This window comes from Paenibacillus sp. GM1FR (assembly GCF_002803315.1).
Classification (GTDB): Bacteria; Bacillota; Bacilli; order Paenibacillales; family Paenibacillaceae; genus Paenibacillus; species Paenibacillus amylolyticus.
Genome location: NZ_MKZL01000012.1, coordinates 57,672 through 104,563, shown reverse-complemented (window position 1 = coordinate 104,563; position 46,892 = coordinate 57,672). Strand labels below are relative to the sequence as shown.

The window sequence follows — 46,892 nt, the reverse complement described above, 5'->3', positions numbered from 1 at the left end:
GTAGCTATGTACGGACGGGATAAACGCTGAAAGCATCTAAGCGTGAAGCCCCCCTCAAGATGAGATTTCCCAGTATGTAAGACCCCTTGAAGACGACGAGGTAGATAGGCTGGGGGTGGAAGTGCAGCAATGCATGGAGCTGACCAGTACTAATCGGTCGAGGGCTTATCCAATAGCAAGTTGTAATTCGCATGTTTCGTTTCGAATCTAGTTTTCAGAGAACGATCTCTGAAATGTAAGCTAAGCGTTGCGTTTGGTGGCGATGGCGGAGGGGTTCCACACGTACCCATCCCGAACACGACCGTTAAGCCCTCTAGCGCCGATGGTACTTGGACCGCAGGGTCCTGGGAGAGTAGGACGCCGCCAAGCAACAGGAAGACACACTTGATGATATCGAGTGTGTCTTTTTTATTTTAATGTAATTCAATAGTTGTGATTTGACTTGTTATATACATAAAATACTGGCGTTCCAATCCTTAAAGCTGTGATACAATAGGTGAGGTCTATATAGAAAACGGAAACACGCATAAGTACGAGGAGGAACAGTGAACACGATGAAATCAGCCCCGTTTATTGCCGTGGAAGGTCCAATCGGAGCGGGGAAAACAACGCTGGCAACGATGCTTTCCCATGAATTGAATCTTCCGTTAGTTAAAGAAATCGTAGAAGAGAATCCATTTCTGGCTTCCTTTTATCAGGATATCGACGAGTGGAGTTTCCAATTGGAAATGTTTTTTCTGTGTAATCGGTTTAAACAACTGGAAGACACGGGCGTTCATTATGTAGAGCAGAGTACCCCAGTCATTTCAGACTATCATATCTATAAAAATATGATTTTTGCCGATCGTACCTTAAAGGGAACGAAACGGGATAAATATCGTCAAATCTATCATCTGTTAACAGATGATCTGCCAAAGCCCAACCTGGTGCTCTATATTGAAGCTGAACTCGATACGTTGATGTACCGCATTAACAAGCGTGGACGCTCATTTGAGCAGGATATGGACCCGGCATATATGGAACAACTGATCGCCGATTACAAAACAGGCATGGACTATCTGGCAAATAGCTCAAATCCGCCAGTAATCATTAAGGTCAATGCAGAGCAACTCGACTTTGTGGAACATCCTGAACACTTCAGGCAAATTGTTAATCAGGTAAAGGAGTATATCATATGAATAACTATGGCATTCCAACGAATGCATTAATTACGGTAGCAGGTACGGTTGGGGTGGGCAAATCCACGTTAACGGCTGCACTTGCGCAGCGTTTGAACTTCAAGACCTCTCTAGAGCAAGTTGATCATAATCCATATTTGGAGAAGTTCTATCATGACTTTGAGCGTTGGAGCTTCCATCTGCAGATTTATTTCCTGGCAGAACGCTTCAAGGAACAGAAAAAGATTTTTGAACTAGGTGGGGGATTCGTACAGGATCGTTCCATCTATGAAGATACGGGCATTTTTGCACAAATGCATGCAGATCAAGGAACCATGTCTGCTACAGATTTTGAGACATACAGCAGTTTGTTTGAAGCGATGGTAATGACACCGTATTTCCCACATCCAGACGTGCTGATCTATCTGGAAGGCAGTCTGCCTTCGATTTTAAACCGAATTACGGAACGTGGACGCGAGATGGAGATTCAGACGGATCGTTCGTACTGGGAGCATATGCACGAGCGCTATTCCGTGTGGATTGATCAGTTTACAGCTTGCCCTGTGCTGCGTCTGAACATTGATGAGTATGATGTGCATGATCCGGCATCGGTGGATGCCATTTTGGCACAGATTGCAGCTGTCATTCAGCCTTCCAAGGAAGTGCAAAGGTAAGATAGAGAGAGGTTTTCAATGTAGTTTTCTCGGTTACATTGGTTATATTTATGATACAGATATGGACAACATCCCTTCTACGGCTATTATGCTGTTGGAGGGGTGTTTTTTTATGTGCCAAGGGAATAATTATGAGAGGTTTGTGGACAAAACTAAAATGATATTCGAGCGAATAAGGAAATAGATGCTTAATATATCTTTTCTATTATGTAAATACATGGTACCAAAAGTAGAAAAATGTTGAATAATAAGTCTTTTTGTGGTTTCATAGGAAAGGTGAATTCTGGAAAAGAAGCATATGCATGACTCAGGAGGGAAAGACAACGTGGAAGAGAAACAAGGAGTTAAAATCGGAATGCCGATCATTGGTGGCTTAATTGCAGCCATTCTGGGAGGCATCGTATGGGCAGCTATTGCTGCAATGACCGATTATGAGGTGGGATTAATTGCGATTCTGATTGGAGCGCTCACAGGTTACGCAGTTGTGTTGTTCTCCAATAAACAAATTGCGACGGTACATAAGATTATTGCCGTACTGTTTGCACTTGTCGGCATTTTGTTGGGGAAATATCTGACGGTGGTTTATTTTACTTCCGAACTGTTTGGTGATGTAGGCGTGATGGAACTTGTGTTTGATAGCGAGATGATCAGTGCGTTTGTGGAAACCTTCCAGGACTATTTCAGTCAACCGATTGATTTGTTATTCATCGTGCTTGCGATTGTGTCTGCATGGCAGATTCCTGGCCGGATGGCGAGAACCAGTTTAGCTACAGATGCATCTTCATCGGATCATGCGCCAAGAGCTTAATCGGATAGACAGTCGACGGCTGCAGCAAAATGAAGAACGTTTGACAGAAGAAACTTAATGCTCATCATCCTAAGCACTTATGAAGTTATATCGAAGGACTGGAAGCAGAAGAAAAACATAGTAAAGAGCATCTACTTTAAAAGATATTTATAAAGTACTCAGAGTGAGCAGCAGTTAGGCATGTTCACATTGCGGCTGAGTTACTTTCATACATAGGGACGATACGCCTGAGGGTGTACGTCCCTTTTGTGTATCCACCAGGTAGGGATGGATATGGCTCATAACTTTTGCAACAATTCGGATCGATTTAAATTACTTACCACATAACTCTAGTAAATATTCAGCATGTTCATAAGGTTAATTACAAGAACGATATGGTCACCTCAGGTGGTAGGTTCAAATATCCGAATGGTCATTTACAGCGAATAAAGCTGATGACGAGAGATTACTTTTACCACTAGAGGACAGAGCTCTAAGTTCCAGACTATCGTTTACAGTACACATCTGACGACAATGAGAGTTGAATAATACTGTATGTGGTCGAAGACAGGTCTATATTATTTGTTTTGGTCAGCAAATACAGCCATAGCATCTCTCATAAATACTGCCAAACCATCGCCAAACTGATCAATATTGCGTGTGAAGCGTTCATCGTCCACGTACATCTGACCAAGTCCCCTGAAGGCTTCAGGCGAGTAGCTTCCCATCTGATTCAGCCAGGTGTACCATTCTTGAATACCAGCCTGTGCCTCGGCAGATGCTGGTTCTGTGTGACGAAGTGCGGCTAGACGCTTGTAGATTTCGTTCATTTGATTGGATAGAGCCTTCTGATCTGTGGTTGATTTACTGTGCAGCTTCTGATTTGCGTGATCGACGGCATGGTCTCCCCAACGTTCCCGCGCTTCTTGTTCATACGGATTCTGGCTAAAATCAAATCCTTCGAATTTTTCTTTGGCTGTCATTTTAATTTCTCCTCTCACGTGTAAAACCGTTCTATCAATGGTAGCAATCATCTGGTCCAAGCGTTGGCGCTTCTCCAGCAGTATAAGTCGATGCATTTTAAGTGCTTCTTCCGGATTGAAGGAGGGGTTGGTTATAATGTTTTTGATCTCCTTCAGAGAGAAGTCGAGTTCCTTGAAAAACAATATCTGCTGCAACCGTTCCAGGTTGGCATCTGAATATAATCGATACCCGACAGAAGTTACTTCGTCCGGTGTTAACAATCCGATCTCATCATAGTGATGCAGTGTGCGCACACTGATCGAGGCAAGTTCGGCAACTTCTTTTACCTTCATGGCCATGTGTGAAACCTCCTTACAACACCGATTGTACAGTGTCACGTTACGTGAGAGTCAACCGTTGAAAATGAAAAAACAAGATGCGAGCATGGAAGCTGCATCTTGATCATGGATTGGTGAATAGATGTGAATATGTGTGATGAAATTATTGTAAAATTCAGTCACTGTAGGGGAGCGGCTGTGCTTCTATGTCGAAGACATGGGTTGCTGCCGCGCCGCGGGGGTGTTTTGAGGCTCCTCTGTTATGGAGAGGAGCGTGAGCAGTTGTGGGTTGCACCATGTATGCGGTGCAGCCCACGGGGCTGGCAGTGCAGGGAGAGCAGGGCTACGCCTGCATCCCGCGCACTGCCGTAGCGAACTGCGCAGCCGCTGCGCGCACGTCGGCCGCGCCCGCGATGGCGGAGATGACGGCTACTCCGTCGGCTCCAGCCGCCATCACGGCGGCCGTGGTATCGGGCGTAATGCCGCCGATACCCACAATCGGAACTGCGATGCCTGCGGCGCGCAGTTCCGCCACCCCTGCGGGGCCCAGCACAGCATGGGCATCCGCTTTGGAGCGCGTCGGGTACATGGGCCCGACGCCAAGGTAGTCGGCGCCCGCCTGCAACGCACGGCGCGCCTCATCCACAGAGTGGGCGGATACGCCAAGCATCCGCCCATCTCCAATGCGGGCGCGTACCTGCGCCGCGTCCGCATCATCCTGGCCGACATGCACGCCGTCGGCCTCCACCGCTACAGCCAGCTCCACATCATCGTTCACGATGAACGGGACCCCGTGCTGGCTGCACACCTCGCGAAGCCGCATCGCAAGTGTGATGCAAGCTTCGCCAACCAAGGCGCCAGTACCCTTTTCACGGAACTGGAACAGCGTGATGCCGCCGGCAATGGCCTGGCGCAGCACTTCCACAGGGTCTTGCTTTGTATTGACGCTGCCCATCACTAAATACACCTGCATCGCGCGTCGTACCGCTTCTGCATCCCAAGGGCGCATCACTGCTCACCCCGCTGTCTGCGCTGATACGCAAAATGATTTGTCGGCCCATGTCCGGCCCCAATCCCCAGCTCATCTTCGATGGCTGCCTGAATGAATGCTCGCGCGGTCGTAACGGCAGCCAGAACAGGTGAACCCTTGGCTAACTCTGCGGTGATGGCAGCAGAGTATGTGCACCCCGTTCCGTGTGTATGACGTGTTACCACACGAACATTCTCCAGATAATGAAAAGACTGCCCATCGTAGAGCACATCCACGATCATGCCACTTCCTTCATCATGACCACCTTTGACCAAAGCATACGTTGAGCCCATCTGTACAATCCGTCTTGCGGCTTCTTCCCGCTGGCTCAGATTGGTGATAGACATCCCGGTAAGCAGTTCCGCTTCCGGAATATTGGGTGTTGTGATCAGGGCATGGGGCAACAGATCAGTAACCAACGCCTTTACAGCTTCCTGCTGGAGAAGGGGGGCGCCACCTTTGGCTACCATCACAGGGTCGATGACCAGATTTGACCAACGGTATTGCTGCCATTTCTCAGCCACTAGACGAATAATCTCGGCACTATATAACATGCCGGTCTTCGTTGCGGTTGGTTGAAAGTCTTCGCCGGTCGAGTCCAATTGCTGGGCAATGCCATCGTAAGGGATGGGAAAAACGCCCTGCACACCAGTTGTATTTTGGGCAGCAATAGCGGTGATAACGGTCATGCCGTATACACCAAGTTCTTGGAATGTTTTCAGATCGGCCTGAATGCCTGCGCCGCCCCCGTTATCGGAGCCTGCAATGGTGAGCGCTTGAGCAATACTCATACTGCACCTCCACGGATCTGACGGGTCTGTGCGCGTTCTGCCAAGAGGTCTGGTGTTACTTGTGCCAGTTGATTCAACAATTCAATCTGGAAGCTGCCCGGCCCCTGATGAGCTGTCCGCTCTGCCGCCAGTTCAGCTGCTACACCATAAAACGCTAGCGCTTCAACAACACTGCCTAGAAGATCGGCTCCTGATTCCGCTATGGCTGTAAAAGCGCCAATCACTGAACTGAGCAGACAGCCAGCACCTGTGACCTGAGTGAGCAGGGCATGACCATTACTCGTGAGGAATGTGGATTGTCCATCAGTAATAATATCTTCTTTTCCGGTAATGACCACGACACAGCCAAGTTTATGCGCTGCCCGCTCCGCAATGCCGATTCGGTCGCCCTCACCTGATCCTGCGTCCACACCTTTAATACTCCAACTCTCACCGATGACATTAGCGACCTCTGCCACATTGCCGCGCAGTACCGTGAGACGAAGTTCACGAATGAGCATCTGCACGGTTTCCGTGCGATAGGTGGTTGCGCCAGCTCCAACCGGATCAAGCACCACAGGCACGTGATGCGCATTAGCCGATTGGCCTGCCAGACGGATTGCCTGAACGACTTTGTCATCGAGTGTACCGATGTTGAGTACCACGGCTCCTGACATCTTGGCGACATCAGCGACCTCTTCATGAGCATAGGCCATAAAAGGGGACGTACCGAGTGCAAGCAGACCATTGGCTGTGAAGGGAGCCACGACAAGGTTAGTGATATTGTGTACCAGCGGATTTTGCGTACGAACACGTTCCAGATAAGACATATAATTTCCTCCTTGTTTTGAAGTAACCCGATCGGCGGAAGTCCGATATCTGGAGTCACTCAACAGAATAATAGGATATGAGTTGCCTTGTTGAGTTGGGGCACAGAGTCTAACAACAGCCAGATGCATTAATGCGGGAAAAGCAGAAACGTAAAATCTAAATCAATTTCATAACTCACTAAAATGAATTTTTGGAACTGGATATAGACAAATTGAATCATTCTGATCGATATCTAGCGAAACAATAAAAAACGAAACGATACAAAATACAGAAAGTGAACAGAGTGAATTTCTCCAAACTCAGGCAAGAGATAGTGTGATGGATGTTAGCATCCAACCGGTGTCTTGAAGTCTAGGCTGGTCGATACCCAACTGATTTGGGCATGATCGGGCACGACTGGTCAGACGATGTTTCTAAAGAACACAGGACGTCTTATTTGGCTGTCAGGTCCTCCTTTTGAAATGTAAGGAACATCAGACACGTTATTCCCAGAATCTCCTGACCAAAACGCTGCAAACAGCTATTTATTCTGATATAACATGTTTCAGGTTCTTTAGATTTCTGCAACCGCTCCAAATCCCTGAATAGGACGCCTCAGATTCGTTAGCGGTCGTAGCATGCTCTGTTTCGATCAAGTTAAGGAGCGTTTCAGCTCCCAGTAGGCTTGAAGATAAGCGCTAATTACATTACCAAATACATATCAACAAGTCACCCAAACGCATATCAATCTGCCCAGATGCACATCAAGCCACTTAGGATTGTTATAAATTCTGATCCTCCGATGCTTGCTTCAGGCCAATTCCATTCCACAAACCTGTATGCATCCAATCCTCACGTTCTTGCTAACTTTTCCTTCATTCACATTGCTCTCCTTTATTTACTCTCCTTGCAGAGTAATAAAAGCATCCTCGGCTTTCACCGATTCAGGAATCAAATCCTGTTCAACGAGCCATGCACGTACATTTTCCCACGATTCCATTTCCTGCCGACCAAATGGTTGGCCTTCTTCATTCATGAGTGGCAGTAAAATAGCCAGGCTTTTGGTTTCGATCTCCGGGTCAAGCGGTGATGTTTCATTCTCATGAGCGAGCAGAATACTCAAGGCTTCTTCTGGATGCTCAGTCACATATTTCTGTCCTTCCTGGACCGCTTTGACGAACCGGGTAAGTTGGTCTTTTTTTGCTTCAATGCCAGCTTCACTTGCAGTCAGGACCAATTCATAATAATCAGGCACACCATAATCGACGGGGTTAATCGATTTCATGGCATGTCCTTCTTTCTCCAAAATCAATTGTTCATGGTTAATAAAACCACCCATAATCGCATCCGCTTGTCCGGAAGCCAGCGAAGGAATCAGATCGAACCCAACGTCGACCAGATTTATGTTGTCGGGATTGCCGCCATCCTTACTGATCATCGTGCGTACCATCGCTTCGTACAGAGGAATGGAGGAATAACCAACAGTCTTTTCTTCAAGATCTTTGGGTGAACTTACGTTGCCATTTGCTTCGGTCAACAGATGCACAAGCGGGTGGCGAACAACAGCAGCAATGGAACGTACAGGAATGTTCTCGCCACGCGCGAGCAAAATTTGGGGCTGGTAGCTTAGGGCCAGATCAATTTTTCCGGCAGCAACAAGTTTGAGCGAATCATTGGTATCCGCAGGCATCTGAATATCGACATCCAGACCTTGGTCTGCAAAGTATCCTTTTTCCTGAGCCACATAGATGAAGGAGTGTACTGCATTCGGGTACCAGTCGAGCATGATAGACAGTTTATCTTTGGCGTCTGATGTTGGTTCGGTTGCAGACGGATCTGTTTGCTGTGTATTGGTTGCCGAATCTGTTGTTGGCGTATTTTGGCTAGTGTCTGTGGTGCTGCATCCGCTAACGATCAGCAAAAGGCTAATGAGCATGATGGGAAGCAGGGAGTATATACCTTTGTTATTCATAAATGAAGTACCTCATTTCATCGTTTTGGTTTGTAGAAAATGGGCAACAGCATGTTAACGATAATGTGACAGTGAACTGATTAAAGATGTTGCTGAAATTGTGCATAAGATATGTTTTGTTTTGAAGATTGTAACTACTGTATTTACATCTAATTTCTGTCTAAGTATTATCCAACCTTTCTTTTGCCTCCATGACGATGACGCCGTATGCTAAATCGTTTCTCCAGCCAGGTAATCAGTATAAACAAAACGATCCCAAGCAGGGATAACAGCAAAATGGCGGCAAACATCGCATCCGTGTTCATGTTGCTGGACATACGACGGCTGAAGTACCCTAGACCTTTGCTACCACCGAGCCATTCGCCAATCGTTGCCCCAACCACGCAGTACACCACAGACATCTTTAGCCCCGAGAAAAAAGAGGGAAGTGCCAGCGGAACCTGGAGTTTGCAAAAAATATCCCACTTGTTGGCGCCCATGGTGAGCAGTAGTTCACGCTGCTCCGGATCGCCTTGGCGGAGTCCATCGTAGGTACTGACCACAATGGGGAAGAATGCGATTAAAAATACCACCGCGACTTTGCTCCACAACGTGTAACCAAACCACAAGATAAATACGGGGGACAAGGCGATCAGCGGGATGGTCTGACTAATTACAATGAAGGGATATAGGGCCTTTTCAATCGACCGGTTCATATGCATGCCTGTTGCCAGCGTAATTCCAGTCACTATGGACAAGCCAAAACCAACAATAACCTCCATAAAGGTAGCAGGCAGATGGATGGTCAACAGCAGACGACGATGTTCAACCAGTGAGCCTATGATGGCCGTGGGTGCAGGAATGATGAAGGAGGGCACCCAACCCATACGCACACTCACTTCCCAGATCGCCAGTAATAAGAACATGAGCATAATAAACAAACCATATTGGGAAAACCAGTTCGAGAGCCACTTCGAACACCACGTCCAGACGCTAACCTCAGCTCTATCATTTTGCATGCAATTGTTCCTCCAGTTGTTGCCTCATCTGCACGAGAGCCGGTTCGTAGATCATGTCCGAATGCCTTGGGCGTGGTAAAGGAACCGTCATCTCCCGCAACTGCTGACCTTGCCCCCCTGGAGTTAACAGAATGATACGGTCACTTAACAGCAGGGCTTCTTCAATGTCATGTGTAATGAACATCACGGTTTGGCCAAAGCCCTCCCACAGCTCGAGCAACCAGCGATGCATTTCTCGTTTGGTTAAGGCGTCGAGTGCACCGAAGGGTTCATCCAGCAACATGAGCTGCCCGCCTGTAAGCAAGGTACGAAGCAATGCGACCCGCTGCCGCATGCCGCCGGATAACTCATCTGGATAGGCCTGCTCATAACCGGACAAGCCGAACCTTGCCAATCCTGCGATGATATCGGCTCGTAGTTTGTCCTTGTCCTGTCGGCCTGGTGCAAGCTCGGCAGGTAGCATGCAGTTCTCCATGACGGTACGCCAGGATAACAGCAGATCTTTCTGCGGCATATAGGCGATTCGTCCGAGCCGTTGTCCTTGCGGTACACCAGCTATATCGATGATGCCAACGGTTGGCTCATGCAAGCCTGCGAGCAGCTTGAAGAGTGTGCTTTTACCTGACCCGCTGGAGCCAATGAGCGAGACAAATTCTCCTTGTTGGACCTGAAGCGACACATTGGCGAGCACGGGTGAATCCTTTTTTTCAGGAAAAGCGAAGCTAACGTTCTCAATGGTTACATGGTTGTTCATCTGATCCTCACCCCCTTGATGTCAGACTGCTGGAATAACAACGGCATCCTATACTCTGCAAAAGGAACAAAAAAAGACCCACCCATTTCCGGAGAAATGAGTGGGTCTGTAAGTTAAATCAGCAATTTATCTTCACATACATGAGAAAATTCCGCTTACTAAAAGGCCGCTCCACTTCCCTCCGCTGGTATGATCCAGATCAGGTTCAAAGGGTCCGAATAGTCATATTCGTCTCAGCCGCAAGGCTCCCCTAGTGCAAAAGTTCAAGATATGCAGTTGTCTGTTCAGCATATATCACTTGAACATGAACTGTAAAGAGGCAGCATGATGGAATTCTTGAGATGAACTTGGAGTCAGACCCGAACAACTGAACAATTTACCTGGGCTCCCTAACCCGATATAATAGGGGTGGCGCATATTGGCCGGATCACAAAATGCAGGTGGGATTGTTCTCCCTCCTAGGCAGAATGGGGACCCGAGTTGAAAACGTTCAAAAAAGTATATATTGAGATCACGAGTATCTGCAATCTGGCATGCAGCTTCTGTCCGCAGACACAGCGTGCCAAAGGATTCATTGACCCTGAAGTCTTCAACAATATACTGGATCAAGTTAAACCACACACCAATCATATTTATCTACATGTCAAAGGCGAACCCTTGTTGCATCCCAAAATAGATTTGTTGCTCGATTCCGCACATGAGAAGGGACTCAAGGTGAACATTACAACGAATGGTACACTGCTGCCCAAGACTCAGCATAAATTGCTTGGCAAACCAGCGCTGCGGCAGATGAATTTCTCTCTGCACAGTTTCGATGGGCATGAAGGTTCAACAGACCGTGACGGATACCTGCGTCATATTTTGTCCTTTGTACACGAGGCCGTTAAGCACAATGTCATCATCTCATTCCGACTTTGGAATCTGACGCAGGATAACTTCACAAATGCTCAGATGAATCGAAATCGGGAGACCCTTGAAGTATTGGAACGTGAATTCAATCTGGATTTCCGCATTGAGGAAAAAGTGGTTCCAGGCAGTGGGGTCAAAATTGCCCCGAATGTATACCTGAATCAGGACCATGAGTTCCAGTGGCCAAGTCTGGATGCACCTGAAGATGACGGTAAAGGCTTTTGCCATGCACTTCGCGGTCAGGCAGCTGTGCTTGTAGATGGAACGGTGGTTCCATGCTGTCTCGATGGCGAGGGTGTGATTAACCTGGGTAATGTGCACGAGAAGTCATTCTCGGAGATTATTGAGGGTGAGCGAGCGAACAATCTGGTATATGGCTTCTCCAAACGCGAAGCTGTAGAAGAGTTGTGTCGAAAGTGCGGTTATCGTCAGAGATTCGGAGCCTAGAATATATAAATTCACTTAAAAACGAACCTACCGAAAATATTTTTTTCGGTAGGTTCGTTTTGTCTTTATTGCGAAATTATTTAGATAATAAGAATTGAAATCAATTCAGGATAACAACTTTTTTGTAAAATCATAGTTTATTAATCTTGTTTTTATGAATTTGCATGGTATTATTATCCTATTGATTAGGAGGTGTATTAGTTCTAAAGATTCATATATTAGTGGATTTACCAACCAGAAGCCTACTGAGGAGTGTGTTTTAGTTTTGAATTCAAAATGGAAAAAGTTTAATCACAAACTATCGTTAATGCTTTCTACGTCTCTGATTGTTTCTATGTTATCTATCAATTTATCTGTATCGGCAGAAGTGGCTACATCTAAAACTTCTTTTACTGATATTGATAATTCGTATGCCAAAACGGAAATAACCAAATTAGTAGAACAAGGAATACTCACAGGATTTACTGATGGGACATTTAAACCTTCCGATTCGGTAACACGAGCTCAATTAGCAAAAATTATGGTCGGTGCGCTTAATTTAAAGCCTGATAATGTCGAAGCAAGTCAATTCAGAGATGTAAAGGAAGATCAATGGTATGCCGGATATGTAGGTGCACTTGTCAAATCTGGAATTGCTCAAGGTACCTCCAAAGATAGCTTCTCGCCTAATAAAAATGTGACAAGAGAAGAGTTGGCTGTATTTTTTGTTAGAGCCTTTGGTTGGGACAATCAAGATCTAACGAGTCAAACATCCAAACCACAACTCTCAGATTTGGGTCAAGTATCCAACTGGGCGAAAGATTCTGTAACACTAGCCTATCAATCTGGTTTTATCAAAGGATTAGTCCAAAAAGATGGAACAGTAAAATTTAATCCATCAGGCATAGCAGATCGACAGGCGCTAGCTAGACTTGCATATGAGTTTGTGATAAATAAGTCTACATATGATAGTTACATGGCTCCTACCAAGACAGAGATTGATACTGAAGATTCAAATGAAGTAAAACCTGAAACAACAAAACCTTCTGAAGGTAAGAGTAAGGGAAATAGCGGTAGCAGCTCCGGAGATAAAGGGAACGGAAGTAACAATGGTGGAAATAGTGGAGGCGGGGAACAAGCCCCTAGTAATAATCTCTCTGCTCCAGGTACATATACTCTTGGTAATGTAACTGGAAATATAACTATTAGTTCCCAAGGTGTCGTTCTAAAAAACACCAAAATAAATGGTAAGCTGAATATACTTGAGTCCGTAGGAAATGGTGACGTGATTCTTGATAATGTTAATGTCACGGGAACTACTGAGATTCAAGGCGGAGGACCAAATAGTATTCATGCAGTGGACTCGGTTCTTGCAACAGTGATTGTTGACAAAGCGGACGGTAGTATTCGTTTGGTCCTTGAAGGTGGAAGTGATGTTCAGCAGATTGAGATTAGATCTGGTGCAATCGTACAGAATGTCTCCACAGGTGATGTCGGACCGATTGAAATAGCAGAGTCGATTCCCCATAATTCTTCGGTAGTGCTCAGTGGAAGCTTCGACTCTGTTATGGTTCATGCAGAACAAGTTTCAGTGGAGTTCGGAGATAACTCCACCATTGGAAATCTCGAAGTGTTCCAAGAAGCATTGAGTACAGTGTTTAAAATTAACCATGGTGCTGTAGTGAATCGGGCTATATTAAATGCAATCGTACAATTTTCTGGAGCGGGAACATTATCTTCTGCTCTGGTCAATGTAGAAGGTATTGATTTTAGTCAACTTAATCAACCCCCAGCTATTGAGGTAGATCCTACAGTGACTAGTATAGTTTATTCACCTCAAGAAACAGAGTTTTCAGCAATTGATTCGACCCGTCAGATCGTATTCATGGGTATCGCTACCTCAACGATCAAAGATATCACTTCCATTGCAGAATGGAATGTCGAGGATAGCACTATTGCCATTGTTGACTCAGGCAAGATTCAAGCTAAAGGCAACGGTACGACAGTGGTAAAAGCCAAATATGGAGATTTCGAAATCAATGTTCCAGTAACCGTTGCAGTCTATAACGAAGGAACAGTCTATCCGACACTCAAAGGGATTCAAGTTACAAATGGAAGTGCAAAGTTGAATTTTTCTGAGGGTTTGGATGTTTCTGAACTGACTGCAAATGATTTCGTAGTTCGTGCCTATTTTGATGGGGCGGAACAACAATTGAATAACTTGCAGTACCGCAATGGCGAACTTACTTTTGATGCTATTAATAGCTACGGAGCCACATTGTACATCACTGTGGAGTCAGATGTTAATAAAACACATTTTGCAGGAAGCCAAAGTGGTGCAATCAAACTTACAGGATTCGGTGGTCACATCAAGGATGTAGCTGGAGCACTGGTTGCAGATTTAAGTATTTCGTTTAGAAAAGGCCTGGATAACAAAACAGGTGAAATTGTCGGTACTGTCAAAACGAATACTCAAGGAAACTACTATATCAATCTTCCCCCAGGCATCTACACAGGTGAACTTGGAGGTGGAGATACAAAATATATTACAACTTATCTCATTGGTGTCTCGGCAGTAAATGTGGAGAATAAACGTGAGAATCAAACTGCTATTGAAATACCTACACAAGATGAAACACGCTTCGTGTTAACTTGGGGTAAAGATCCAGTGGATCTGGATTCACACCTCGTAGGTCCAGCAGGTGATGAGGGAATGTTCCATACGTACTACTCTGATAAACAATATTATAATAATGGCGAACTTATGGTTGATTTGGATTTGGATGATGTAACGTCTTACGGACCTGAAACGACAACCATTCGTCATTTACTTCCTGGAACGTATACATTCTATGTTCATCATTTCTCTGGATCAAGCACAATCAAGAAATCTGGTGCCAAAATTGACGTGTTCCATGGTGCTGTAGCCACCCCAAGTGCAACGTATACTGTAGCAGATGCCAGTGGTAATGAAAGATACTGGGTCGTTCTCAGAATGATCGTTTCTGAAGAGGGTGTGGTTACTTATGAAACAGTAAATGAATTTACCAATCTTGACCCACTCACTTCACTTCAACCATCGGATGAAATTAACGAAGATGAATTGGAAACTCTAGAGTAAAATAGAGTACTTAGATTAGTTTTAAATCTATCATGTAGAAACCCTGTCTATAAAAAGACTAAGGGTTTCTTTTTTTGTAGGAAACTTTTGGTGGCTTAAATAGAGCATATCCGAAGTTGATATCGGTACATAACAAGTAGACATGATACCTCAAAGCATGTTGAAACATCAGGCTCTATGCTGGAAAATACAAACGTGATCTAATGATTATTCTAGTTACCTTCCTTATTTGGTAGGATTAGGTTGTGGGTCGGACTGAGGTGCACCTCTGACGATCTTCCAGGACAAGCTCAGCCTTGTACAATACTAAAAAACAAGAGAATAAGGGAGGAATAAAGTTATGAAAAAAATGTTGACGTTGTTACTGTCCGCTGGTTTGGTTGCCTCTATATTTGGTGCAGTTCCGGCTGCGGCTGCGCCTACGGTTGTAAATTCAACTATTGTTGTTCCAAAGGGCACGACCTATGATGGTCAAGGCAAAACATTTGTAGCTAATCCTTCCACACTGGGCGACGGATCTCAAGCAGAAAATCAGAAGCCAGTCTTCCGTCTGGAGGCAGGGGCCACGCTCAAAAACGTAAACATTGGATCACCAGCTGCTGATGGTGTTCACTGTTATGGCAACTGTAATATATCGAATGTGGTCTGGCAGGACGTGGGCGAGGATGCACTGACATTGAAGTCTGCCGGAACGGTTAACATTACCGGTGGGGCAGCGTATAAGGCTTATGATAAAGTGTTCCAGATGAATGCAGCTGGAACAATTAACATCAAAAATTTCCGTGCAGATGATATTGGCAAACTGGTTCGCCAAAATGGTGGAACTTCCTTTGCAGTTAACATGACGCTGGATAACTCCAACATTTCCAATGTAAAAGATTCGATTATGCGTACAGACAGCAGCACATCACAAGGGAAAATTACGAATACCCGTTATTCCAAAGTACCAACGTTGTTCAAGGGGTTTGCTTCAGGGAAAACGAGCCAGTCTGGGAACACGCAATATTAGACAGGAGATTGAATCGCTGGAGTTGGTAAAAGTTTAAGCTCCGCTTGTAATTTGAAGTTAAAATATAACGCCAAAAAGAGCGTCCCAAGGTCATTGCCACAATGACTTTGAGGGCGCTCTTTGTAATGCAGATGTGATAATATATTTCTGCTGAGCAATGTCTTATAGAGGATGCTCAGACTATTTCTCTCCCGGAACTTCAACGATGACTTTGCCTTTCTCGGGGACAACAGAACCGGTATCAATAGAGCCCAATTTGTTCATGATCTCGTAAGAGGTTTCTTCAAGCATGCGAGAGTACTTGAATGATACGAGTGTTTGACCTGTTACGGAAGGACGAGTCCCTGCTTCAGCAACGGCTTTGTTTTTAATAAAGAACAGGTCACCGATGGTCCCGGCATTTTTGCTGATGTTAGCCTGCCATTGTAGCAGTGCACTTCCATTTTTAAGGATATAATAACTGATCAGATCGTTATACTCAACAACGAAGAAACGATCTTTTTTACCTTGCTCAAAGATGTATTCAATGGATGAATCCACCGGACCCAAAGGATTGCGAATGTCCAGACGTGCTTGTCCCAGTTCAGAGAAGCGTGGCAGATGCAGTGCGGCTTCACGCGCCACAGTCAGATCGGAACTGTTATATTCTTTTACAATCGTAGCATCGGTAGTGTAAATGTAGGCTTCCTTGGCCTTCTGGTTCCACTGCACCTTGGCACCAAAAGCTTCACCGATGGCACGGAGCGGAAGCATCGCTTTACCATTCACCAGAATCGGCGCTGAGGATAATGTCGCATTCTGACCGTTTTTCTTCATTGTTTTGCTGTTAGGTGTAAGGACATACTTATCGCTGCCTGTGCTAATGCTGATCTCTTTTGTTTTGTTATTGTAACCAAACGTATAGTTGCCGAGGAATTGAAGCTCCGTCAATGCCACGTACGTAATACCCTGCCGTATGACAACATCATATTGAGCTTGAACATTGTTAATATAAGCTGTCGGTTTAGGTTTAGTTGTTGCGGCTTCCGCCACAGTGGATGAGAGTAAGGCAGGTGCCGTGCCTGCGGTGAGTATCGAAGCGGCAAGGACCATTTTCCATGTTTTAAGCTGCCAAACAGAATTGTAATCTTTCATCACTATCAATCTCCCTTCTAATGTTTAAGACGGACTACATAACCTAAATGTTTCATATTATGGGAAGTGAACCATCAGATACTTTCCCCTGTTACCCCAAATGAAGCATGATGATTTTTCTAGGGATTGCCACAAATACCCATCTGATGTACATTAGAAGCAATGAAATAAGTGAACCGGGAGCTCAATGAAGTTGGGCTGAGAGAGTGGCCTTGTGCTGCTGACCGTACATCTGATCTGGGTAATGCCAGCGTAGAGAACATGGATTTGCGATATGTAAGGGTGAATTGTGGGAATGAACGTGGATGAACAACAGACCTCTTTGAACTGTGGTGGTGTATCTGCCAGGGCGGAGGGGTGCTGGTTGATATTACGTATTTTCGACATCCATCCAATACATCATTGTGAAGATTGTCCACTGTGCGTGAGGCCTGCCCGGAACCGGGGAGGCTTTTTCTTTTATTTTTAGAGGTTGTTCAAAAAGTCTGCTTTTGATTACGAAGGATGCCTGACGGCATCATCAGCATCGAATATGGAATTCAGCCGAAATGTCCGTTGCTCACGTAGTTTTCCCTACGCTCCGCTACTCCATTTCTAGCTTCATCCCATCTTCTTGGTACTGAAAACCAGTCTTTTTGAACACACACTTTTACAACCCCCACAGGGAACAAAGGAAGGGCGTAGAGAACATGGCAACAACAGCAGGCAACAAGCGATTGAAACTAACGGATATTCTGGTAACCATCGTGATCGCAGTAGTGTTTGGGGTGATTTACAAGATATGGGGACCTACATATGACTTGATGAAACCATTTGGCGTTCATGCGGAGCAGATGATCTACGGCATGTGGTTTATGGCGGGCACGTTTGCTTTTGTTATCATTCGTAAACCAGGCGTGGCTATTCTTGCCGAAGTTGCGGCATCAACGGTAAGTGCTTTTCTGGGTAGTGAATGGGGCATGTCCACACTTGTATACGGTCTGTTGCAAGGATTGGGAGCCGAGATATTCTTCGCCGCATTTTTGTATCGCAAAACCAATCTGTTTGTCACCTGTCTTGCAGCCATAGGAGCCGCAGCGGCTTCGCTTTTGCTGGATTACCAGTACGGGTATATTGATTCACTCTCGGCCTGGAACTACACGTTATTTATCGGATTCCGCTTCATCGGAAGCATCTTGATTGCTGGAGTGTTCGCTTATTATCTCGCCAAAGCATTGGAACTGACTGGTGTGACACGCTCACTTAGACCGGTATCCAAACAAGATTATGAGGCGCTGGATTAGATGAACGGGGAAGGGAATTCGCAAGCGGTAAGTGTAACTAATCTAAGATGCAAGTTCCCGGGAGAGAAAGCCTTGGTATTTCAAGGCTTGTCTCTTTCTGTGCGTCAAGGAGAGAAAGTGCTGTTGCTTGGCCCAAGTGGCTCCGGTAAATCAACGTTATTGCAAATTCTGAGCGGTCTGATACCACGTTCGGTTGAGATTCCGATGAAATGTGATGATATTCAGATTCCCGCCAAAGCAGGAGTGGTCTTTCAAGATCCGGATACCCAGTTCTGTATGTCATTTACAGATGAAGAGATCGCATTTGTTCTGGAAAACCGAAATATTCCGCGTGAAGAGATGCCTGCTCTGATTGAATATTATCTGAAACAAGTGGGGTTATCCTTTGAACAGAATCGTGTATTGATCCAGTCCATGTCTCAGGGGATGAAGCAACGTCTTGCGATTGCTTCGATGCTTGCCATGGACCCGGAGGTATTGTTTTTGGATGAACCCACTGCACTGCTGGATGATGAGGGGACTTCCCAGGTGTGGGATACGGTCAGACGGATCGCCAGTGACAAAACAATCATCATCGTTGAACACAAAATAAACGAGATTGTGGATATGGTCGACCGCATCATTGTGTTATCACCTGAAGGAAAGATTGTGGCGGATGGGCCAGCACAGCAGGTATTTACTCATGAACGGGAAAAGCTGAAGGCTTATGGAATCTGGTATCCGGGTGTGTGGGATGAGCACGAGCAGGCAGCTAAGCAAGAAGAGGGAAGTGCTTCTGGAGAGCTTCAAGTGTGTGTGGATCACGGCATCTCAAGTTTGGAAGCACAGCAATCGTCTGGCTTATCCGATACACCGGGTATATCCCCCATATCTCACGTCTCACCCTTATCACCTGTATCACCCGGCTATCAGCCTGCACTGGACTTGCAGCAGTTCACCGGATGGCGTGGGAAAACACCCTTCATTCAGGTAGAACAGGCCAAAGTATGGCATGGGGATTGGATTGGTATTGTCGGAACTAATGGAGCTGGCAAGAGTTCATTGTTGTTATCTCTGATGAATATCCTGAAAACAACAGGTCATTATGAGGTGGACGGTCTGCCTTCTGGCAAAACGGAGCAGCTTGCAGATCAAATTGCATTTGTATTTCAGAACCCGGAGTTTCAATTTGTGACTAACACCGTCGCGGAAGAAGTGGAATTTTCATTGCTGGGGAGCAGGTTGACAACGGAAGAAAGACTTGTCAGGACTGATCATATGTTGAATCAATTTGGACTAATCGACCTCTCCGAGCGCCATCCCTACCAATTATCGATGGGGCAGAAACGACGCTTGAGCGTTGCCTCTGCACTGGTGAGAGAGCAGCGAATACTGCTGTTGGATGAACCTACTTTTGGACAGGATGCCCGCAATACGTTTGCCATGTTAGCTCAACTGGAGCAATTGCGGAGAGAGGGAACAGCTATTGTTATGGTTACCCATGATCGTGAAATTGTAAAAAGATATTGCACCCGAATCTGGACGGTAGATGAGGGGAGGTTAACTGATGCAACTGTCGTTTCCTCACCGTGAAACCTGGCTTCATAACGTCAATCCGGGATTAAAGATGATCATTCTGACGATGATGTTTGTCATCGTTATCCTCATTCACAATCTGAATGTAATGGCCAACGTTGCGGTGGCGATGATGTTATTACTGTGCTGGACAGGTCATCCGTGGTACAGATTGATACTGTACGCATCACCATTCATTCTGGTTTTTATCTCCACGTCTACAGGTATGATGATGTTTGGTAAGGGCGAGACCACATGGTATAAGTGGGGATTGATCCACATAACCGAAGAGAGTTTCTATCGCGGTCTACACTTGGGTTTTCGCTCGCTGACTATGGCCGCGGCAGGGTTACTCTTTGGTCTTACGACCAAGCCTGTTAGACTGTTTTATTCTCTGATGCAGCAGTGGCGGCTTCCGGCAAAATATGCCTATAGCTTTCTGGCCGCGATGCGCATGATCCCCATTTTGCTGGATGAATTCCAGACGCTCCGTTACGCTATTCGTATTCGTGGAACACAGCAACGTGGCTCTCGCTGGAATGTGTATGGTACACTCAAGCGTTACGCTATTCCGCTGCTGGCACAGAGCATTCGCCGTGCACAGCGAATGGCGGTAGCGATGGAAGCGAAAGGGTTCACAGATGGCGCGAGCCGAACGTATTACATTCAGATTGGCTATTCGCGAGCTGATCTGTGGTTTGTATTTTATTATATGCTCACCTTAACGGCTGCTTATTACATCGGGGTTACCTTTCCTTATCATGCTACGATGGTGGATGTAAGGTAATACGGGCAGATAGATAGAAATATATTGAGGTAAACGGTAACTTTTTCCTTTTAACTGCGTCTCTATTGGAAATAACTTCTAATGAATGGGGATGAACGAGAGTGAAGACGGGTCCTGACTGGCAGAGAACGGGGTACAAATGGATTACCATGACTGGATTATCAGCTGTGCTGTTGACGGGCTGGATGCTGCTGGATTCCAAAATGGTCGCCCTTGAAGGACAAGCTTCGGCTACAACGCCACAAGCATTGGGGGCAAGTTCCCAAGTCTTAACTGCAAAGTTAGCTTACAAACAAGGAGACACCGTTACGCTTATGAATGACATCCCTCTGTTCAAAAACAGAAGGGGCGGCAGTGTGGCTGCTGACCAGATGGGGATTGAATACTATACAACAAAAAACGAAAAGTATACGTTGGCCTCGGTTCGAGGTGAGTGGGTGCAGCTTAAGTCAACCGAGCATGGAGACTTTTGGCTGCCAAGTTGGTATGCACTGAAGGAGAGCAGAAGCATGACGGAAACAGCTCCCCAAAGCTTCACGCTCCGATCAGGCAGTAAGTTGTATCTGGCTCCGGATAGTTCTACAACTTGGTCTAGTGAGAGAGCGCTAACAGATAAGGCTGTTATTGTTGCAAAGTGGAAAGGCTGGTATGGGGTCTCCATTGCCCCACGAGTCTGGAATAAAGAATCCTTCACGTATCGGCCAGGACTCTTCTGGATCAAGGCACAGGCTATAGAACAGCGGATGAATGTGGCGGATGGTTGGTTCCAACAGGATGCATCGCTACCAACTTCGGTTATACGCCATCTGACAGATATTAAGCTGAACAAGGCAACCACCTCCAAACAAGTGGCTGGGTGGTTAGGCGAGCCGGATTGGAAAGAGAGTTCAAGCAATCTAAATTTCACGGGTGATTCAATGAGTATTGGACAGTCCTGGAGATATGAGCGGGAAGATGCGCAATTTCTGGTCACATTCAACAAGAATGGCAGACTGGTCAGAACACGCTGGAATTTAGCACAGGATAATCGAAATGCTGTTGTTTCCGATTGGAACATCAGTCGAGCGGATGAATATGGGTTCACAACAAAAATCTATGGCACAACACTGCCAACGACAATCCCTTGGAAACCGGTATGGACCAACCAGGGGGATATTAACTACACTTTTTTACAAGCAGCCACGGATGATGTACTCCTGATGAAAGGGGATGACGGTGGATTTAGCGGGGATTACTACGAAGGTTCTATATATGCCCTTGACCGACATTCCGGCCAGCAATTATGGGAGATCAACGGGGGTTTTGGAAGACAGCAGGCAGTGGTGGATGCAGAGCGCAAATACGTTACAATCTACACCGATTATGACCCTGATAAGAAAAAATACGTGGATCATATTCGTCATTTGAACTTGAAGAACGGAAAGGTCACGTGGACGTACACCCCTAAGCAAAATTTTAGACTAAATGGTATCACCGCTGCGAAGAACGTTGTGGTTGTGGATACCCCGGTTGTTGAGAGCTCAAGCAACAGTTGGTTAACGGTTCTGGACAGTGCAAACGGAAAAACATTGTGGACGCGAAAACTGGCTAAGGGTTATGAATTATTGAACAAGAGTGCAGATGACCCCTATGTGTTGTATTGGGAAAAGAATAAGCTAGTTGCAGCCGATCCGCAATCGGGCCGAACCGTATGGAGCTTGAAAGCTAAACGATCTACCATAGAACAATTTTGGAATGATCCATATTTTGATGGAATCGAACGTATGGATCCCTTTGCAACCACGAATGCTGAAAGATGGCTATCGTTAGATAATCAGTGGCTTCTGCTTGATCTGAACACGGGGAAAAAGCTTGCCCAATTCCCTGCTCGGGTAGGACAGAGATTTGAGGCGCTGGATGATGGCATGTTGTTGATCCGTGAGAACAAAAACGGCGATCATTACGGCGAATATGAAGATTTTACAACCACCCTGTATGATGCCAAGACAGGCAAAACACGCTGGACGCTCAAGGGCAAGATTGAACGAGGACTGGTGGAAGAGGATCAGTTGTATGTGATTAAGAACGGTTATCCAGCGGCTGTGGATTATAAAACGGGGGAGACGCGTTGGAATGCCAAAGATACGATTGCAACACTAAGGCATCCGACGAATCAGGGAAGTTATCTGGTCATTGATGATCAGTTGCTGTTGCCCATGGACGAAAATCTTCTCGTAATGAACAAAAAGAATGGAGCACTGTTAGGTCGTGTACATGACGTTGTGATGGGAAACCCGGAGCACCGGGACCGGGATGCGAAGAATGGAATGATTAACCGGATCGGTAATGAAGTGTATGTGGGTTCGTCCAACGGACGTTTTCGTGTACATGAAGCCAGCCGCCTGCAGGAGGCAATCTCACCTTAAAAGCTTGTCTCGTAAGGGATGTTGATTTATTATAAATGAACAGGCTTGCTCGCGCTCCGGTTATCGGCTGTGCGGGCTTTCTTCATGTGTTCTTGAAGAACCATGCATGATCATTCACGGGAGGACTCTCCATGATCTCATTATATGGTGTAAGCAAACGTTATAACGAGCGCGGTTCCCGTGCAGATCAGGGATTCGAAGCATTAAGCTCGGTGTCCCTCGAAGTGGGACAAGGAGAAATACATGGCATCATTGGATCAAGTGGTGCAGGCAAATCCACACTTCTGCGGATGCTCAACGGGTTGGAAAAGCCGGATGATGGTGAGGTTGTTGTGAATGGGCAGCACCTGACCCAGATGAATGAACAGAGTCTGCGTCAGGCACGAAGATCCATTGGTATGATCTTTCAACACTTCAATCTTGTCAGTAACCGAACGGTGAGTGGCAATGTCTGCATGCCATTGGAGCTTGCGGGTATGCCCCGTGCGCAGCGAGTTGAACGTGGACTTGAGGTACTGCAGTTTGTTGGACTGGAAGACAAGGCGGGTCAATATCCTGCTCAGCTTAGCGGAGGACAGAAGCAGCGTGTGGCGATTGCACGAGCGCTGGCCAGTCGTCCGGATGTGCTGCTCTGTGATGAACCGACCTCTTCGCTTGATCCACAGACCACGAACGGTATCCTGGATGTGCTGCGTCATATCAATGAAACGCTGGGCGTGACCATTGTTGTAGTAACGCATGAGATGGAAGTGGCTCGCAGACTATGTCACAGGATATCCGTCATGAAGGATGGGCGACTCGTTCGTACGTTGTCTAAAGCGGAAGTGAGCAGTATCCCTACTCCGCAGCCTGATCTGCTGACCTCCTTGCTTGCGGGTGACGAATACGGGATGACAGGTTCGTCTCTGTTCCGTAAGGCAGAACAGGAGGACAAGTCATGAAGTTACCTGAGTCTGTGCTGAAGTATCAGCATGAGATATGGCAGGCGATCGGAGAGACTTTTGTTATGGTGGGCATCTCTATTGCGGCAGCTGTTCTGATCGGGTTACCTCTGGGTACACTGCTGTACTTATTCCGTAGAGGACAACGGTATCAGAATCAAACGCTGTCCTTTGTACTCGGCAGTATCGTTAACATCGTTCGTTCGTTTCCGTTCTTACTGCTGGTTGTATTCATGATTCCATTCACACGGATTGTTGTGGGAACGTCTATAGGTACGTTGGCGGCAACCGTGCCACTCTCGGTCATTGCAATTGCCTACTACGCCAGACTGGTGGAACAAGCGTTGCTGGATGTACCGAGGGGAGTGGTTGAAGCTGCTGCTTCCATGGGGGCATCGACGATGCAACTTGTGGTGAAGTTTTTGTACGTGGAGGCACGATCTAGTCTTGTACTGGGACTCACAACAGCTACGATTAGCTTCATCTCCTACTCGACGGTGATGGGTATTGTAGGTGGCGGCGGTGTTGGTGACTTTGCCATTCGCTACGGTTATCAGCGCTTCGAAACGGAGATTATGGTATTTACGATCATCATTATGATTATCCTGGTACAGATGATCCAATTCACAGGTAGCAGACTGTCCCACTGGCTGGATCGAAGATCCTGAACGGTTGGACCGTGCATTATTACGAATAACCAATACAGATTATACGATGAGGGGTAGACATGAAATGAAAGTGAAAATGATGCTTATGTTGCTTGCAGTAATGCTGGTTGTAGTTGCTTGTGGCAAAAAAGAAGAAACACCTGCGGCTGAAGGAACAAAAGAAGATACACAAGCTGCACAAGAAGTTACGCTGAAGGTAGCCACGTTGATTCCACCGATGACAGATGTGCTCGATATTGTTAAACCGCTATTGAAGGAAGATGGCGTTAACCTGGAAGTTGTTGTGTTATCAGATAACGTACAGCCGAATACGGCACTGGCGAACAAGGAAGTGGATGCAAACTTCTTCCAACACGTGCCTTACATGACCCAGTATAACGAAGCGAACAATGCCAATCTGGTGGCTGTACAGCCTATCTATAATGCCATTTATGGCGGCTACTCCAAAAAGTACAAAACGATTGAGGAATTGCCAGAAGGTGCAACGATTGCAATTGCAAACGATCCTTCCAACATTGGTCGCTCTCTTGTGATGCTGGAGCAGAACGGATTGATTAAGCTGAAAGAGGGCGTAGGTTTTAACGCCACACAGGCAGACATCACCGAGAATACAAAGAACTTCAAGTTTGAGGAAGTGGACTTGTTGATGCTGGCTCGCATGATGGATGATGCTGATCTGGTAGCCATGACTCCGGCATATGCCAGTCCGCTCGGTCTTACACCGAAGAAGGATGCACTGTTAACCGAGAAGGATGATTCCCATTTTGCAATCACCATGGTTGCCCGTGAGGATAATAAGGACTCCGAAGCCATTCAGAAGCTGGCTAAACGCATGGCGGGTCCAGAGGTCAAAGCCTTCTTCGAAGAGAAATATGCAGATATCGCGATCCCGGCATTTAAATAGAGAATACGTTGGTCCAATGTAAATAACCTTTAGATCTGAGCGATAACGCTTGGATCTTTTTTTTGTCGTCCGCTTGCTTATTAACAAGTATTTAGAAAGTTAACAATTTGGTCATATCCCCGGAACACTTTATTTAATAGTTTTTTCGTATAATTTGTTTGAAAATAGTTCTTTTGGATTATAAATTAAGAGATTTGTTCGAGTTTTGTAGTGTAAAGAGTGTTTTTCACAAGAAGTGAGACCTAGTTTTTTGAAAAGATGGTTTACAATCTATGAGAGCTATACAAGAGCTATATAAGTTGTATGAATCATTCAGCAATTGGCAGGTTGTTCTGTCATCGGAGTGGCAAGTGTAAATAATCACTAGTTCAACTTATAAGTAGATCAAGTAAAACTAAAATTTATCTGGAAGAGGTAGAGAAATTTGTCCCGAAAAAATAGCAAATCGAATTGGTTCAACAAGATCCATAATAACTTTAAGACGAAGTTGATCGTGTCCTTTATTGCTTTCCTGGCCATTCCTTCGTTCAGTATTGGAGTTTTATCGTATAACAGTGCAAAAGATGAAGTGGAGAAGCAAATTTTACATAGTGCGATGGAAAATGTGAACCTTGCCAGTGCAACGATAGATCTTTCAGTCAATACCAAGCGGAATCACATTGAATATTATGCGAATACACTTGCAGAGCAATTACGACAAGAAGATGCCGAGGTTCGGGTTGTGAACGAATTGAAGGGGTACGCTGCACAGAACAAAGATATCATCACCATAGGTGTAGGCACAGAAGCAGGTGTGTATCTGATGTCCTCTGATGCGGAGATGCCTGAAGATTACGATCCGCGAACAAGACCATGGTACACAGAAGCGATGGGTACTCCACAGCAGGTCATTGTTACAGACCCTTATGTTTCTGCCGAGACAAAAGAGATTACCATTACGATTGCGAAGGCACTGGCAGACCAATCTGGTGTGGTCCAATTGGATCTCAATCTGGCGGACATTAGTCAATTGGTTAGCGGAATTAAAGTAGGAGAAAAGGGACATCTGATTCTGCTGGATGCCAGCGAAAAGTATATCTATCATCCGACGATGGAACCTGGAACAGATGCAACAGAAGATTTTTGGACACAAGTGTATACGAATGAATCCGGTAACTTCAACTATACCTTTGATCAGGTTGATAAGGTCATGTATTACGCCACGAATGCATCCACGGGATGGAAGGTCGCAGGCACCATGTTTTCTTCTGAAGTAGAGGATGCCGCTGCGCCTATTCTGAATCGAACGATTATGGTCATCGTTTCCTGTCTTGTCATCGGAATTTTGATCATCTGGCTCGTGATGCGATCGATTGTTAAACCGATTCGTCAGTTGAAGGATCAGGCGATCCAGGTGAGTGAAGGGGATCTAACCCAAACCATTACTAGCACAAGCCATGATGAGATTGGTGAACTGAGTGATGCCTTTGGCAAAATGCAGCACAATCTGCGTGTGCTGATTCAAAATGTGGAGAACAGCGCCAGTCAGGTAGTCATCTCATCGGATGAAATGACTCAGAGTGCGGAATCAACCAGTGCAGCCAGTGAGCAGGTAGCGCGAGCCATTCAGGAAATTGCGAGTGGTGCGGAGAAACAGACCGAAGGTATTGAACATAACCATGAGGCCATGAATGAAATTACGATTGGTATTACAAGAATCGCCGAACGTTCCATACAAGTTGCTGATTTGGCTAAACATACAACGATACAAGCAGAAGAAGGCGGCAACACCGTCAAGCAGACGGTGAGTCAGATGCAATCGATTCAAGAGACGGTAGAACAGACAAACCAATTGATTCAAGCGTTATATGAACGATCACACCAAATTTCAGCGATCACGGAGTTAATCGGAAATATAGCCAAACAGACAAACCTGCTCGCGCTGAACGCATCCATTGAAGCTGCTCGTGCAGGTACACATGGCAATGGATTCGCCGTTGTAGCAGCAGAGGTTCGTAAGTTGGCAGAACAATCCGGGCAGTCTGTCAATGAAATCACCGTGCTGACTACGGCGGTTCAGGAAGATATGGCTGCTTCCGTTCGCATGATGGAGAAGGTGACTTCAGAGGTTGGAGAGGGCATGGACATCTCTACAGAAGCGATTCGAAAGTTTGAACGTATTCTGGATAGCATGCGGGAAACGACACCTCAGATTGAAGAGATTGCTGCCACGTCGCAAGAGATCACAGCAGGTGTGCAGGAAGTATCTGCTGTATCCAATGAGTTGGCAGGCATTGCGTCAGGCAACGCCGCAACTTCCGAAGAAGTGGCCGCTTCCTCAGAGGAGCAACTGGCAGCGATGGAGCAGATTTCTTCCTCGGCTCGTGGCTTGTCCACCCTGGCTGAAGAGCTGCAGCGCCTGATTAGACAGTTTAAGTATTAAACGGGATCGTAGAAGAGAGTATCACAGGGACAGCATCACATCATGTTTCATTAGAGGGAGTGGACAACCATGCAACTGGAACTCAAAGCCTTCTTACTGCTAACGGATGCGGTCATGATTACAGATGAGGAGGGTGTGATTCTGGATGTGAATTCCGTTTATGTAACCAAAACAGGATTCTCACGGGAGAGCACCATAGGTCAGCCTGCCCGATTGTTAATGGATACCCACTGGAGAGGCAATCAGACCTGGTCCGGCGTTGCCAAACTGATGAAGGTTGATCAGGAAGTGTGGGAAGCCCAAGTTACGATTACATCGGTTCATTTGGATGATTCTCTTTTTTATATCAGCATATTTAATGATGAATTTTTATGAAAAAAAACGTTGTTTGGTGATAAGGGGATGTTAGCTGAAAGCAGTAATTATTTTCAAAAAAATGGTCAATATCGTCAATTGAATAAGGGAGCACGGCATACTATGATTTGTGTACTGAGGAACTGCGACCATGAATCTGACAACATTCATTGAATGCATGAAATCCTGAAGTCGTAATGTGGACGGTGACCATTTGCTACGCGATCTTGTATTAAATTTCACGCTAATTTTGATCTTTGTTTTCCTAATTCATCACTATTTGAACCATACAAATGCTACCCGTTCAACATCCATCACGACTCGAATCATTATTGGTATTACGCTGAGCATGTTGGGCACGGCGCTCTATTATTTCTCTATTGTGCTTGAGGATGGTACATTGTTGAATTTCCGGGCCATTGTGTATCTGCTTGCTGCTTATTTTGGTGGGAGTGGCTCTGCTTTCGTTACTTTTGCATTCATGTGGATGTTTCGGATTAATATGGGGCGTAATCCCTTGTTGGAGAACTGGCAGTATGCGTTGACAGAGTTGTTATTTGTCGTAGCCATATGTCTGATCTTTAAGTATATCAGGGGATTTATACAGAAGTGGTTGTCCGGAGCGTTGCTGTTGATTACTGTGTATGAGTTTTCTGCACTAAAGACCAATTCCCCTTCTCTGCTAATGATGGGGCAGATTCTCTTTTTTCAATGTATCTGCCTACTGTCCGTTATATTATTTCTGTATTATCTGAACCAAAATCATCGATATAGGAGATTGGTCATTCAGAGGGATCAGGAAATGCTAGAGATGCTTCGTATGCAGCCGGGTTTTACTTTTAAAATCCGAAAACAGAACGGAAAATTCGAGTATCTTGTGCTTGAGGGAGAGATGCTCTCCCGACTGGGCTTGGATATGAGTAGTCTGAAGCAAGATTACAAACTGGGCACATTGGATATTTTACCTCAGGAAAAGGTAGAATTTCTGCGAAAGCAGTTTAACCGGGCATGGGAAGGGGAATCTTTTTTTTACGAGATTGAGCATGGAGGTTACTATTCGCTGGTGAACGTTCGCCCTCTGCGAGAAGAGGGTGTGGTGAAATATGTCGTGGGATATGGACTTGATATTACGGAACACAGAGCGGTTAAACGAAGGATTCAAGAAAGTGAAGAGCGATATCGAACACTTGAGCGGGTGTCGGCAGACTGGTTTGTCGGTTTGGATAACAACAGATATATTGTGTCAGTGAATCAGAAATTTCTGGATGTTCTCGGTCTCGGCAGGCAGGAAGTGATTGGGCGTCAGCTTGAAGAATTGTTGTTCATTGAGCAGCTGGAGAACTGGTTGTTCGTTTTCCAAAAAGCCTTACATCACAATATAACACAGGATACGGAACTGAGTTTCATTGTTGGAGAAGGTCGTGAGCAGCATGTTCGGGTTCACCTATCCCCTGTTAAAGTATTAAACTCGAGTGAGAAAATCAAGGCAGTCATTCAAGACATTTCGGATCACTATAGACGTGTTAAGGCCGACAAAGCAAGCCAGGCGAAGAGTGAGTTTCTCGCATTCATGAGCCACGAGATTCGTACCCCACTGAGCGGTATTATCAACTTTTCGTTGTTGCTTCAACGGACAGATCTATCTCCACAACAAAAGGATTATTTGAGTAAAATCAATGCGTCTTCACAAACCCTGCTTACTCTGGTGAATGATATTCTTGATTTTTCGAAAATAGAGGCAGGCAAGCTGATTTTGGAGAAGGTCTCTTTTTCACCAGAGGATGTGATCAAACGTGTGGCAGATCAGATCGGTGTGGCCATCGGGCACAAAGATATCGAAGTGATCTTTACAACCGATCCCGATCTGCCATTAACGGTGATTGGTGATCCGTTCCGACTTGAACAGGTGTTATTGAATCTGCTCAGTAATGCGATTAAATTTACGGAGCATGGATATGTAACGTTGCAGGCAGAGGTTCTTTCATTGGAGGCGGAGCGAGTTCATGTCCGTTTTGAGGTACAGGACACGGGAATCGGAATGTCACCCGAACAATTGGAACGGCTCTTTGTCCCGTTTACTCAAGCGGAACCCTCGACGTATCGAACATATGGTGGCTCTGGTCTTGGGCTGGTCATCTGTTACCTTCTGGTCACCTCTTTGGGAGGAAGCTTGCGGGTGGATAGTGTTTTGGGAGAGTACAGTCTGTTTTCATTCGACTTGATATTGGAACTTGCAGATTCAGAAGAAGAAGAGAGTTTCTCCCTGCAGACACACCCTCTCTTATATGGTGCGAATGATGTGGTTATCATTGAAGATGATGAACGGATGGGGGCAAATTTGAAGCAGCTACTCTATTCATTCGGGATGAATCCGACGCTGTATACTTCCTTGAACCAGATGATGGAAAGTGATTGGTATGTCCATCATGTAGATGGGGCAAGTTCGATGTTGATCATGTTGGATATGGATGCAGAGGAGACCGTCAACGGATCGTCATGGGATAGTTTCATGAAGCGAATGAATCAAACCAAATTTCAAATGGTGGGTTATACCCATGCTTTTAGTGAAAATGCCCTGTGGAGTGAGGAGAGATCCTTTCGCCCGGATCTCATGATGATCAAACCGATTACACGTCTGGGATTGTTCGAAGTATTACTTGCACTTCAGGGTGAAGGGCCATTGGAGAAAAAGCGGATGATAGAAGGTGATGAATCCTACTTGCTTAAATCCAAAGGGCACATTCTGATCGCTGAAGATCATGAAATCAATCAACTGGTCATTCGGGCCATGCTGGAACATACCGGATTCAAGGTGACACTGGCAGACAGTGGCACAGAGGTTTTGAAGAAATTGGACGAACAAACATGGGAACTGATTCTGATGGATCTCTATATGCCAGCTATGAACGGAATTGATGCAGCGCGACACATTCGCAAGATGAGGAAATATGATCGTACACCCATTATTGCGCTTACAGCGAATGGTTTAAAAAGGGACCATGAATTATATCTTGAAGCAGGTATGAATGCCATCCTGACTAAGCCCATACATGAACAGCAGCTCGCAGACATTTTGGAGATATGGATTGATCTAAAAGGCATAAGAGAAATCAATGGAATTGATGCAGATAAGGCGATTAGACAGATGGACGGCAAGCCACATATTCTGCAATATGCGCTCACGAAATTCAGAATGGAGTATGGCTCGTTTCAGAAAAAACTGGCGATTCAGCTTCAGCAACAGCAGATTGCTGATGTAATTCGTAGTGTTCATTCTCTTCGAGGCGTAGCTGCGAATCTGCATGCAGTGGACCTGATGTGTGCGGTTCTCCAATTGGAATCGCTCTTGTCCCGTCCGTTATTCAAAGATGAGGAACAGCGTTCAGTATTGGAGAAGGTACAACAGGAAATTGATAAAATTACCGAGTCTCTTCCATGGTGATCGGAATGAAGCTGTGTTGTTTTAAGGTGTGAACTTATATCCGACCCCCCAGATGGTTTGAATGTATTGGGGGTTTTTTGGATTGACCTCAATTTTTTTGCGAAGTTTGGTAATGTGCACATCGATGGTGCGATCATTAATGTAGGCATCAATACCACGAATGGCTTCAATTAGGGCATACCGACTGTAGACTTTGCCAGGATTGAGAATAAACAGCTTCATGATCTCAAATTCGGAGAACGTCATCTCCACGCGCTGGTTATTTAACAGAACAGTTCTTCGGGCCAGATCGAGAGATATTCCGGATTCCTGTTCAGTGACAACAGAGCTGTTTAATATAGAGTAACGACGCAATACGGCCTCAATACGTGCCTTCAGCTCCTGCATACTGAAAGGCTTACATACATAGTCATCAGCCCCGTCTGTTAATGATCGAATCCGCTCAGAAACCTCCGTTAAGGAAGAGATGACGATGATGGGAATTGCTGTATGCTGACGTATGAGAGAACAGGGATTCTTGCCTTCCGAATCAGGGAGCAATAGGTCAAGAAGCAGGATATCAGGCCGCGCTTGAAGTTGTAGAAGACCATCTCTTACGTTAGCGACACGGATAACGTCATACCCCTCACCTTGCAAATACAGGGATAATGTATCTCCTAACATGTTATCGTCCTCAATGATAAGCACTTTGGTCATGATATTCCTTTCTGAATCCACTTCGTGTAGAAGGTCTATCTAGGATCCATGGGTTAGCTTAATATACTTGATCATGTATACCCTGATAATTAAAATATGCAACAAAAGAATGTCAGGATTCTAACATGATTGGGCAAGACCTGAGAGATTCTGAGTCAATGCTTGCCAAGATGTGGATCAGCTTCACGCTCGATCAGGCGCATCAATTTACGCTCGGTAGCGCTCTCTGGCGCAGGGGTGTAGACACTGCAACGCAGATCGGAACTACCCTGAACCTGCAACGAAGTCAGATCAAACAACATTTTGCCTGCTTTGGAATGCCTGAATTCGATTAATACGTCCGGGGCACTACTGACGCTGCTTTGTTTCCAAAGGGTATGAAAATCGGGATGTCTGTTCATCATGTCATCCAAAAATAAATTATACCATTCATCATCAACATACTGGCCATAATAAGCACGAAAAATCGCCAGAAATCCGCTAACAAAATCCTCCCAGTTCACCGCGAGCCTGCGAAACTCCTTTCGATCAAATAACAGACTGATCATATTCCGTTGTTCGGGGGCAATCTGTTCAAAATCCATAAAAACATGCCGGGCTGCATCATTCCAGCCGACAATGTAACAACGCCGATCCGAGATCACGGTAGGACAGTGATGAAGCTCTTGCAAAATTTTCTGCAAAGAAGGGTGAAGTTGAACCGGTTCTTCTTCTAGTGTTGGCAGCTCCGTATGATGCTCCATGGCGAGCGAAAACAGATACTTTCGTTCATCGGCAGTAAGCCTCAGTGCCGAAGCAATGTTGTCCAACACGGAATGGGATACCTGAATATCCCGACCTTGTTCAAGCCAGGTATACCATGTTGTACTCACTCCTGCCAGTTGGGAAACCTCTTCTCTCCTCAGCCCAGGCGTTCTTCTCCGACTTCCAGTGGGTAAACCGACCGATTCGGGAGAAATTTTGGAACGCTGTGTTTTCAGAAAAGTGGACAATGCCTGCAACCTGACATCGTAGTTCAATCCATCACCTTCAATCATCGTTATCATGGTAGTCATTATACTATTATAATTGACAACTTGTAATAGGATATTCAAAAGTGCACTATTAGTGGCAGAGCGTAAGAGTAAGGTAGACAACAGCGCTGAAGGAGGATGGACATGGAACGAGTCGTGATTACAGGAATGGGAGTTATCTCTCCTTTGGGAAATGATGTAGATACATTCTGGAATGGATTAATTGAGGGTAGATCAGGTGTATCACCTATAGAACATTTTGATACAGCTTCGTACAAAACCAGAATGGCAGGAGTGGTCCGTGATTTTGATGGTGAAGAGCGTTTTGGACGCAAGGAAGCAAGGCGTATGGATCGATTCGTTCAATTTGCTGTTGCTGCTGCGGATCAGGCTGTATCACAATCGGGTCTTGTGATGGATGAAATGGACCGTGAACGGGTAGGTGTATATATTGGTTCAGGCATAGGCGGCATCCAGACATTGATGGAACAAGGCAAGGTCCTGTCAGAACGGGGACCTGCGCGAGTCAGCCCAACACTGGTACCCATGATGATCTCCAATATGGCTGCGGCTATGGTCAGTATGAGGTTTGGTTGTTGGGGACCGACATTGTCGCCAGTAACAGCTTGTTCCATTGGCAATACAGCCATTGGAGAGGCTTTCCGGTTAATTCGTCATGGCGGAGCCGATGTCATTATTGCTGGCGGGACAGAAGCGGCTGTTACGGAAGTGTCCCTGGCAAGCTTTGGTAATGCGACAGCGTTGTCTACACGAAATGAAGCGTTCCAAGCAGCTAGCCGTCCATTTGATGCAGGGAGAGACGGTTTTGTCATGGCGGAGGGTGCTGGAATTCTGGTTGTGGAATCACTGTCTCATGCTCTAGCAAGAGGGGCGAATATTCTTGCCGAAGTGATTGGATATGGTGCCAGTTCAGATGCGTATCATATGGTAGCTACCCACCCGGAAGGACGGGGGGCATATCTGGCGATGAAAGCATCACTGAAAGAGGCTCAGATTGGACCTGAGGACATTGATGTGATTAACGCTCATGCCACCAGTACGGAGGCAGGTGATCTGTCTGAGACAAGAGCGATTAAGCAACTTTTCGGGACAGGTGCCTATGATATTCCGGTCACAGCAAATAAGTCTATGACAGGACATATGCTTGGTGCAGCAGGCGGTGCGGAGGCGATCTCACTTATTCAAAGTCTACGGCATGGCATCATTCCTCCAACCATCAATCAGGAGCAGAGGGACCCCGAATGTGATCTGGATTATGTACCAAACGAGGCAAGAAAAGCGGATTTGCGGATTGGGATGTCTAATTCCTTTGGTTTTGGCGGTCATAATGCGGTTATAGTTCTTCAAAAATATTCATCTTAAGCAAAAAAAGCAGCCTTAAGTAGAAAGAACAGCGCAGCCCCATCGGGCTACGCTGTTCTTTGCTTACTTCGACTTCGGGAACATCCACATACACCGTACCATTGGTTAATGGCCGAGTGGTTGCTCAGGAAGAAAGGGACGTCGATTCCGCCATGCCTTTGTTACCTCGGCTCAACCAGCTCACACGCCAGCGGGATTGCATGAAGAGAACCAGGAATAGGGAAGCTGCTGCAATCAGGCTAAGAATGACAAAACCTGGCGTATAAGATTGATAGCTGCTATACAGTTGACCGAGAATCAGCGGCAGTGCATACCCGCCCAATCCGCCAGCGGCACCTACAATACCTGTCATCAGGCCAATCTCATTGCCGAAACGTTGGGGAACCAGTTGGAACACAGAGCCATTTCCGGCTCCCAGACACATCATACCGAGGAACAACATGACTACTACAACAGGAAGCGGTGGCATGAAGGATACTCCGATTAACATGATGCAGGCTCCTGTGTACAGGAAAGTCAACATACGGGTTCCGCCAATTTTGTCCGCCAGATAACCCCCTACAGGCCGGAAGAAACTGCCTGCGATTACACAGAAGGTGGTAATGTCAGCGGCACGAACTGGAGAGAGCCCATACTGGGTGTTGAAGAAGATGGTGAGATAGTTACATAATCCAACGAAGCCACCAAAGGTCACACAATAGAAGGCACAGAATACCCAAGCATCTTTTTGTTTAAGCAGACTTCCATATTGGGACAATTTCTTGGGTTCAGGCCGGTTAGGGCTATTCTTGGCAAAGATAGAAAAGAGGATGAATACAATAACGATCGGTATAATAGCAAGTCCGAACACAACTTCCCAGCTGCCAAAATGCGTAGCCAAGCGATTGGCAAACAACGTCGCGAGTACGGTTCCGCTGTTACCCGCCCCGGCAATACCCATGGCCAGACCCTGATGCTCCTTGCCATACCATTGGCCTGCCAGAGGTAGCGCAGCAGCAAAGGAGGCGCCTGCGACACCAAGCAAGAGTGCCACCACGTACAGTTGGCTTAAAGAGTCGACCCATAACCAGCCGAGTAACAAAGGAACTAAGGTGACGAGCATCCCGATCTGTGCGGTCAGTTTCGGACCAATATAATCAGACATGAAGCCAAGCACAAGGCGCAGGATGGAGCCGCCGAGAATAGGCAATGCGACCAGATTGGCTTTTTCCAGCGGAGTCATCGGATAATCCAACGCTATGACAACTGCGAGTGGACCAAGCATCCCCCATATCATAAAACTGATGTCAAAATACATAAACGCCCCGAAGAGGGTGGGCTTATGCCCGCTTTTCCAAAAACTTTTGCTCTCCATCATCCATCATCGCTCCTCATCCAATTGAGATCTTTGTGATTTGTCTATGTGCTTGTTAAGGCAGAAAAAGGCCGCAATTCGTCCAGATATGAACGATTTGCGGCCCCGTTGCCGACAGGCGGTACACGTCATTGTGTTCCCGCATCTGAGTTGATCACAGCACTGTGATTTTGATTCAAATTATAATCAAGAGAAAATATATATGTCAACAAAAATTACATGTAATTTTAAATAATTCATTTTTTTATCTTCATTCGCATTTTTAATGTCAATTTAGTTGACATTAGATTGAGATTCCCTTAATCTGAATCTAATATGAATCCACACAAAGGCGTGTGGATTCCGGAGGCAACGGTGCCCTTTTCCGAATCATGGAGAAGGGATTTTTCTGTTTATTTTCAGGTGAGAGAGAGATAGGGGGGCAGCCCATGAGTAGAAGCAAACTGGTGATTATCGGGAATGGCATGGCTGGAGTGAAGTGTGTCGAAGAGATTATAGCACTGGAGCCTGATACGTATGAGATTGTAATCTACGGCAATGAACCCCGTCCCAACTACAATCGGATCATGTTATCAAAAGTATTGCAGGGTGAGCATTCGTTACAGGATATCATTATCAATGATTGGACTTGGTATGCCGAGCATCATATACGGCTATGTACAGGTGAAACGGTACACCGCATTGATACCCGTGGAAAATATATAGAGACGGAATCCGGACTAAAAGAAACCTATGATGTCCTGATTCTGGCGACAGGGTCTTCACCTTTTATCCCACCGATTCCGGGAATTGATAAAGAGCGGGTCATGTCCTTCCGAACGATTGAGGATTGTACGCGCATGTCTGATTATTCTAAAACCTATCGCAAGGCCGCCGTCATTGGTGGTGGATTGCTTGGGCTGGAGGCTGCGCGCGGGTTACTGCATCTGGGCATGGAAGCTGTGGTGGTCCATAACGCACCTTACATTATGAACCGGCAGTTGGATCAGAAGGCTGCCACGATGCTTCAGGAGGAACTTGAAGGGCAGGGTATGTCCTTTCTTTTGGCCAGAAATACGCAAAAAATCACCGGACGATCGCAGGCGCAGGGGCTGCTCTTCACAGATGGTTCCAAGCTTGAAGCTCAGGTTGTCATTGTCGCTGTAGGGATTCGGCCAAATGTGGATCTGGCCAGACGAAGTGGAATTGCAACCAATCGGGCAATTATGGTAGATGACTATATGTGCACCAGTGTACCGGATATCTACGCAGTTGGGGAATGTGCTGAACATCGGGGAATCAGTTATGGTCTGGTGGCCCCCTTATACGAACAGGGGAAGGTACTCGCACGTACGCTCTGTGGACAGGAAACGCCTGAATACAAAGGATCTATTCCCTACTCACAGTTGAAGGTATCGGGGGTTGATGTTTTCTCAGCGGGTGAGATCAGTGGGGAAGGCATGCAGACCGCAATTCAACATCTGGATGGCATTCAAGGCACATATAAAAAAGTACTGATGCAGGCTGGCAAAGTGCGTGGAGCCATTTTATTTGGAGATACAACCGAAGGAACGGCATTGCTTGGACTTGTGCAACGGGGCGCAGATGTGGCGGAATTGGCTCCGCGTGAAGGGGCTCCGGACCCGGCTGAGATGGCTGCTGCGGCATTACCGGCTCAGGAGACCGTATGTGCCTGCAACAATGTGACCAAGGCTGCGATAATGAAGGCCATTCAGGAACAGGGTCTCGAGACGGCAGATCAGGTGAAGGAGCAGACCAAGGCGTCAGGTTCATGCGGTGGCTGTCGCCCGATGGTGGCTGCTCTGTTGAAACATACGCATAACCTGAAAAATAACGGGGGTACTGGCGTGGTAGCCACACCAGATAAACCTGCTCCAATGCCTGTTTGCAGTTGTACGGATCTTGGGCATGCAGAGTTGAAGGGAATACTGGCTGACATCAATGTTCTGGAGACAGGGCTACCAGACATATCTTTGATCTTGCAGAAGCTGGGTTGGGGTTCGGAGCTTGGTTGCTCGGTATGTCGTCCCGTAATTCATTATTACTTACAGGTATCCGGTGGAACGATGGTTGTTCGAGAGATCGAAGCTCACTCAGAGGTTCAGGTGCGCTGGGATGATCAGATCCCGCTTTCATCCTATGCAATAGATGCCAAGGGGTTGGCTGCACAACTTCGTGAGAGTTGGATCGGCGCTGCGATGCCGTCGCCGGTGAATATGGGAGTCGCACCAGGGCCGGGATCATTGGTGAGCGCACTGGTGCAGGATATCGGCTTGTTGGCTTCACCAGCTGGGTGGGAGATCTACGCAGGCGGTCATGCAGAGCATCCGGTCAAACAAGGTGGCTTGATTGGGGTGGCTGAAACAGAGGTGCAAGCGGCCACACTTGCATCAGCCTGCCTTCAATGGTATCGCCAAACCGCTTGGTATGATGAGCCGTTATGGGCATGGACGGAACGATTGGGATTCATGTCGATTCGGGAAACGCTGCTGGATGACCAGTTACAGAAGGAACTGGCAGCTTCACTTCAAGCTGATATATAGATGAAAGGCGGGGATGGAAAGATGGGATTATCCGTGAGTTCAGAACCAACAGCCTCCAAGCTCTATGTAAAGGAAACGCAGTGTCCGTATTGCAGTGTGCAGTGCAAGATGACTGTTGAAGAACTGGCTGCACCTGTTGCAGGCCAGCGTCGTGGTGAATATACGGTTCAGGGTGTTCCGAATGAAGCCTCTCAGGGCAGGTTGTGTGTGAAGGGTATGAATGCTCATCAACATGCACTCAGTGGTCAACGATTAATGCATCCATTCATTCGTCGTAATGGCGAGCTTGAACCCTGTTCCTGGAAGGAGGCCATTCAGACCATCGCAGAGCGGTGTCAGAACTTGAGGGATTTATACGGAGCAGATACGGTCGGAGTCTACGGAGGCGGATCTTTGACAAATGAAACAGCCTATCTGCTCGGTAAGTTCGCCAGAGTTGCATTGGGGACAAAATATATCGACTACAATGGACGGTTCTGCATGTCGGCTGCTGCTTCAGCTGGAAGTAAAGTGTTCGGGATGGATCGTGGATTGACGTTCCGACTGTCTGATATTCCCAAGGCAGGTTGTATAGTACTCGCAGGTACCAATATTGCAGAATGCCAACCTACCCTTCTGCCATACTTCAATCAAGCCAAGGAGAACGGGGCCTTCATTATCGTTATTGATCCACGCAAGACAGCAACCGCTGCCATTGCCGACCTTCATTTACAGGTGAAGCCTGGCATGGATGCTCTGCTGGCGGATACCATGTTGAAGGTGATTATGGATGCCGGATTAGTGAAGCCTCATTTTATAGACCAACGAACGCATGGTTACGAGCAATTGATACAAGGGTTGGCAGACCTGCAACTCGAACAGGCCGCACAAGCGTGCGGGGTTGATTTGGCGCTGATTCGTCAGGCAGCGATGGCCTATGGTGAGGCAGAGACAGGCATGATCATGACAGCACGTGGTGTGGAGCAGCAGACGGATGGACATATGGCAGTGAGACACTTTTTGAACCTGGTGCTGGCGACTGGCAAAATTGGTAGAGAAGGCTGTGGATATGGTGCCATCACAGGTCAAGGCAATGGGCAGGGCGGACGGGAGCATGGGCAGAAGGCTGACCAGCTGCCGGGCTATCGATCCATTGAAAATGAAGCCGATCGTGCCTATGTGGCATCCGTCTGGGGCGTGGAACCTGCAAGTTTGCCAGGCAAAGGGATATCCGCCTACGAGATGATGGAGAAGGTCCATGATCAGGAGATTCGGGCGTTGCTTGTAATGGGCTCCAACCCGGTCGTATCCAACCCCAATGTGCGTTTGGTGGAAGAAGGTCTGCGCAAGCTGGACTTTCTGATCGTGGCAGATATGTTCCTGTCGGAGACAGCACGCATGGCTGATCTGATTCTGCCGGTTACATCTTATATGGAGAATGAAGGTACACTGACCAATCTGGAGGGGCGTGTTCTGCTCCGTGAACAGGGGCGGCCTGCACCGGGAGAAACGCTTGATGATTGGGATATATTATGCCGGATTGCCGCGCAATTGGGTAAAGCTTCTTACTTTGAATATGACACTGCTGAGGATATCTTTAATGAGCTTCGGGTGGCGAGCCGCGGCGGAGTCGCTGATTACTATGGCATTACCTATGAGCGTTTGCGTAACGAGAAAGGGGTATACTGGCCGTGTTCTGCCCTCGAAGATCAGGGAGAAGGACTGCTGTTCGGTGAACGATTCGCTCACCCGGACGGCAAAGCGGCGTTCACATTTGAATCCAGCCCGGGCTGGAATGATATATCTTCGGAGTTCCCCTTAATTCTCACCAATGGGCGTGTGCTGCCTCATTATCTTACAGGGGTGCAGACACATCGAAGTCCGGCACTGGCAGCTCGTGAATTGGAGAACTTTGTTGAACTTCACCCGGCTACCGCTGCCCGTTATCGTATTCACGATGGAGAGTGGGTAGAGATTCAATCGACGTACGGAAGCTTCACGGTTCGTTCGCGTATCAAAGATTCGATTCGGGAGGATACCTTGTTCGTGCCGATGCATTGGGGCGGCATTCAGAATGTGAATCGGGCCACCAGACCAGAGCTGGATCCGTTCTGCCGGATGCCTGGGTTCAAGACAGCAGCTGTAACCATTCGACCGTTGCGTCTGGCGAGATGATTCATACAGGTTTCAGTTTATAAAGGTTCTCAGGCATCATAAGCTGTTCTAATGGTAGCTTAGCAGCTGCACAGTCCATATTTATATGACACTGTGCGGCTTTTTTTGCGTATATGTACGCAAGTAGGCCCTAGTTCCGTGGTTCCACGTAAACATGAGGATTGGCTCATGAATATGGATTGAATTTTAGTTATGATGTTCATTAGGGGTACATATGTACGTATTTTATATTTTATTTAGAGACAGATAATCATTTCGAGTTTAGGTTATTCCGCATCGTGGTATAGATATCGGGGCTTATGGAAGCTTCTTCAAATAGAGCAGGACAAGGGAGGTAATGCAGTGAATGTATGGATAACGGTAAAAAGTCTGGGCAAGCGCAAGCCGGTACTTGCCAAGCAAGCTGCCGAACTTCCGGAAACAACTCATACGTTAAGGCAGCTCATTGAGAACATGGTGGCTCTACAAGTAAAAGCTCTTCAGGACAAGAAACAACAGGCAGAATTGCTCGCCTACCTGATGCCGGATGAGATTGAGACACAAGGAGCGGTGGGGAAAGTTGGGTTTGGCGCAGTATACAATGAGGGTGTTCCTGATCTGGAAGTTGCGATGGAGACAGCTATAACCGCCTATGAGGATGGGTTGTACAAAGTGTTTCTCAACGATGAAGAATTGCAGGAACTGGATGAGTCACTTGTTGTAAAAGACGGAGATAACGTGGTGTTTATTCGTTTTACAATGCTAGCCGGACGTCTGTGGTAGAGAACGATGAAGGAGGAGAACAGGATGAATCAGGAAGAGCAAGTACAGGTGTATATGGATGGATTGCAGGAAAGAGCCAAGTCGTTAACAGGGGTACAGCTTGAGCTGGCAGGCTATGTTGTGGAGATCGCCGGGTCTACGTATTTACGTGGAGACGAAAAGATGTTTTTGAATATTGATAAGTTGCTTGAAAGGTTGGCTCCAGAAACGCAGAAACCATTATTCGAGCCACTACTGGATGTGCTCCAGCATCTGGCGAGCGAGTCATTGGTTGCACGATTCCGTTATATCGCAGAGCGTGCGACTCGTTTCCCATACAGTAACAACTATGAACGCCGCCCTTTCCGCACATCCGATCCGGAGCAGCATGTAGAACAAGTCATCCGTAAACTGATGGGATTGTTCCGTATGGAAATGAAAAATTTCTCGCTGGAAGAATATGTGTCACTTCGTGAGTATAAGCTGGATTATTTGCATGAGATCCGTTGGGTCCTGGCGGATTGTATCGCTTATGAACTGGATCATCAGGGCGGAGATATGAAGCAGGCGCTACATGATATTATCTATGGTGACAATCAGACGGCGTTGTTAACCCATGAAATGATCAAAGGTATATTCATGAGCGATCAGGCGGATGCCTATCAGATGGTGGGTGAGCTACTCGTTGCAGCAAGGTTGCAGGAAGGGCTTCGCCAAAGCATTGTGGAGCGGATGGATGAAGGGACACTGGAAGCCTATATTTACATATTAAAAATCATTATCGACAACAACCTGATTCGTTTCAGTTCCGTGGTAAGAGCGCTTGCCGTATGGACGGGGATCGGTATAGAAGCAGCCAACCAGCGTGTTGCGGCACAGTTGATTGAACAGGCCTATCAGGCGCTTGTGCAACCAGAAGTACGCGAGGCCTGGCAGCAGGAAGCTAACGCCAACAAACTCTTTATCAGTCTGTGGGCGACAGCGGTCATTGAAGAGAATGAATTGAAGAGCAAGATAATCGAGATTATGGATCAAGGTCAGTTATATCAGAAGATTGTTGCTCAATATGTACTGGCTAACAGCCAGAACAGGGAGCTTCGTTTGGACATTGCACGTCGTTATCTGGAGGCGCAGGATACCGAGTTGATGCACTGGATTGTGACCAACTATGATGCGATGTATATGTACAACTGGAGTTTCGAGAATGGAGAGAATCAGCGTAGCGTCTACGTGTGGCCATTGCCTGCTCTTGGAGATAAGGGCTTGCGGCGTCAGGATTTTGATCGGTTCAAACAGATGCTGGCTGCCATTCCAAAAGGCGGGTCAGGTGGACCATCGGGTGTACTTGAGTATGTTCACTACCGGATTGATACGGATGATGTAGTCAAGAAAATGTTATATTTGGCCGCTTATGATATGGACCCGGAATGGATCGGGGAGGTCATCGCAATCAAGGACCGTTTAAGCCCGGAACTGCGCGGAGAACTGTTGTCCCAGTTTGTTCAGCATCCCGATAATGAGGTGCAAAGACAGTTTGTGTTTGAGAGTTTGTCTGATAAAAGCATCAGTAATCGGGAGAGTGCACTCGCCAAAGCGAAGCTGCTCACGTTGACGGTTGATGAGATGAAACAGATGGAGGCGTTGATGAAGCTCAAAACAGGCTCACTTCGTCAGAAGGTCATTCATGTATTGTTACTGCAACCCGTGGACCAATTGGAGGTCTCGCTGAAGCGACTTTTGCAGGCCAAGAGTGAACTGCAGCGCTTGGGTGCGCTAGAATTATTGACCGAGATTGCGGCAGATCCAGAGCGGATAGATCAGCAGGAGCAATTGCAGCCATTGGCGCAGCTGATTGAGACACCCACTGCCAAGGAACAGAAACTACTGGATAAGCTGACTGATCAGGGGAGTCGTTTCACAGTTTCTAATGGATTTGGTTTATTTGATCCGAAGCGACGTGAGCCATTGCTGGATGAGAAGCGTGATCTCAAGGGCCATAATCCGAAGGATATCTTTACACTCTCCCTGTTTAAGACCAGACCATTTCTGGAGGGACTTAGTGAATTAGTGCATGAACACAGGGATTATGAGTATCAAGTGGAATACTACGCTGGCTATAAAGACACATTGTTAGTCGGAGCGAGTCTTCGCTCCAAGGTTCCGTATGGAGAGCGGAATGAAATGAAGCAGATGGAACAGTTCCCGCTTCATGACGTATGGGAGAACTATATTCAACATGCCGAGTTCAACAGTGTGGAACTGATGCAACTATACATGGCTATACAGCTCGGGGAGTTCAATGGCAATTTGAGCGACCATTACAGTTATTTCCGTGAGCAGTATGACTATGACGAATTGCAGAAGATTCCGTTATTGGAAGGCTGGCGCAAGTCGTTTGCCGAACGGATCTATCCTCTGGATGACATCGAAAAGCTACAGCAGATGCTGGATTCGTTAACGTATAAGGATCAGGTAGTGGCACTGATATCGGCGGCATTTCAGGATAGCGATCCGATCGACACGTTTGAAATAGCTGAGAAAACCTGGGCCTCCATCATCGCAAGTATGCCTGCTGATCGACTCGAAAAAGAGTCAGGCATGCTTCATATTCTGACTGGACCTTGGAATTATGTAGTTCGTGGCAAAATCCATGACGATAACAGCTTCAAACGTTTCTTCCAGACAGCTTACCAGTTCACCAGTCTTGTAGAGAGTAGTCAACCGCTGTCTTTACTGTCACTTGAAGATTTCCTGCGTGCGTACCAGTTGAACCTGATTGATGATCAAGAGATATATCGACAGGTGCTGGTCGGTGGGAATCGTCTGTTGTTTATTCGGGACTTAACATCCACTCGTACAGAAATGATCGCGAGTGATCCGAAGCTTGTTCAATTGCGAGATGCGGTGGTCGATCGCATTCTGGAGATTGAGCTGACCCGGGGAGAACTCTCTACAGAAGTAAGCACACTTGCCATGAAATTGGATCGAATTGAAGGCATGGAACACTGGGTACATCTGGTCTCGGCGATGGATCAGGATACATTTGTCCGTGGATATATCTATAGTTATGGAGACAACACAACACGTAAAGAGACGTTTAGCTATTTAATTCAGAATTGTCATCCACGGGATGGAGAAGATGAGAAGCGTCTTGGGGAGTTGCTCCATAAGTATCCGGTGAATGAGAAAAAATTGCTGGAAGCAGCCATGTACGCCCCGCAGTGGATGGAGATTGTAGCGAAACATCTGGGATGGGAAGGTCTACGCAGTGCAGCCTGGTACTTCCATGCCCATATTAATGAACGCTTTACTGCCGAGAAAGAAACCATCGTGGCCCACTATTCTCCAATCTCACCACAGGACTTTAATGAAGGTGCGTTTGATATCGCATGGTTTGAAGAAGCCTATGCTGCTGTCGGAGAGGAACGATTCAATCTGTTATACGATTGTGCCAAGTACATTTCCGGGGGATCTAACCACCGCAGATCCCAATTGTTCGCAGATGCTGCACTGGGCAAGCTTCGATTGGACGATATGCGTGAGTCCGTGTCAGACAAGCGAAACAAGGATCATTTGTTAACCTACAGTTTGATTCCATTCGCTGTAAATCGCGAACAGGATCTGCGTGAGCGATACGACTTCATTCAGAAGTTCCTGATGCAGAGCAAACAATTCGGTGCGCAACGCCGTGCCAGTGAAGGTGTGGCATCGCAGATTGCACTGGGCAATCTTGCTCGTAATGCAGGTTATGCCGATGTTACGCGGCTGATGTGGGACATGGAAGCACGTAAGTTGGATGAGATGAAATCTTTCTTTGAACCTCATGCATTGGATGCTGACACGACAGCGCAATTGGTCATTGATGAGGAAGGCCAACCCGAGATGGTTATCGTTAGCAAAGGGAAGACACTCAAATCTGTACCTGCCCGGTTCAAAAAAGATGGATATATCGCTGAACTGAAAGAGCTGAAAGCGGATCTGGTGGATCAGTATCGCCGGGCACGACAGGAGCTGGAACGTTCGATGACTGCCGGAACGTCCTTTACACGTAAGGAAATTGCCAGTCTGATGCAAAATCCGGTTATACAACCGCTGGTAAGAACACTTGTCTTCCAGTCAGGTGACAAGACGGGAAGATTCGATGTATCATCCAATGGTTTGGTTGCACCAGGACTGGAGGGTACGATCCATGCACTAGCGGAACAGGATCAACTGTTGATTGCTCATCCGCTTCATCTGTATCAGAGCGGAAGCTGGAGTGAATTCCAGCGGGATCTGTTCACCCGTCAGGAGCGTCAGCCGTTCAAGCAGGTATTCCGTGAGCTATATCTTCCTAACGAGGACGAATTGGCTAATGGTACGGTGTCCCGCCGATATGCCGGGTATCAGATTCAACCGAAAAAAGCAGTAGCTCTGCTTAAAGGACGCCAATGGACTGTCAGTTATGAGGAAGGTCTGCAGAAGGTAAGTTATGAGCACAATCTGATCGCGAATCTCTATGCCATGGCAGATTGGTTCTCACCAGCAGATACCGAAGCACCTACCTTGGAGACGGTGCAGTTCTACGATCGCAAGAGTTACAAACCTGTAGCGTTGCAAGATGTGCCGCTGACGTTCTTCTCCGAAGTCATGCGTGATATCGATCTTGTGGTCAGTGTTGCACATGTGGGAGGCGTAGATCCGGAGGCCAGCCTGACAACAATCGAGATGCGCCACGTCATTGTGAATGAGTCGTTGCGTCTGCTGAAGATCGACAATGTACGTCTGGACGGGAATTACGCACGAATTGATGGTGAATTGGGTGAGTATGCTGTTCATCTGGGGAGTGGTAATGTGTTCAAACAAGCCACAGGTGCACTTCATATTGTTCCGGTGCACAGTCAGCATCGGGGTCGAATCTTCCTGCCATTCCTCGATGAAGATCCGAGAACAGCTGAGATTCTGTCCAAGGTGATGTTGCTCGCCGAAGATAAAAAGATCAAGGACCCGCAGATTCTTGCACAGTTACAGAATTAGAAGTGAACGAACTAGAATTGAACCGCCCTGTGGGGCGGTTTTTTTATTTGCTACTCCGATTTTCAAAGTAACTTCAAATCTCAATATAACGAGTGTAGAACAAGAATCATGGACGGAGTGAACAATATGGAGCAATTCCAACATAAAGGCAGCTGAAGAACCTGTTAAAAGGGACCTCAGTTGCTTTTATATTTTTGGATATTTCAATGGACCGGATTGGTTCCGTTTTCAAATAGACTTAGGACCCAGAGTGTGTCGATATATTCCTTAATCTGATAATTAATTGCATTAATTGGTTGATCGGGAGTGGGTCGAACCGACTGTTTTTAAAAGTAAAGAATTTGTTCGAAAGTAGTTACGGAAATGTAAATAATTCGTTT

General features: G+C 46.5%; 32 protein-coding genes, 2 rRNA genes and 1 riboswitch. Of the genes, 23 read left to right on the top strand and 11 right to left on the bottom strand.

Going from position 1 to position 46,892, the window contains the following annotated elements; all coding sequences use genetic code 11:
• The 5 genes from PAEAM_RS12220 to PAEAM_RS12200 all read left to right on the top strand — a co-directional run.
• Positions 1-173: ribosomal RNA gene (locus tag PAEAM_RS12220) — 23S ribosomal RNA — on the top strand; the annotation flags it as partial.
• A 79-nt stretch (positions 174-252) separates the two neighbouring features.
• Positions 253-369 (top strand): 5S ribosomal RNA (gene rrf, locus PAEAM_RS12215).
• 185 nt (positions 370-554) lie between these two features.
• Positions 555-1,178 (top strand): deoxynucleoside kinase, encoded by a 624-nt coding sequence (locus PAEAM_RS12210; protein WP_036613258.1) that lies wholly within the window; start codon positions 555-557, stop codon positions 1,176-1,178.
• Positions 1,175-1,831, top strand: coding sequence for a deoxynucleoside kinase (locus PAEAM_RS12205; RefSeq protein ID WP_036672670.1), 657 nt, complete (start codon positions 1,175-1,177; stop codon positions 1,829-1,831). Before PAEAM_RS12210 ends, PAEAM_RS12205 begins: the two co-directional genes overlap by 4 nt.
• Before the next feature lie 325 nt (positions 1,832-2,156).
• On the top strand, positions 2,157-2,639 hold the full coding sequence (locus PAEAM_RS12200; protein WP_051447298.1) for a hypothetical protein: 483 nt from the start codon (positions 2,157-2,159) through the stop codon (positions 2,637-2,639).
• 557 nt (positions 2,640-3,196) lie between these two features.
• Here PAEAM_RS12200 and PAEAM_RS12195 read toward each other — a convergent pair.
• The 7 genes from PAEAM_RS12195 to PAEAM_RS12165 form a co-directional block, all read right to left on the bottom strand.
• Positions 3,197-3,940 (bottom strand): MerR family transcriptional regulator, encoded by a 744-nt coding sequence (locus PAEAM_RS12195; protein ID WP_100527731.1) that lies wholly within the window; start codon positions 3,938-3,940, stop codon positions 3,197-3,199.
• A 322-nt stretch (positions 3,941-4,262) separates the two neighbouring features.
• Positions 4,263-4,928 carry a thiamine phosphate synthase gene (gene thiE, locus PAEAM_RS12190; RefSeq protein ID WP_100527730.1) on the bottom strand — a complete coding sequence of 222 codons (666 nt, stop codon included), beginning with the start codon at positions 4,926-4,928 and terminating at the stop codon, positions 4,263-4,265.
• Positions 4,928-5,740, bottom strand: a complete 813-nt coding sequence (gene thiD / locus PAEAM_RS12185) for a bifunctional hydroxymethylpyrimidine kinase/phosphomethylpyrimidine kinase (protein ID WP_047841697.1) — start codon at positions 5,738-5,740, stop codon at positions 4,928-4,930. The genes thiE and thiD overlap by 1 nt, the downstream gene beginning before the upstream one ends.
• The gene (thiM, locus tag PAEAM_RS12180) at positions 5,737-6,549 is read right to left on the bottom strand and encodes a hydroxyethylthiazole kinase (protein ID WP_100527729.1); all 813 of its coding nucleotides are present in this window, start codon (positions 6,547-6,549) and stop codon (positions 5,737-5,739) included. Before thiM ends, thiD begins: the two co-directional genes overlap by 4 nt.
• Positions 6,550-7,427: 878 nt before the next feature.
• Complete coding sequence (locus PAEAM_RS12175; protein ID WP_100527728.1) at positions 7,428-8,501, bottom strand: ABC transporter substrate-binding protein; 1,074 nt, start codon at positions 8,499-8,501, stop codon at positions 7,428-7,430.
• A 167-nt stretch (positions 8,502-8,668) separates the two neighbouring features.
• Positions 8,669-9,499, bottom strand: coding sequence for an ABC transporter permease (locus tag PAEAM_RS12170; protein ID WP_100527727.1), 831 nt, complete (start codon positions 9,497-9,499; stop codon positions 8,669-8,671).
• Entirely contained in the window at positions 9,489-10,253 is a 765-nt protein-coding gene (locus PAEAM_RS12165) for an ABC transporter ATP-binding protein (protein ID WP_100527726.1), read from the bottom strand. The genes PAEAM_RS12170 and PAEAM_RS12165 overlap by 11 nt, the downstream gene beginning before the upstream one ends.
• A gap of 159 nt (positions 10,254-10,412) precedes the next feature.
• Positions 10,413-10,515: riboswitch (TPP riboswitch) on the bottom strand.
• A gap of 218 nt (positions 10,516-10,733) precedes the next feature.
• Between PAEAM_RS12165 and PAEAM_RS12160 the strand changes: the two genes are divergently transcribed.
• The 3 genes from PAEAM_RS12160 (at position 10,734) to PAEAM_RS12150 (ending at position 15,718) form a co-directional block, all read left to right on the top strand.
• A complete protein-coding gene (locus tag PAEAM_RS12160; protein ID WP_036606150.1) occupies positions 10,734-11,609 on the top strand; it encodes a radical SAM/SPASM domain-containing protein in 876 nt (291 codons plus the stop codon).
• 265 nt (positions 11,610-11,874) lie between these two features.
• Entirely contained in the window at positions 11,875-14,709 is a 2,835-nt protein-coding gene (locus PAEAM_RS12155; RefSeq protein WP_165789899.1) for an S-layer homology domain-containing protein, read from the top strand.
• Positions 14,710-15,049: 340 nt separating this feature from the next.
• Positions 15,050-15,718: a pectate lyase gene (locus tag PAEAM_RS12150; protein ID WP_036606151.1), complete on the top strand. Its 669-nt coding sequence runs from the start codon at positions 15,050-15,052 to the stop codon at positions 15,716-15,718.
• A 180-nt stretch (positions 15,719-15,898) separates the two neighbouring features.
• Here the strand turns inward: PAEAM_RS12150 and PAEAM_RS12145 are convergent, their stop codons facing one another.
• Positions 15,899-16,852: a copper amine oxidase N-terminal domain-containing protein gene (locus PAEAM_RS12145; protein ID WP_100527724.1), complete on the bottom strand. Its 954-nt coding sequence runs from the start codon at positions 16,850-16,852 to the stop codon at positions 15,899-15,901.
• Between the two features lie 689 nt (positions 16,853-17,541).
• Here PAEAM_RS12145 and PAEAM_RS12140 point away from each other — a divergent pair.
• From PAEAM_RS12140 to PAEAM_RS12095, 10 genes are all read left to right on the top strand, one after another.
• A complete protein-coding gene (locus PAEAM_RS12140) occupies positions 17,542-18,135 on the top strand; it encodes an ECF transporter S component (RefSeq protein ID WP_036672660.1) in 594 nt (197 codons plus the stop codon).
• A complete protein-coding gene (locus tag PAEAM_RS12135) occupies positions 18,136-19,707 on the top strand; it encodes an ABC transporter ATP-binding protein (RefSeq protein WP_100527723.1) in 1,572 nt (523 codons plus the stop codon).
• Positions 19,682-20,476 (top strand): energy-coupling factor transporter transmembrane component T family protein, encoded by a 795-nt coding sequence (locus tag PAEAM_RS12130; protein WP_100527722.1) that lies wholly within the window; start codon positions 19,682-19,684, stop codon positions 20,474-20,476. Before PAEAM_RS12135 ends, PAEAM_RS12130 begins: the two co-directional genes overlap by 26 nt.
• Positions 20,477-20,577: 101 nt before the next feature.
• Entirely contained in the window at positions 20,578-22,881 is a 2,304-nt protein-coding gene (locus tag PAEAM_RS12125) for an outer membrane protein assembly factor BamB family protein (protein ID WP_100527721.1), read from the top strand.
• 131 nt (positions 22,882-23,012) lie between these two features.
• Positions 23,013-23,822, top strand: a complete 810-nt coding sequence (locus tag PAEAM_RS12120) for a methionine ABC transporter ATP-binding protein (protein ID WP_100527720.1) — start codon at positions 23,013-23,015, stop codon at positions 23,820-23,822.
• Positions 23,819-24,490: a methionine ABC transporter permease gene (locus PAEAM_RS12115; protein WP_100527719.1), complete on the top strand. Its 672-nt coding sequence runs from the start codon at positions 23,819-23,821 to the stop codon at positions 24,488-24,490. Before PAEAM_RS12120 ends, PAEAM_RS12115 begins: the two co-directional genes overlap by 4 nt.
• Positions 24,491-24,554: 64 nt before the next feature.
• Positions 24,555-25,394, top strand: a complete 840-nt coding sequence (locus PAEAM_RS12110) for a MetQ/NlpA family ABC transporter substrate-binding protein (RefSeq protein ID WP_165789898.1) — start codon at positions 24,555-24,557, stop codon at positions 25,392-25,394.
• A 424-nt stretch (positions 25,395-25,818) separates the two neighbouring features.
• Entirely contained in the window at positions 25,819-27,816 is a 1,998-nt protein-coding gene (locus PAEAM_RS12105; protein ID WP_100527718.1) for a methyl-accepting chemotaxis protein, read from the top strand.
• Between the two features lie 69 nt (positions 27,817-27,885).
• Complete coding sequence (locus PAEAM_RS12100) at positions 27,886-28,191, top strand: PAS domain-containing protein (protein WP_100527717.1); 306 nt, start codon at positions 27,886-27,888, stop codon at positions 28,189-28,191.
• Positions 28,192-28,450: 259 nt separating this feature from the next.
• Complete coding sequence (locus tag PAEAM_RS12095) at positions 28,451-31,612, top strand: hybrid sensor histidine kinase/response regulator (RefSeq protein ID WP_165789897.1); 3,162 nt, start codon at positions 28,451-28,453, stop codon at positions 31,610-31,612.
• Between the two features lie 21 nt (positions 31,613-31,633).
• On the opposite strand, the gene PAEAM_RS12090 is transcribed toward PAEAM_RS12095, so the two are convergent.
• Together PAEAM_RS12090 and PAEAM_RS12085 are read right to left on the bottom strand one after the other, a co-directional pair.
• Positions 31,634-32,308, bottom strand: a complete 675-nt coding sequence (locus PAEAM_RS12090) for a response regulator transcription factor (RefSeq protein ID WP_100527715.1) — start codon at positions 32,306-32,308, stop codon at positions 31,634-31,636.
• 155 nt (positions 32,309-32,463) lie between these two features.
• A complete protein-coding gene (locus PAEAM_RS12085; protein WP_091034663.1) occupies positions 32,464-33,327 on the bottom strand; it encodes a helix-turn-helix transcriptional regulator in 864 nt (287 codons plus the stop codon).
• A gap of 138 nt (positions 33,328-33,465) precedes the next feature.
• Between PAEAM_RS12085 and fabF the strand changes: the two genes are divergently transcribed.
• Entirely contained in the window at positions 33,466-34,704 is a 1,239-nt protein-coding gene (fabF, locus tag PAEAM_RS12080; protein ID WP_100527714.1) for a beta-ketoacyl-ACP synthase II, read from the top strand.
• A 124-nt stretch (positions 34,705-34,828) separates the two neighbouring features.
• On the opposite strand, the gene PAEAM_RS12075 is transcribed toward fabF, so the two are convergent.
• Complete coding sequence (locus PAEAM_RS12075) at positions 34,829-36,058, bottom strand: nitrate/nitrite transporter (RefSeq protein ID WP_047844097.1); 1,230 nt, start codon at positions 36,056-36,058, stop codon at positions 34,829-34,831.
• 428 nt (positions 36,059-36,486) lie between these two features.
• Between PAEAM_RS12075 and nirB the strand changes: the two genes are divergently transcribed.
• The 4 genes from nirB (at position 36,487) to PAEAM_RS12055 (ending at position 46,512) form a co-directional block, all read left to right on the top strand.
• Entirely contained in the window at positions 36,487-38,601 is a 2,115-nt protein-coding gene (gene nirB, locus PAEAM_RS12070) for a nitrite reductase large subunit NirB (RefSeq protein ID WP_100527713.1), read from the top strand.
• 21 nt (positions 38,602-38,622) lie between these two features.
• Positions 38,623-40,755 (top strand): assimilatory nitrate reductase catalytic subunit NasC, encoded by a 2,133-nt coding sequence (nasC, locus tag PAEAM_RS12065; RefSeq protein ID WP_100527735.1) that lies wholly within the window; start codon positions 38,623-38,625, stop codon positions 40,753-40,755.
• A gap of 342 nt (positions 40,756-41,097) precedes the next feature.
• On the top strand, positions 41,098-41,517 hold the full coding sequence (locus PAEAM_RS12060; protein WP_100527712.1) for a hypothetical protein: 420 nt from the start codon (positions 41,098-41,100) through the stop codon (positions 41,515-41,517).
• 24 nt (positions 41,518-41,541) lie between these two features.
• Positions 41,542-46,512, top strand: a complete 4,971-nt coding sequence (locus PAEAM_RS12055; protein ID WP_100527711.1) for a DUF4132 domain-containing protein — start codon at positions 41,542-41,544, stop codon at positions 46,510-46,512.
• Positions 46,513-46,892: the final 380 nt, after the last annotated feature.

What these genes read in the sequence shown, in the direction of transcription:
- PAEAM_RS12210 (WP_036613258.1), top strand. Translation starts at nt 555, where the DNA reads ATGAAATCAGCCCCGTTTATTGCCGTGGAAGGTCCAATCGGAGCGGGG.
- PAEAM_RS12205 (WP_036672670.1), top strand. Translation starts at nt 1,175, where the DNA reads ATGAATAACTATGGCATTCCAACGAATGCATTAATTACGGTAGCAGGT.
- PAEAM_RS12195 (WP_100527731.1), bottom strand. Translation starts at nt 3,940, where the DNA reads ATGGCCATGAAGGTAAAAGAAGTTGCCGAACTTGCCTCGATCAGTGTG.
- thiE (WP_100527730.1), bottom strand. Translation starts at nt 4,928, where the DNA reads ATGCGCCCTTGGGATGCAGAAGCGGTACGACGCGCGATGCAGGTGTAT.
- thiD (WP_047841697.1), bottom strand. Translation starts at nt 5,740, where the DNA reads ATGAGTATTGCTCAAGCGCTCACCATTGCAGGCTCCGATAACGGGGGC.
- thiM (WP_100527729.1), bottom strand. Translation starts at nt 6,549, where the DNA reads ATGTCTTATCTGGAACGTGTTCGTACGCAAAATCCGCTGGTACACAAT.
- PAEAM_RS12175 (WP_100527728.1), bottom strand. Translation starts at nt 8,501, where the DNA reads ATGAATAACAAAGGTATATACTCCCTGCTTCCCATCATGCTCATTAGC.
- PAEAM_RS12170 (WP_100527727.1), bottom strand. Translation starts at nt 9,499, where the DNA reads ATGCAAAATGATAGAGCTGAGGTTAGCGTCTGGACGTGGTGTTCGAAG.
- PAEAM_RS12165 (WP_100527726.1), bottom strand. Translation starts at nt 10,253, where the DNA reads ATGAACAACCATGTAACCATTGAGAACGTTAGCTTCGCTTTTCCTGAA.
- PAEAM_RS12150 (WP_036606151.1), top strand. Translation starts at nt 15,050, where the DNA reads ATGAAAAAAATGTTGACGTTGTTACTGTCCGCTGGTTTGGTTGCCTCT.
- PAEAM_RS12145 (WP_100527724.1), bottom strand. Translation starts at nt 16,852, where the DNA reads ATGAAAGATTACAATTCTGTTTGGCAGCTTAAAACATGGAAAATGGTC.
- PAEAM_RS12140 (WP_036672660.1), top strand. Translation starts at nt 17,542, where the DNA reads ATGGCAACAACAGCAGGCAACAAGCGATTGAAACTAACGGATATTCTG.
- PAEAM_RS12135 (WP_100527723.1), top strand. Translation starts at nt 18,136, where the DNA reads ATGAACGGGGAAGGGAATTCGCAAGCGGTAAGTGTAACTAATCTAAGA.
- PAEAM_RS12130 (WP_100527722.1), top strand. Translation starts at nt 19,682, where the DNA reads ATGCAACTGTCGTTTCCTCACCGTGAAACCTGGCTTCATAACGTCAAT.
- PAEAM_RS12120 (WP_100527720.1), top strand. Translation starts at nt 23,013, where the DNA reads ATGATCTCATTATATGGTGTAAGCAAACGTTATAACGAGCGCGGTTCC.
- PAEAM_RS12115 (WP_100527719.1), top strand. Translation starts at nt 23,819, where the DNA reads ATGAAGTTACCTGAGTCTGTGCTGAAGTATCAGCATGAGATATGGCAG.
- PAEAM_RS12110 (WP_165789898.1), top strand. Translation starts at nt 24,555, where the DNA reads ATGAAAGTGAAAATGATGCTTATGTTGCTTGCAGTAATGCTGGTTGTA.
- PAEAM_RS12100 (WP_100527717.1), top strand. Translation starts at nt 27,886, where the DNA reads ATGCAACTGGAACTCAAAGCCTTCTTACTGCTAACGGATGCGGTCATG.
- PAEAM_RS12090 (WP_100527715.1), bottom strand. Translation starts at nt 32,308, where the DNA reads ATGACCAAAGTGCTTATCATTGAGGACGATAACATGTTAGGAGATACA.
- fabF (WP_100527714.1), top strand. Translation starts at nt 33,466, where the DNA reads ATGGAACGAGTCGTGATTACAGGAATGGGAGTTATCTCTCCTTTGGGA.
- PAEAM_RS12075 (WP_047844097.1), bottom strand. Translation starts at nt 36,058, where the DNA reads ATGGAGAGCAAAAGTTTTTGGAAAAGCGGGCATAAGCCCACCCTCTTC.
- nirB (WP_100527713.1), top strand. Translation starts at nt 36,487, where the DNA reads ATGAGTAGAAGCAAACTGGTGATTATCGGGAATGGCATGGCTGGAGTG.
- nasC (WP_100527735.1), top strand. Translation starts at nt 38,623, where the DNA reads ATGGGATTATCCGTGAGTTCAGAACCAACAGCCTCCAAGCTCTATGTA.
- PAEAM_RS12055 (WP_100527711.1), top strand. Translation starts at nt 41,542, where the DNA reads ATGAATCAGGAAGAGCAAGTACAGGTGTATATGGATGGATTGCAGGAA.